At 68.4% G+C, this 51,729-nt stretch carries 34 protein-coding genes, 2 pseudogenes and 1 riboswitch; of the genes and pseudogenes, 19 read left to right on the forward strand and 17 right to left on the reverse strand.

Translation table 11 applies throughout. The annotated features are described in order from the left end of the window. Positions 1 to 462: 462 nt before the first annotated feature. The 3 genes and pseudogenes from trhA to ABB28_RS11190 form a co-directional block, all read right to left on the reverse strand. Positions 463 to 1,095, reverse strand: coding sequence for a PAQR family membrane homeostasis protein TrhA (gene trhA / locus ABB28_RS11180; RefSeq protein WP_057508706.1), 633 nt, complete (start codon positions 1,093 to 1,095; stop codon positions 463 to 465). Between the two features lie 92 nt (positions 1,096 to 1,187). Further along, positions 1,188 to 2,789, reverse strand: a complete 1,602-nt coding sequence (locus tag ABB28_RS11185) for a peptide chain release factor 3 (RefSeq protein WP_057508707.1) — start codon at positions 2,787 to 2,789, stop codon at positions 1,188 to 1,190. A gap of 112 nt (positions 2,790 to 2,901) precedes the next feature. Beyond that, positions 2,902 to 3,396 (reverse strand): annotated as a pseudogene (locus ABB28_RS11190) (M23 family metallopeptidase); the annotation flags it as partial. Between the two features lie 236 nt (positions 3,397 to 3,632). Then, positions 3,633 to 3,750, forward strand: a riboswitch (SAM riboswitch). A gap of 79 nt (positions 3,751 to 3,829) precedes the next feature. On the opposite strand from ABB28_RS11190, the gene metX reads away from it, so the two are divergent. From metX to ABB28_RS11220, 6 genes are all read left to right on the forward strand, one after another. Next, positions 3,830 to 4,861, forward strand: a complete 1,032-nt coding sequence (gene metX / locus ABB28_RS11195; protein ID WP_057508708.1) for a homoserine O-succinyltransferase MetX — start codon at positions 3,830 to 3,832, stop codon at positions 4,859 to 4,861. Then, entirely contained in the window at positions 4,858 to 6,096 is a 1,239-nt protein-coding gene (locus tag ABB28_RS11200; RefSeq protein WP_057508709.1) for an O-succinylhomoserine (thiol)-lyase, read from the forward strand. The genes metX and ABB28_RS11200 overlap by 4 nt, the downstream gene beginning before the upstream one ends. Next, positions 6,093 to 7,181: a homoserine dehydrogenase family protein gene (locus ABB28_RS11205; RefSeq protein ID WP_057508710.1), complete on the forward strand. Its 1,089-nt coding sequence runs from the start codon at positions 6,093 to 6,095 to the stop codon at positions 7,179 to 7,181. Before ABB28_RS11200 ends, ABB28_RS11205 begins: the two co-directional genes overlap by 4 nt. Positions 7,182 to 7,208: 27 nt before the next feature. Next, complete coding sequence (locus ABB28_RS11210; RefSeq protein ID WP_057508711.1) at positions 7,209 to 7,940, forward strand: response regulator transcription factor; 732 nt, start codon at positions 7,209 to 7,211, stop codon at positions 7,938 to 7,940. A 270-nt stretch (positions 7,941 to 8,210) separates the two neighbouring features. Continuing rightward, complete coding sequence (locus ABB28_RS11215; protein WP_057508712.1) at positions 8,211 to 12,503, forward strand: ESPR-type extended signal peptide-containing protein; 4,293 nt, start codon at positions 8,211 to 8,213, stop codon at positions 12,501 to 12,503. Positions 12,504 to 12,565: 62 nt separating this feature from the next. Next, entirely contained in the window at positions 12,566 to 14,410 is a 1,845-nt protein-coding gene (locus ABB28_RS11220) for a S8 family peptidase (protein WP_057508713.1), read from the forward strand. A 57-nt stretch (positions 14,411 to 14,467) separates the two neighbouring features. Here ABB28_RS11220 and ABB28_RS11225 read toward each other — a convergent pair whose 3' ends face one another. Continuing rightward, complete coding sequence (locus ABB28_RS11225) at positions 14,468 to 15,460, reverse strand: alpha/beta fold hydrolase (RefSeq protein ID WP_057508714.1); 993 nt, start codon at positions 15,458 to 15,460, stop codon at positions 14,468 to 14,470. Between the two features lie 158 nt (positions 15,461 to 15,618). Continuing rightward, positions 15,619 to 17,001, reverse strand: coding sequence for an L-serine ammonia-lyase (locus ABB28_RS11230; RefSeq protein ID WP_057508715.1), 1,383 nt, complete (start codon positions 16,999 to 17,001; stop codon positions 15,619 to 15,621). A 100-nt stretch (positions 17,002 to 17,101) separates the two neighbouring features. On the opposite strand from ABB28_RS11230, the gene ABB28_RS11235 reads away from it, so the two are divergent. After that, on the forward strand, positions 17,102 to 17,332 hold the full coding sequence (locus ABB28_RS11235; RefSeq protein ID WP_211260388.1) for a glutaredoxin family protein: 231 nt from the start codon (positions 17,102 to 17,104) through the stop codon (positions 17,330 to 17,332). 38 nt (positions 17,333 to 17,370) lie between these two features. Here the strand turns inward: ABB28_RS11235 and ABB28_RS11240 are convergent, their stop codons facing one another. From ABB28_RS11240 to ABB28_RS11250, 3 genes are read right to left on the reverse strand one after another with little or no spacing between them, the layout of a single operon-like run. Further along, positions 17,371 to 17,946, reverse strand: coding sequence for a YceI family protein (locus ABB28_RS11240; RefSeq protein WP_057508716.1), 576 nt, complete (start codon positions 17,944 to 17,946; stop codon positions 17,371 to 17,373). A 4-nt stretch (positions 17,947 to 17,950) separates the two neighbouring features. Next, positions 17,951 to 18,520, reverse strand: a complete 570-nt coding sequence (locus ABB28_RS11245) for a cytochrome b (RefSeq protein ID WP_057508717.1) — start codon at positions 18,518 to 18,520, stop codon at positions 17,951 to 17,953. Then, a complete protein-coding gene (locus ABB28_RS11250; protein ID WP_057508735.1) occupies positions 18,517 to 19,125 on the reverse strand; it encodes a YceI family protein in 609 nt (202 codons plus the stop codon). Before ABB28_RS11250 ends, ABB28_RS11245 begins: the two co-directional genes overlap by 4 nt. 256 nt (positions 19,126 to 19,381) lie before the next feature. On the opposite strand from ABB28_RS11250, the gene ABB28_RS11255 reads away from it, so the two are divergent. Together ABB28_RS11255 and ABB28_RS11260 are read left to right on the forward strand one after the other, a co-directional pair. Further along, on the forward strand, positions 19,382 to 22,930 hold the full coding sequence (locus ABB28_RS11255; protein WP_057508718.1) for a hybrid sensor histidine kinase/response regulator: 3,549 nt from the start codon (positions 19,382 to 19,384) through the stop codon (positions 22,928 to 22,930). A 156-nt stretch (positions 22,931 to 23,086) separates the two neighbouring features. After that, entirely contained in the window at positions 23,087 to 26,611 is a 3,525-nt protein-coding gene (locus ABB28_RS11260; protein WP_083492007.1) for a sensor histidine kinase, read from the forward strand. A 36-nt stretch (positions 26,612 to 26,647) separates the two neighbouring features. On the opposite strand, the gene mdtD is transcribed toward ABB28_RS11260, so the two are convergent. The 5 genes from mdtD to ABB28_RS11285 all read right to left on the reverse strand — a co-directional run bounded on the left by mdtD (position 26,648) and on the right by ABB28_RS11285 (position 31,507). Beyond that, positions 26,648 to 28,045, reverse strand: a complete 1,398-nt coding sequence (gene mdtD / locus ABB28_RS11265; RefSeq protein ID WP_152983460.1) for a multidrug transporter subunit MdtD — start codon at positions 28,043 to 28,045, stop codon at positions 26,648 to 26,650. A 95-nt stretch (positions 28,046 to 28,140) separates the two neighbouring features. Further along, positions 28,141 to 29,214: a uroporphyrinogen decarboxylase gene (gene hemE / locus ABB28_RS11270; RefSeq protein WP_057508719.1), complete on the reverse strand. Its 1,074-nt coding sequence runs from the start codon at positions 29,212 to 29,214 to the stop codon at positions 28,141 to 28,143. 54 nt (positions 29,215 to 29,268) lie between these two features. Further along, entirely contained in the window at positions 29,269 to 29,508 is a 240-nt protein-coding gene (locus ABB28_RS11275) for a WGR domain-containing protein (protein WP_057508720.1), read from the reverse strand. Positions 29,509 to 29,855: 347 nt separating this feature from the next. Beyond that, positions 29,856 to 30,968 (reverse strand): 3-dehydroquinate synthase, encoded by a 1,113-nt coding sequence (gene aroB / locus ABB28_RS11280; protein ID WP_057508721.1) that lies wholly within the window; start codon positions 30,966 to 30,968, stop codon positions 29,856 to 29,858. Then, positions 30,965 to 31,507, reverse strand: a complete 543-nt coding sequence (locus tag ABB28_RS11285; protein WP_057508722.1) for a shikimate kinase — start codon at positions 31,505 to 31,507, stop codon at positions 30,965 to 30,967. Before ABB28_RS11285 ends, aroB begins: the two co-directional genes overlap by 4 nt. A gap of 96 nt (positions 31,508 to 31,603) precedes the next feature. Here ABB28_RS11285 and ABB28_RS11290 point away from each other — a divergent pair, with 96 nt between their 5' ends. After that, entirely contained in the window at positions 31,604 to 31,807 is a 204-nt protein-coding gene (locus tag ABB28_RS11290) for a dodecin family protein (protein WP_057508723.1), read from the forward strand. Positions 31,808 to 31,841: 34 nt separating this feature from the next. Here ABB28_RS11290 and ABB28_RS11295 read toward each other — a convergent pair. Continuing rightward, a pseudogene (locus ABB28_RS11295) lies at positions 31,842 to 32,669 on the reverse strand (kinase). A 39-nt stretch (positions 32,670 to 32,708) separates the two neighbouring features. Here ABB28_RS11295 and pdxH point away from each other — a divergent pair. Together pdxH and ABB28_RS11305 are read left to right on the forward strand one after the other, a co-directional pair. Then, positions 32,709 to 33,308, forward strand: a complete 600-nt coding sequence (gene pdxH, locus ABB28_RS11300) for a pyridoxamine 5'-phosphate oxidase (protein WP_057508724.1) — start codon at positions 32,709 to 32,711, stop codon at positions 33,306 to 33,308. A 209-nt stretch (positions 33,309 to 33,517) separates the two neighbouring features. Further along, positions 33,518 to 33,985 (forward strand): DoxX family protein, encoded by a 468-nt coding sequence (locus tag ABB28_RS11305; protein WP_057508725.1) that lies wholly within the window; start codon positions 33,518 to 33,520, stop codon positions 33,983 to 33,985. A 46-nt stretch (positions 33,986 to 34,031) separates the two neighbouring features. Here ABB28_RS11305 and prpR read toward each other — a convergent pair whose 3' ends face one another. Beyond that, positions 34,032 to 35,618 (reverse strand): propionate catabolism operon regulatory protein PrpR, encoded by a 1,587-nt coding sequence (gene prpR / locus ABB28_RS11310; RefSeq protein WP_057508726.1) that lies wholly within the window; start codon positions 35,616 to 35,618, stop codon positions 34,032 to 34,034. A 152-nt stretch (positions 35,619 to 35,770) separates the two neighbouring features. Here prpR and prpB point away from each other — a divergent pair, with 152 nt between their 5' ends. The 6 genes from prpB (at position 35,771) to pbpC (ending at position 49,318) form a co-directional block, all read left to right on the forward strand. Next, the gene (gene prpB / locus ABB28_RS11315) at positions 35,771 to 36,661 is read left to right on the forward strand and encodes a methylisocitrate lyase (protein ID WP_057508727.1); all 891 of its coding nucleotides are present in this window, start codon (positions 35,771 to 35,773) and stop codon (positions 36,659 to 36,661) included. Positions 36,662 to 36,691: 30 nt separating this feature from the next. Continuing rightward, positions 36,692 to 37,849 carry a bifunctional 2-methylcitrate synthase/citrate synthase gene (gene prpC / locus ABB28_RS11320; RefSeq protein WP_057508728.1) on the forward strand — a complete coding sequence of 386 codons (1,158 nt, stop codon included), beginning with the start codon at positions 36,692 to 36,694 and terminating at the stop codon, positions 37,847 to 37,849. Between the two features lie 149 nt (positions 37,850 to 37,998). After that, entirely contained in the window at positions 37,999 to 40,614 is a 2,616-nt protein-coding gene (acnD, locus tag ABB28_RS11325; protein ID WP_057508738.1) for a Fe/S-dependent 2-methylisocitrate dehydratase AcnD, read from the forward strand. A gap of 34 nt (positions 40,615 to 40,648) precedes the next feature. After that, the gene (gene prpF / locus ABB28_RS11330; protein WP_057508729.1) at positions 40,649 to 41,833 is read left to right on the forward strand and encodes a 2-methylaconitate cis-trans isomerase PrpF; all 1,185 of its coding nucleotides are present in this window, start codon (positions 40,649 to 40,651) and stop codon (positions 41,831 to 41,833) included. A 131-nt stretch (positions 41,834 to 41,964) separates the two neighbouring features. Next, positions 41,965 to 46,899: an alpha-2-macroglobulin family protein gene (locus ABB28_RS11335; protein ID WP_057508730.1), complete on the forward strand. Its 4,935-nt coding sequence runs from the start codon at positions 41,965 to 41,967 to the stop codon at positions 46,897 to 46,899. Positions 46,900 to 46,945: 46 nt separating this feature from the next. Continuing rightward, positions 46,946 to 49,318, forward strand: a complete 2,373-nt coding sequence (gene pbpC, locus ABB28_RS11340; RefSeq protein ID WP_245625334.1) for a penicillin-binding protein 1C — start codon at positions 46,946 to 46,948, stop codon at positions 49,316 to 49,318. 6 nt (positions 49,319 to 49,324) lie between these two features. Here pbpC and ABB28_RS11345 read toward each other — a convergent pair whose 3' ends face one another. Together ABB28_RS11345 and ABB28_RS11350 are read right to left on the reverse strand one after the other, a co-directional pair. After that, complete coding sequence (locus tag ABB28_RS11345; RefSeq protein WP_057508731.1) at positions 49,325 to 49,894, reverse strand: ferritin-like domain-containing protein; 570 nt, start codon at positions 49,892 to 49,894, stop codon at positions 49,325 to 49,327. A gap of 47 nt (positions 49,895 to 49,941) precedes the next feature. Further along, positions 49,942 to 50,424, reverse strand: coding sequence for a peroxiredoxin (locus ABB28_RS11350; RefSeq protein ID WP_057508732.1), 483 nt, complete (start codon positions 50,422 to 50,424; stop codon positions 49,942 to 49,944). Between the two features lie 191 nt (positions 50,425 to 50,615). Between ABB28_RS11350 and ABB28_RS11355 the strand changes: the two genes are divergently transcribed. Next, the gene (locus ABB28_RS11355) at positions 50,616 to 51,518 is read left to right on the forward strand and encodes a DnaJ C-terminal domain-containing protein (RefSeq protein ID WP_057508733.1); all 903 of its coding nucleotides are present in this window, start codon (positions 50,616 to 50,618) and stop codon (positions 51,516 to 51,518) included. The last annotated feature ends 211 nt before the right edge of the window (positions 51,519 to 51,729 follow it).

The raw sequence follows: 51,729 nt of genomic DNA on the forward strand, positions 1-51,729 counted from the left end.
CGCTCAAGGCCCCGCACAGCCTCCCCGCCCGAGCCCCGGACAGGTTCCGGTGGCCGCCACCCGCGCAAGAAAATAAAAGAGCAAAGGCAGGGGTCAGAGTCCTTTCGCTGTGCGAAAGGACTCTGACCCCTCTCACGGCTACGTGTCCGGTGAAGGGAGCCCCTGAGTCAGGGGCGGCCGCGAAGCGGCGGGGTGTGGGTGCTGGTGAGACGGGGCCCGCGGTTTGCGCAGCAAAGCACGGGAGCGACAGCGCGAATGCGATGGCGTGGACCCGCCATGGATGGCGCGCATCGAGGCCCGCAGGAGCGGCTGTTGCCGTCCCCCGCCAACCCACCCCGTCCCACCAGCAAGCAGCCCTGCAGCATTTGACGTTGCCGTTGCCGTTGCCGTTGACGTTGCCGTTGCAGCTGACGTTGCCGTTGCTTTTGCTTTGGCTTCAAAGCCGCGCGCAAGCGCACGGAATCACAACACCTGCGCAGTCACGGCGACGAAGTGGCACACGCTGCCGCCGATCACGAACAGATGCCAGATCGCATGCGAATAACGGATCGATTCACGGTGATAGAAGTAGGTGCCCAGTGTGTAGGACAGCCCGCCGGCCAGCAGCCAGCCCAGCGTCCACAGGTCGATCGCCGCCAGCATCGGCTTGATCGCCACCACGATAAGCCAGCCCATCGCAATGTAGATGCCCGTCGACAGGGCCTTGAAACGGCCGGTGTAGAACAGCTTGAACACCACCCCGGCCAGGGCCAGGATCCAGATCGCGGTGAACATGCCCCAGCCCCACGGACCGCGCAGGCCGATCAGCATGAAGGGGGTGTAGGTGCCGGCGATCAGCACATAGATCGCGCAATGGTCGAAAACCTTCAGCCGCCCCTTGGCCACCGGGTGCTGGATCGCGTGGTACAGCGTGGAGGCGGTGTACAGCAGCAGCAGCGCTACGCCGAACACGATCGAACTGAACAGCTGCCAGCCATCGCCGTTGATGGCGGCCAGGGTGATCAACACAGCGCTGGCGGCCAGGGCGAATACCGCACCAAGGCCATGGGTCAACGCGCTGGCGATTTCCTCGCGGATCGATTCAACAGAGGTCATGGAAGAGAGTGGGTCGCAGGGAGGGGGACCTGCATCCCCCCTATCATCGCCGCGATGGCCGGCGCTTGCACGCCCGGCCATGACCCTCTGGTTCAGGACGTAGCCGTGTAGGCCGCTTCACGGGTTGCCGAGAACCGCACGTCCGGCGCGCGTTCCTGCGCCAACTGCAGGTTGACCCGCGTCGGTGCCAGGTAGACCAGCTGGCCGGCCGCATCCACCGCCAGGTTCAGCGCGTTCTTCTCGCGGAACTCTTCCAGCTTCTTTTCATTGCTGCAGGTGACCCAGCGCGCAGTGACCACGCTGACCGGTTCGAAGGTCGCTTCCACGCCGTATTCGTCCTTCAGGCGGTACGCGGCCACGTCGAACTGCAGCACGCCGACCGCACCGAGGATCAGGTCGTTGCTCATCAGCGGACGGAAGAACTGGGTCGCGCCCTCTTCGGACAACTGTGCCAGGCCCTTCTGCAGCTGCTTGAGCTTGAGTGGATCGCGCAGGCGCGCACGGCGGAACAGTTCCGGGGCGAAGTTGGGGATGCCGGTGAAGGTGATCGCCTCGCCTTCGGTGAACGTATCACCGATGGAAATGGTGCCATGGTTGTGGATGCCGATGACATCGCCCGGCCAGGCCTCCGCGGCGATTTCGCGGTCGCTGGCCATGAAGGTCAGTGCGTTGGCCAGTTTCATGTCCTTGCCGGTGCGCACGTGCAGGGTCTTCATGCCCGCCGCGAACCGGCCCGAACACACCCGCATGAACGCCACGCGGTCGCGGTGCTGCGGGTCCATGTTGGCCTGGATCTTGAACACGAAGCCGGTCAGCTTGTTTTCCTGCGGCTGCACGGCGCGGCCGGTGCTGGCACGCGCCTGCGGTGACGGGGCATGTTCGACGAAGAAGTCCAGCAGCGGCTGCACGCCGAAGTTGTTCACGCCCGAACCGAAGAACACCGGGGTCTGCTTGCCGGCGCGGTAGGCGTCCAGGTCGAACGGGTGGCTGGCGCCCTGCACCAGTTCCAGTTCGTCGCGCAGGTCGGCCAGCATCTGCGCGCCGATCTTCTCGGCCAGGCCGGGCGAGTCGATGGACGGGAAGATGGTCGAGTCCTGGCGGGTGAAGTTGCGGCCCTGCTCGTACAGGTGCACCTCGCCGGAGATCAGGTGGACCACACCCTTCAGGCGCTGGCCCATGCCGATCGGCCAGGTCACCGGCGCGCACTGGATGCCGAGCACGCTTTCCACTTCATCAAGCAGGTCGATCGGTTCCTTGCCCTCGCGGTCCAGCTTGTTGATGAAGGTCATGATCGGCGTGTCACGCAGCCGGCAGACCTCCATCAGCTTGATCGTGCGTTCTTCCACGCCCTTGGCCACGTCGATCACCATCAGCGCCGAGTCCACCGCGGTGAGCACGCGGTAGGTGTCCTCGCCGAAGTCGGCGTGGCCGGGGGTATCGAGCAGGTTGACGATCTTGCCTTCGTACGGGAACTGCATCACCGAGGAGGTAACCGAAATACCGCGTTCTTTCTCCAGCGCCATCCAGTCGGAGGTGGCGTGGCGTGCGGCCTTGCGGCCCTTCACTGAGCCGGCCATCTGGATCGCACCGCCGAACAGCAACAGCTTTTCGGTCAGCGTGGTCTTGCCCGCATCGGGGTGGGAAATGATGGCGAACGTACGGCGACGCGCGGCTTCGGTGGCGACTTCGGACATGGCAGGGGCGCCCGCCCGGGGCGCAGATCAATGAAGTAAGCCGATGATTATCGCCGAAAAAGGGGACGGAGGGGATTAAGACGTGAAAGGCCGCATTCGGGCCGAATGCGCCTTAATCCCCTCCGTCCCCTTTTTCGAAGTGGAGCTGGCCGCGCGGGGTGACGATGCGCACCGGGATCGACTCGAGCCGGGCACCGCGCTGTCGCTGCACGGCGAAATGCAGGTGCGGGGCGGTGCTGTAGCCGGTGTTGCCGGACAGGCCGATCAGCTGCCCGGCCTGCACCTGCTGGCCTTCACGCACCCGCACGCCCTCGTGTTGCAGGTGCGCGTAGACGGCCATGCTGCCGTCGTCATGCACGATGCGCACATAGTTGGCGCGCTCGCGGTCCCGCTGCGGGTCCAGACCATTGCCGCTGAAGCCCGCCTGCACCCGGATCACCCGGCCGGCGCGCGCGGCCAGAACCGGCGTGCCTTCGGGCAGGGTGAAGTCCACCGCATGGCGGTTTTCGGCGTCGCGGTGGCTGAAGCGGCCCTGCGGCGCCTGTCCCACGCTGAAGCGGCGGGCATCGAACGGCAACTGGTAGGCGAACGAATCGGCCGCGGGGGCGCCTGCCAGGCCCCAGCCGGCGCGCCAGTCGGCGGTGTCTGCCGCCATGGCGGGCCGCGCCCACACGGGCAGCAGGATCAGGCAGCACAGCAGCAGACGGCGCATCGAGGCTCGGCATGGCAGCAGGAGGGCGGACTGTAGCAGCCCGCGCCGCGACCGGCGGAAGTTGCGAGTGAATCCATCTCTTCATCCGCATGGAGGGATTGACATGGCGGAATTGCACTGGCATCGTGGCTCCACCATCGAGACCGGCAGAGGGACAGGCCCTTTGAAGCCGGGGCAGCCCGCAGGCGCGAAAGCGTCAGCGTAGGTGCCAAATCCTGCGGGGACCCCGTGTCTACCGGAAGATGGTTCGAGCCGTGCCCTGCCGGGGCAGGACTTGGACGCGAGCCCCGCGAAGGCTCGATGGCCGTTTTCCTTATTGGATGCCGCCATGAGCTTCGCCCCCAGCACCGCCCTCCGCCCCGACTCCTTTGTTCCCGTCAGCGTGCCGGTCGAAGACCGCGTGCATGCCGCACGCGGCGAGTTCGCCGCGGTGCTGGACATGCGCCACGCCGGCCCCCGCCCGATCCGCCTGCGTTACGAATGGGTAGGTCCCGCCGACGCGCCGGTGGTGGTGCTGGCCGGTGGCATTTCCGCCAACCGCCACGTGGCAGCCAATGCCCAGTTCGTCGAAAAGGGCTGGGCCGAAGGCCTGGTCGGCCCGGGGCGGACGCTCGACCCGCAGCTGCTGCGCGTGCTGGCGTTCGATTTCATCGGCGCCGATGGCGCGCTGGACGTGCCGATCGATACCGCCGACCAGGCCGATGCGCTGGCGATCCTGCTGGACCATCTCGGCATCGCGCAGCTGCAGGCCTTCGTCGGGTACTCCTATGGTGCGCTGGTCGCCCAGCAGTTCGGCGTGCGCCACCGCCCGCGCGTGCAGCGGCTGGTGGTGGTCAGCGGTGCGCATCGCGCGCATCCCTATGCAGCGGCATGGCGCGCGCTGCAGCGGCGTGCGGTTGCCCTGGGCCAGCTGCAGTGCAGTGACGAAAACGGCCTGGCCCTGGCACGCCAGTTCGCGATGCTCAGCTACCGCACGCCGGAAGAGTTCAGCGAGCGCTTCGACGCCGCACCGGAAGTGATCAACGGGCGCGTGCGCGTGGCCGCCGAAGATTACCTGGACGCCGCCGCTGCGCAGTACGTCGCGCGTACGCCGGTCACGGCCTGGCTGCGCCTGTCCGAATCCATCGACCTGCACCGCATCGAGCCGGCGCAGCTGCTGCTGCCGACCGTGGTGGTGGCCGTCGAAGGTGACCGCCTGGTGCCGCTGGCCGACCTGGTCAGCCTGGTCGAAGGGCTGGGCCCGCGCGGCAGCCTGCGCGTGCTGCGCTCGCCCTACGGCCACGACGCCTTCCTGAAAGAAACCGATCGCATCGACGCGATCCTCGCCAACGCCATCCGCATCCCGGGAGAAACCGCATGAGCCACGACAACCACGGCACGCCGTCCTGTAGCCGCACCACTGCTGCGGTGCGCGCCGGCATCGACCGCGATAGCGCCTACGGTGCGGTGACCCCACCGATCGTGCTGTCCTCCAACTTCAGCTTCGACGGCTTCGGCAACAAGCGGCAGTACGACTACACCCGCAGCGGCAACCCGACCCGCGACCTGCTCGGCGAGGCGCTGGCCGAGCTCGAAGGCGGCGCGGGCGGCGTGGTCACCGCGACCGGCATGGGCGCGATCAGCCTGGTGCTGCAGGCACTGCTGGGACCGGAAGACACCCTGGTGGTGCCGCACGATGCCTACGGTGGCAGCTGGCGGCTGTTCAACGCACTGGCCGGCAAGGGCCAGTTCAAGCTGGTCACCGCTGACCTGACCGACCCGCGTTCGCTGGCCCAGGCGCTGGCCGGTTCGCCGAAGCTGGTGCTGGTGGAAACCCCGTCCAACCCGCTGCTGCGCATCACCGACCTGCGCTTCGTGATCGATGCCGCGCACAAGGCCGGCGCGCTGGTGGTGGTCGACAACACCTTCCTCTCGCCGGCCCTGCAGCAGCCGCTGGCGTTCGGCGCCGACCTGGTCCTGCATTCCACCACCAAGTACATCAACGGCCATAGCGATGTGGTGGGGGGGGCGGTGGTGGCGCGCGACCCGGAACTTGCGCAGCAGCTGACCTGGTGGGCCAATGCGCTGGGCCTGACCGGTTCGCCGTTCGATGCGTTCCTGACCCTGCGCGGCCTGCGCACGCTGGATGCACGCCTGCGCGTGCACCAGGAAAACACCGCGGCGATCGTGCCGTTGCTGGCCGCCCATCGCGCGGTGAGCGCGGTGTACTACCCCGGCCTTGCCGACCACCCGGGGCATGCCATCGCCGCACGCCAGCAATCCGGCTTCGGCGCCATGCTGTCCTTCGAACTGGTGACCTGCGACGGCGACGATCCGCACGCGGCCGTGCGTGCCTTCGTAGATGGCCTGCAGTACTTCACCTTGGCCGAGTCGCTGGGCGGGGTGGAAAGCCTGGTGGCGCATCCGGCGACGATGACCCATGCGGCGATGACCGTGCAGGCACGCCAGGCCGCTGGCATCAGCGAAGGCCTGCTGCGCCTGTCCGTGGGTATCGAATCCGAACGCGACCTGCTGGCCGACCTGGCCGCTGCACTGGACCGGGCGGCGGCCGTGGTCGATGCACAGGCGCGGCAGAAACAGGTCGTGGACGCATGAACGCACAGGTGGTCGAACTGGGCCATGCCGCGCCGCGCCGCCTGGCGCTGCTGGGCACCGGCACCGTGGGCACCGCGTTCGTCGCGCGCTACCGGGCGCTGCAGTCACGCGGGCTCGCCTTGCCGCGCTTTGATTGGCTGGCCAACTCGCGCGCGGTGCTGGCCTGCGACGGTGCGCCGGAACAGCCCCTGCATGCGCTGCGCCGCGCGCCCCGGCTCGGCGACGCAGCCGCACCGTGGAAGCAGGCTGACAGCCTGCACGCCGGTGACGTGGTGGTCGATGCGACGGCCAGTGAAACGGTCGCGGCCGAACACGCGCACTGGTTGGCACGCGGCGTGCACGTGGTGACCGCCAACAAGCTGGGGCAGGGGGCGCATGCGCAGCGCGCCGTGCAGATCGCGGCGCACTGTGCCGACAGCGGCGCGCGGTATGGCGACAGTGCCACGGTCGGTGCGGGCCTGCCGTTGCTTAGCAGCCTGCGCGCGCTGGTGGAAGGCGGGGATCGCATTCTTCGCATCGAAGGGGTGCTGTCCGGATCGCTGGCCTGGTTGTTCCACCGTTACGACGGCAGCCAGCCGTTCTCGCTGGCGGTCCGCGAAGCGCTCGATGCCGGCTTCACCGAGCCCGACCCGCGGCTGGATCTTTCCGGAGAGGACGTCCGCCGCAAGCTGTTGATACTGGCGCGTGCAAGCGGGCTGGACCTCGCCGATGGACAGGTGCAGGTCGATTCGCTGGTGCCGGCGGCGCTGGCCACGCTGCCGCACGCGCAGGCGCTGGAACAGCTCGCGCAGCTGGATGCGCCACTCCACCAGCGTTGGCTGCGCGCGCGCGAAGCGGGCCAGGTGCTGCGCTTCATCGGCTGCGTCGAAGCGGGCGCCGCACGCGTGGGTGTGCAGTCGCTGGCGGCGGACCATCCGCTCGCGTCAGGTGCGGGAACGGATAACCGTGTCGCGATCCACAGTGATCGGTATCGCGATCAGCCTCTTCTGATCCAGGGCCCGGGGGCGGGTGCGGAGGTCACGGCGGCGGCATTGCTGGATGACGTGCTGCGCATTGCGCGGAAGGAGACAATCGAGCGCTGCTGAGCCCGCGGTTCTGCCTATGATCGATTTATGGCAGTGATCGAAGAGTTTGCAGTGAACGATTTAGTAGTCAGCCCTCTGCGTGTGGCCGTGCTTGAAGTCGATGCGGTGCTTCGCGAACGGATTCTTGTGCCGCGCCTGCGCGACCATGGCTTCGACGTGGTCGGGCTGGGCACGGCGGCCGCGCTGGAGCACCTGCTGGTGACCCACCGGCCCGACATCATCGTGCTGGATGTCGGGCTGCCGGACGCCGACGGCTTCGAGCTGGCGCAATCGCTGCGTTCGCGTTTCCCGGCGGTCGGGGTGGTGATGTTGACCGGGCGGCGGAGCCCGCAGGACCAGGTCCGCGGACTGGTGGGCGGCGCCGATGCCTACCTGGTCAAGCCTGCGGAGCCGGCGCTGCTGGCGGCCACCCTGCACAGCCTCGCCCGGCGACTGCGTCGGTTCGACGACAGGGCTGCACGTGCCGCTGAGCCGGGTTGGCGACTGGACGGCAACGGCTGGCGGCTGCTGGCGCCGTGTGGACAGCCGGTCCAGTTGACGCGCAGCGAACGCCCGCTGCTGCACTGCCTGATGCAGCACGCCGGCGAAGTCGTCGGGCGCGAGACGCTGGCCGCGACCCTGACCGCCGATCCGTTCTCCTTCGACATGCATCGGCTGGACTCGCTGATCCACCGCCTGCGGCGCAAGATCGCCGTGGCAAGCCGGCATCCGTTTCCGCTTTCGGCGGTCCACGGTGCCGGCTACGTGTTCGCGCCCTGACCGGGCGGCCTGCAGCGGGCGCGTACAGGCAGCGCAACGGCTCGTCGTTCGGTGAGAAGTGGCGAGGATTCGGTGACAACCCGTGCGTGACACCGATTACAGCTGAATCGTACGGTCATCCACGCCGCCGCTGGCCGTCTTCTACCGGACTGCATCCTACGTCCCGCGCGGCGCTTCTCTGAATACCCGGGCCCAGCGGCTGGGTCGGCGCATCGCACCGACGGGCCTGCGGGACGGGGGTGCGTTGCCCGTCGAATCGTGAGGTGCTGGATGAACAAGATTTTCTGTCGTGTATGGAGCCGCTCGCTGCAGCAGCTGGTGGTGGCGTCGGAGCTGGCCACCCGTGGTCGCTGCCAGGGCGGCCGACGCCGCCTGTCCGGATGCGTGGTAGCCGGTGCAATGCTGCTGCCCGCATGGACGGCGATGGCTTCGGGGAAGGTTCCCATCGTGGCCGCGGCAGCCGCACAGACCGGCTATGTGGCCATTGGCGGCAGCAACGACGGAAGCGACGACGCATCGGCAGGCGGTGACGAGGCGGTGGCTGTAGGTGTGCTGGCGCGTGCCCAGGGCGCCGATGCCACGGCGGTTGGCAGCCAGGCGCGGGCGACGGCCGTGGGCGCATCGGCGTTCGGCAGTGGCGCACGTGCGACGGCGGGATCGGCCACGGCGGTTGGGCAGAGCGCGCGCGCACTGGCCACCGGCGCCGCTGCGTTCGGTCAGAATGCGACGGTCAGCGCCGCCGGGGCGGGGTCGGTCGCGGTGGGTGCGTATGCACAGGCCGAGGCGGCGGATGCGGTCGCCCTGGGCGGCAATGCGCTGGCGGATCGCAACGGCACGGTGTCGGTGGGCCGGCAAGGGCAGGAGCGCCAGATCGTCAACGTCAGGGCAGGCACCGAAGCGACCGACGCGGTCAACGTCGCCCAGTTGAACGAGGTCAAGGACCAGATCGGCGATCTGGATTACATCGCCATCGAAGGCGATCCCGACCGCAATGACCGCGCCTCCGCCAGCGGCGATACCGCCATCGCCATCGGCTCGCGTGCTACTGCCGAGGGCAATGCGACAACCGCCGTGGGGGCCGAGGCCTGGGTGCGGGGCGTGGGCAGTTCGGCCTTCGGCCAGGGCGCCAGCGTGATCGGCGACGCCGGCACCGCGATCGGCCAGGGCAGCGTGGCTGCAGGTTTTGGCAACACTGCGGTGGGCGCCAGTGCGTCCGCCGAGGGGGACCAGGCAGCGACGGCGCTGGGCGCGCTGAGCACGGCGATGGGACAAGGCTCCACCGCGGTCGGCGCACAGGCGCAGGCCTATGGTCCGGGCAGCTTCGCCGCGGGCTACAACGCGGGCACCAACGGCGAGGCCGGCGTGGCCATCGGCGCCAATGCCGTTGCCGCCGGGGGTGACTTCACCGTGGCGGTGGGCGGGAACACGCAGGCCACAGGGAACGGGGCCACCTCACTCGGTGCCGGCGCACTGGCCCGCGGCGACAACGCCAGCGCCCTGGGAGGCTTGGCCACTGCGGTAGGCGCGTCGGCGCTGGCCGTAGGCCGCAATGCCTCGGCGCAGGGCAACGGAAGTGCGGCGCTGGGGGCCAACAGCCACGCCGATGCCGACCATGCCCTGGCAGCGGGGGACACTGCGCTTGCAGCCGGCGAAGCGTCGGTGGCGCTGGGCCACGGAGCCACCGCGCTAGGCGAACGCGCCATCGCACAGGGCAGCGGCGCGGTTGCCACGGCGCAATCGGCAATCGCGCTCGGCAATGGCAGCACGGTTGAAGGACCGGGCGCGATGGCGCTGGGCGCGGAGTACGTCTGCGATGGCATCTGCACTGAAACCAACACCACGGCCAGCGGTCGCAACAGCATGGCCCTCGGTGCATCGGCGCGCGCGTCCGGTAACGACTCGGTGGCTTCCGGACCGATGAGCGCTGCCTTCGGTGAGCAGGCAGTGGCAGTGGGACCGCATTCGCAGGCATACGGCAACAACAGCACCGCCATTGGTCAAGGTGCGCTGAGCAAAGGGGCCAACAACATCGCACTGGGCAACAATGCGCACGCGGCCGGCGGCGACAATCCGGCCGTGCTGAGCAACAACATCGCCATCGGCAGCGACAGCCTGGCCGATTACGTGTACTCCACCGCATTGGGCACCCAGGCGCGCGCCACCGGGCTGGGCTCGATGGCACTGGGCTGGACCGCCACGGCGACCGGGTGGAACGGCATCGCACTCGGCACATCGGCAGATGCGAGCGAAGCGTTTGCCGTCGCGGTCGGTAGCACCAGCCGGGCTGAGGCCTACCAGGCCACCGCAATCGGAGCGAGCGCGCATGCTTCCGGCAGTGCATCCACTGCCGTCGGCGGCAGCAGCACGGCCGAAGGCGTCGGCGGCGTAGCAGTCGGGAAGCTGGCTTACAGCCACGGTGACTACGCCACTGCCCTGGGCACGATGGCGATCGCCTACGCCGACCGCAGCGTGGCCATCGGCAATTCATGGGTGCAGGAGCAGGCGGATGACAGCGTCGCGCTTGGCCACGGCTCGCTGGCGACGCGCGCCAATTCGGTGTCCGTCGGCGCGTCGCAGGAATGGTTTGATGCACTGAGTGATCGACACGGTGTGATGCAACGCCAGATCACCGATGTGGCTGCAGGCACCGAAGCGACCGACGCGGTCAACCTGGGCCAGTTGAAGGCGGTGGAAGCCAAAGCGGGCAACGGACGTTACGTCGCGGTCGACGGTGCCGGCGATGGCAGTGACGATCCGGTCGCCACGGGCACGGGCGCCTCGGCTTTCGGGCCACAGGCGATGGCCGACGGCGAGGGCAGCGTTGCCGTGGGTGCACAGTCATTGGCGCTTGGCGAAGGATCCATCAGTGTGGGAGCAACCAGCACCGCGGTCGGTACCCATGCCGTTGCGCTCGGGCAAGGGGCCAGTTCCAGTAGTGACTTCACCACTGCAGTGGGCGGAACCTATGTCGGACCGGTGGATGGCCAGCCGGTCCAGCGTGTCACCACCGCCGCCGCTGCAGGCGCAAGCGCGTTTGGCGCTGGCGCCCAGGCAACAGGGGTGAACGCACTTGCCCTGGGTACAGCTTCGACGGCGGAAGACCAGGGCACGGCCGTGGGCTTTGGCGCTTCGGCCCGCAGTGGCTATGGCACGGCAGTGGGTACCTACAGCCAGGCCGAATCGGAAGGCACCGCCATCGGCTATGGCGCCAAGGCGTTGCTGCATGGTGCCACCGCGTTGGGATGGAATGCGGAGGCCACGGGTCTGTATGCGCTTGCGTTGGGCCTCGGAAGCCGTGCGACGCAATGGAGCGCGCTCGCCCTTGGACCGTTCGCTGAGGCAACGGGAAGTGCCAGCATCGCCCTCGGTGAGTTTGCCACGAGCAGTGGTGCGGACAGTCTCGCGATCGGTTCATCGGCCCAGGCATCGGGATCGAACTCAATGGCGCTGGGCTCCTCGGCCGTGGCCACTGCAAACGATTCGGTTGCCCTGGGTGCCGGGAGCGTAGCAGACCGCCTCGGCACGCTCTCCGTCGGCAGTGCGGGACACGAACGCCAGATCACCAACGTCGCTGACGCGACAGAAGGAACCGATGCGGTCAACAAGCGTCAGATGGACACGGCACTCGCGGATATCGGTAGTGACATCGGCGACCTGGCTGCGACCGCGGTGCGGTACGACGGCAAGGACAAGGCACGCATCAGCCTGGAAGGCGAACAGGGCACTACGCTGAGTAACCTCAAGGCGGGCGTGGGCCGCAGCGATGCCGTCAATGTTGACCAGTTGCAGGGAGTGGTACGTGCGCTGGGAGGCGGCGCCGAGCTCGGTGGCGACGGGATGCTGATCGGGCCGGTGTACACGGTCCAGGGTGCTCGATTCGGCAACGTCGGCGGCGCGGTAAGCGCGCTGGATGGTGCGCTGAGCGGGTTGGATGCACGCGTGGGCGTGCTTGAATCCCATCCGGGATCGGGCAGTGGCGGTGGTGGCGGTAGCGGTGGCGGTGGGAAGGTTCCCGTGGTGGACCCGCCGGCGGACGATGGGCTGGTGGCTGCAGGCAGCGGCGCCGGCTCGGTCGCGATCGGCGAGGGCTCCGTTGCGCACGAGCCGAACACGGTGTCGGTCGGCAGCGCGGACAACGCCCGTCGCATCACCAACGTCGGTACTGGCAGCGCGGCAACCGATGCAGCCAACGTCGGACAGATGCAGGCAGGCGACGCGCAGACGCTGGCGTCGGCACGCGCGTACACCGATTCGCGCTTCCAGCAGATCGACGATCGCTTCGTCGACCTGAGCCAGGACCTGGACCGCCGCCTGGGCCAGCAGGACCGGCGCATTGATCGCCAGGGTGCGATGAGCAGCGCCATGATGAACATGGCGATCAACGCATCGGGCAGCCGCAGTTCACGGGGTCGCGTGGCCGTGGGCGCGGGCTGGCAGAACGGTGAGCAGGCGCTGTCGGTCGGCTATGGCAAGCAGATCGGTGAGCGCGCCAGCTTCAGCCTGGGCGGCGCGTTCAGCGGTAACGACCGCTCGGCGGGCGTCGGTTTCGGCATCGATCTGTGAACCCCGGGGCCGCTCCGGACGGAGCGGCCTCCTTCCTGATGGTCTCTTCTGGAGAAACTCGCATGCGTCAACGCTTCACTCCCCAGGCCGGTGTCCTGGCCCTCGCCATTTCGCTCGGCACCGTGCCGATGCTGGCCCACGCCGCCGACGTTGCCGTGGCGCGTACCGTGGTCCCGCTGCAGCAGCTGCCCGCTGAACCCGCCGTTGCACCGGTGCAACGCTTCATCATCAAGTACAAGCCCGGCAGCGCGCCCGCGCGCGATCGCAGCCGCGTGCAGTCCAGCCTGGGCACTGCCGCTGCCCAGAGTGTCGGCGTGCACCCTTCGCGCGCACCGTTGGGCCTGAAGGCACTGCGTCGCGGCGCCACCGGTGCGGAAATCGTGGCGGCGTCGCGTCCGCTGGACAACGTCGAAGCGCAGTCCGTGCTGCGCCAGCTGCGACAGGATCCTGACGTGCTGTACGCCCAGCTGGATGGGTTCAAGCACGCATTCGACCTGATGCCAAACGATCCGCAGCTGCCGATCTACCAGTGGGACCTGCTCAATACGGTGGGCGGCATCCACGGTCCACAGGCCTGGGACCACAGCACCGGCAAAGGCGTGGTGGTGGCGGTGCTGGATTCGGGTTCCACGCCGCATGTGGACCTGAAGGACAACCTGATCCCCGGTTACGATTTCGTGTCCTGGTACGGCCAATCGCCTGATCAGCCCGATATCGCCGGCGATGGCGACGGGCGCGATCCCGATGCCACCGATACCGGTGACTGGACCGACGCTTCCATGCCCTGGTGCGGTGGCAGCGCCGACAGCAGCTGGCACGGCACCCATGTGGCCGGCACCGTAGCGGCGATGACCAACAACGGGCTTGGCGTGGCGGGAACCGCGTGGGGGGCGAAGGTGCAGCCGGTGCGCGTGCTGGGCCATTGCGGTGGCCTGACCTCCGATATCGCCGATGCGATCGTCTGGGCCGCGGGCGGCAGCATCGACGGGGTGCCGGTCAATCCGACCCCGGCCGATGTGATCAACATGAGCCTGGGCGGACGTGGCGCCTGCTCGCAGGACCCGGCCACGCAGGAGGCGATCGATTTCGCCGTGTCGCGTGGCACCACGGTGGTGGTCGCGGCGGGCAACAACAACGCCGATGCCTCGCAGTTCAGTCCTGCAAGCTGCGACAACGTCATCACCGTGGGCGCCACCGGCGTGGGCGGCACGATCGCCAGCTACACCAACTACGGACCACGCGTGGACCTGGCCGCTCCGGGTGGCGATCCGGACAGTGGCGCCGGGATATCACGAGGCTATGTCTGGTCCACCGGCAATGATGGCGCGACGGTGGCAGGCCGGGACATCATCGTCGGCATGGTAGGCACCTCGATGGCATCGCCGCATGTGGCGGGCATCGTGGCGCTGATGCAGTCGGCGGCGGTGGCTGCGGGCAAGGATGCGTTGACGCCTGCGAAGGTGCGCGAGCTGTTGGTGGAGTCGGTGCGTCCGTTCCCGGTGCAGCCGCCGGCCAACCGCTCCATTGGTGCGGGGCTTGCCGATGCCGGCCGTGCGGTGCAGCTGGCACTGGGCAATACGCTGCCGGAGCCGCCGGTACCTGAACTGCAGAGTGGCGTGTTGCTGCAGGGGCTGGGCGGTGGCCAGGCGCAGTCGTTGCTGTACCGGGTCGAGGTGCCTGCCGGCACGCGCAGCCTCAACCTGCGCAGCCTCGGCGGCCGCGGTGATGTCAGTCTGTATGCCGCGCCCGGCGCCCCCCCTTCGGTGGAAGATGCGGCGTACCGCTCCCGCCGTGCCGGCACTGCCGAAGCGATCGTGGTGGCCAGTCCGCAGCCGGGCACCTGGTACCTGCGGGTGGTAGGCGAGGCGACCTTCAATGGCGTCAGCGTGCTGGCCCTGGCGCGCTGACCCTGCGTCGCATCCGCGAAAGCATCAGGGGCCGCCCTCGGCGGCCCCTGATGCCGCTCAGGGGCGTGCAGCAAGAAAGCGCAGCAGTGCGCTGTTGAACGCTGCCGGGTCCTGCACCTGCGGCGAATGTCCCAGCGTGGCGAACTCCACCAGCTGCGCTGCCGGGATGGCCGCGGCCGCGGCCTTGCCCAACGCAGGGTAGTCGCCCAGCGTTGCCTTCACCGCAGGCGGTGCCAGGTCGCGGCCGATGGCGGTGCGGTCGGTCTGGCCAATGAACAACGTGGTCGGCACCGTGATGTTCTTCAGTTCGTAGACCACCGGCTGGTTGAACACCATGTCCGAGGTCAGCGCCTGGCTCCACGCCACTGCCTCCTTGCCCGGCCCGGCATACATGCCGGCCTGCATCCGCGCCCACTGCTCGAACTGCGGCTTCCAGTCGCCGTTGTAGTACACATCCAGCTGGTACTTCCTGATCGAATCGAAACTGGTTTTCAGTTCGTTCGCATACCAGGCATCGACGCTTCGCCACGGCACGCCGAGTGCCTTCCAGTCTTCCAGGCCGATCGGATTGACCAGTGACAACGACTGCGTGGCATCCGGGTAGATCAGCGCATAGCGCGCTGCCAGCATGCCGCCCATCGAATGACCGACGATGTGCGCGCGCTGCACGCCCAGCGCCTGCAGCAGCGCATGCGTGTTGGCTGCGAGCTGTCCGAACGAATACTGGTAGCCCGCTGGCTTGCTGGACTTGCAGAAGCCCACCTGGTCCGGCGCGATCACCCGATAGCCAGCATCGAGCAGCGGCTGGAAGCTTTCTTTCCAGGTTGCCGCGCAGAAGTTCTTGCCGTGCAGCAGGACCACGGTGCCGATCGGCGTACGCGAGGGGGACAGGTCCAGATAGGCCATTTCCAGCGCCTGGCGCTGCGACTGCAGCGCGAAGGTCTTTACCGGATGGGGGTAATCGAAGCCTTCCAGGCGTGCGCCGTAGCTGTCGGCGGCGAGTGCGGTGAAGGGAAGGCAGGCAAGCAGGGAGACGGCCAACAGGCGCATGGGGGGCTCCGGGGGGAAAGCCTGAGGTTACCCCGAAAAGCGTGACGACCAACGGTCGTCACCCACCTCAAGCGGCGGTCGTCACCCACCTCAAGCGGCGGCCGTCATCCGCCTGCAGCGGCGCCGTCATCCACCGTCAGCGACGGTGTTCAGCGCGCTCAGCACTCGATGACGTTGACCGCCAGCCCGCCGCGGCTGGTTTCCTTGTACTTGTCCTGCATGTCGCGGCCGGTGTCGCGCATGGTCTTGATGACCTTGTCCAGCGATACCTTGTGCTTGCCATCGCCGCGCATCGCCATGCGCGAAGCATTGATCGCCTTCACCGCGCCCATCGCGTTGCGTTCGATGCAGGGAATCTGCACCAGGCCGCCGATCGGATCGCAGGTCAGGCCAAGGTTGTGCTCCATGCCGATCTCGGCGGCATTCTCGATCTGGCTGGGGCTGCCGCCGAGCGCGGCGACCAGGCCACCGGCGGCCATCGAGCAGGCCACGCCCACCTCGCCCTGGCAGCCGACTTCGGCACCGGAAATCGAGGCGTTTTCCTTGTACAGGATGCCGATCGCTGCCGAGGTCAGCAGGAAGTCGAAGATCCGCTGTTCGTTCGCGCCCGGGCAGAAACGGTCGAAGTAGTGCAGTACCGCCGGCAGCACACCGGCCGCGCCGTTGGTCGGGGCGGTCACCACGCGGCCGCCGGCAGCGTTCTCTTCGTTCACCGCCAGCGCGTACAGGTTGACCCAGTCCAGCGTGGTCAGCGGGTCGCGCATTGCGGCTTCCGGCTTGGACGACAGCTCGCGGTGCAGCGCCGGCGCGCGGCGGCCCACCTTCAACCCGCCGGGCAGCACGCCTTCCTGGCGGATGCCGCGGGCCACGCAGGCCTGCATCGCTTCCCAGATCTCACGCAGCTGGGCGCGGATATCGTCTTCGCTGCGCCAGGATTTTTCGTTCTCGAACATCAACTGGGCAATGCTCAGGCCGCTGCGCGCGGTCTGCGCCAGCAGCTCATCGCCACTCTTGAACGGATACGGCAGCGGGGTCTCGTCGGGCACGATGCGGTCGTCCGCCGCGTCATCCTGGTTGACCACGAAGCCGCCGCCGACCGAGTAATAGTCGCGCGTGGCGATCAGCTCATCGTTGGCGCCGTAGGCGGTGAAGCGCATGCCGTTGGTGTGGTAGGGCAGCTTCTGGCGCTTGTTCAGGCCCAGGTCGCGTTTTTCGTCGAAGCTGATCTCGTGCTGGCCCATCAGGTTGATGCGCTTGCTGGCACGGATGCGTTCCAGCGTCGCCGGGATGATGTCCGGGTCGATCAGGTTCGGTCGCTGGCCTTCCAGCCCCAGCAGGACCGCCTTGTCGGTGCCGTGCCCGCGACCGGTCAGCGCCAGCGACCCGTAGACGTCGGCACGGATGCGCACCACGTCCTGCAGCCGGCCGGGGTCCAGAAGCCAGCGGTGCACGAAGCGCTCGGCGGCCTTCATCGGGCCGACGGTGTGCGAGGAACTCGGGCCAATGCCGATCTTGAAGACGTCGAACGTGCTGACTGCCATGGATGCCGTGCTGCGGGTACCGGGAAAGCCGCTATTCTAGCGGTTGCCGCAGCCCATCCTTGGCTGCGCCGCAGCAAAGCCGGTCACTGGAGCCCTGTCTGTGTTCATCCTGTACCAGCGCGACGACTGCCAGCTGTGCGACGAGGCGCTGGCGGTGCTCGCCCAGGCGCGTTTTCCTGCCTTCGATTCGCTGTTCATCGATGACCAGCCGGGGCTCGAACGGCGCTACGGTGCCCGCGTCCCCGTGTTGCGCGATGCCGGATCGGACCGCGAACTGGACTGGCCGTTCGACGCCGCAGCGGTGCAGGCCTGGCTGGCAGAAGACAGGTAGTGCCGGCCGCTGGCCGGCAACCACCCCAGGCCTGTCGATCACTTCGCCTTGAAGGTCACCACGGTGCTGATCGCGGTTTCATCCGGGATCGTCTTGGTATCGGCCCAGTCGCCACCGCCGACGCCGAAGTCCAGCCGCTTCACCGTTGCCTTGCCCTTCAGCACCGGCTGTGTGCCCGGGGTCCAGGTGAAGGTGAGGGTGACCGGCTTGCTGACGCCACGCAGTTCGAGCGTGCCGTCGGCGGCGAACTGATCATTGCCAAGCGCGCGGAACCCCTTGGCGGTGTAACGCGCGGTGGCGAACTTGCCGACATCGAAGAAATCCGCGCCCTGCAGGGTGGAGTCGCGGTCACTGTTGCCGCTGCGGGCACCGGCCAACGGAATCGCTACGTCCAGCGAACCCGCCGCCGGATTGGCCGGGTCGAAGCTGAGCTGGGTGGAGAAGCCAGGGAAGGTGCCGGCGAAGACTTCGCCGTCGTACTTGGTGGCGAAGGCCAGGTTGGATCCCGGCGCGCCGGCCGCCTGGACGTAGTCGGCGGCCATCGCCGGCGAGGCCGCCAGCAGGCCGGCCAGGGCCGCAGCGACGGCGGACGGGGTGCTCAGTTTGATGCTCATCGAATCAATCCTTCTGGGAAGAGGCGAGCCAGCCGCGCGGCAGCATGCGCACCAGCGTGGCATCGCGTTGGAAAAAGTGGTGGTAGAGCGCGGCGCCAGCATGCGCCAGCACCACCGCGATCAACAGCCAGAAACCGTACTCATGGATGGCATGCGACATGGCGACCGTCTGCGGATCCGGTGCCACCAGCTTGGGCACGTCGACCAGCCCGAACCAGCGGAACGGGCGCAGGCCACTGGCCGAGTCGTAGATCCAGCCGGACAGCGGAATGGCGAACATCAGCACGTACAGCAGCCCGTGCGTCGCACTGGCAATGCGTTCCTGCCAACTCGGCGTGCCCGGCACCGCCGGGGGCGCACCGGCATACAGGCGCCAGCCCAGCCGCAGGGCCACCAGCGCCAGCACGCTGATGCCCAGGGATTTGTGCGCGGTGTACACCCAGAAATACTTCGGCGTCTTCGGCAGTTCGCCCATGGTCAATCCCACCACCCCCAGGGTCAGGATCAGGATGGCGATCAGCCAGTGCAGGGACTGGCTCACGCCTCCCCAGCGTTGTGCATTGGGACGGGTCATGGCGTGCTCCTGGAAGGCGGTTCGGGCGCAACGGGGGCCGCCGGCGCGGCGGCAGGCGGTTCGTCACCAGCGCCGCTGCGGTCGCGGACCGCCTCCGCTTCGATACGCAGCTGCACGCTGTCGCCGATCATGCTGGACCACGCGGTAAGGCCGAAGTCGTGGCGGCTCAAGGTGGTCGTCGCGGAAAAACCGGCGGTGCGGCGGAACGGTGGCAGCGGATGCCGCTTGAGGGCGTTGAGCGTCACCTCCAGCACTACCTCGCGGGTGACCCCGCGCAGGGTCAGCCCACCGATGACGCGTGCGTGCGTGTCATCGACCGGTTCCACCCGGGTAGACACGAAGCGTGCTTCGGGGAAGCGTTCGCCGTCGAGCAGGTTGCGCGCCAGCGTGGCCTGGTTCCACTTCGCATCGCCCAGGTCCAGGCGGGTGATCGGCACGCGTACGTCCAGCCGCGAGGCGGCCCAGTCCGACGGATCGAAGTACAGCTCGCCCTCGCTGCCGGATACGGTGCCCAGCGCATGGGAGAAGCCGGCGTGTTCAATGGCGAACAGCACCCGTGTATGCACCGGGTCGAGGCGGTACAGCGGCGTGGCGGCCAGCCCCATGCAGGGCAGGGCGGACAGCAGCAAGGCGAGGGTGAGACGTTGCAGCACGCGGTGGGCTCCTGCAGGGGGACGTGACGATCATACGCACGGCACCGGCTTCGCGAGCAGCCACATGGCTGCAACAGTTCATGGTGCCGATGACGCCTTGGCTGTCAGGTCGTGTCGGCAACGACAGCGGCAGCCTCCGCCTCGACGGACGCCTCGTCAAGGCTGTGTGACAATCGCCGGCATCCAAGGGGAAGCGATGGTCAGGCACATGCATCATGGACGGGCATTGGGATGGCTGCTGGCAATGGCCAGCACCGTGCTGGCCGGGCTGCTGCCCGGCCCGGCAATGGCCGCCACGCAGGACGCCGCAGAAACGCCCCGGCTGCGGCGCCTGGGCACCGCCGAAGGCCTGCCTTCGCGCATGGTGACCGCGCTGGCGCAGGATCGCCAGGGCTACCTGTGGGCCGCGACCGACGGTGGGCTGGCGCGTTACGACGGCGTGTCGCTGCGCAGCTGGCGGCATGACCCGCAGGTGGAAGGCAGCCTGCCCGGCAACGAGATTGAAACGTTGCTGGTGGATGCGCAGGACCGGCTGTGGCTGGGCATCAACGGCGTGGGCCTGGTGCGCATGGGACCGGCCCGTGATGCCTTCGAGTCGATCAACGATCTCAACGAAACCTGCCAGGGACAGTTCTGGACGCTGGCCGATCACGATAAATCGTTGTGGATCGGCACCAGCGCGTACGGACTGTGCCGGCGCGACGAAACCGGCAACGTGCAGGTGTTCCGCCATGACCCGGCCAATCCGCGCAGCATCCCGAGCGATACGATCTATTCCAGCCTGGTGGACGAACGTGGGCGCCTGTGGATCGGTACGGAACAGGGCGTCGCGCGCTGGGACGGAACCGGCTTCGAACGGATCGGCGTGGCCACGCTGGGTGAGACGGCGGTGCTGCGGCTGAGCCGCGATGCCGGCGGCAGTGTCTGGGTGGGGACCCAGGCAGAGGGCATGTTCGGCATCGATGCCGATGACCGGGTACATCGTCCGCAGTGGTCACAAGGGGAGACACTGCGCTCTTCGATGGTCCTGCATGATCGCCAGGGTGGCTACTGGGTCGGCGGGTCGGAGGGGCTGCTGCGTGGCGATGAAAAGCAGCTGCGGCGGCTCGAAGGCGACCGCGGCAGTGGCTTCCTGACCGCGCACAGCGGCGTGCTGGACCTGCTGCAGGATCACGAAGGCGGCATCTGGATCGCGCTGCTCACCCAGGGCCTGGCCTATCTGCCGCCGGACTGGAAGCGCTTTTCGACGTGGTACCAGCTGGATGGCAAGCCACTGGACAGCCAATACCTGCTCAGCGCCGCCAGTGATGGCACCGGCTTCTACATCGGTGCGGCGCATGGCGTGTACCGACTGGATGGAAAAGGCACGCTGTCGCTGCTGGTCAGCGATGAAACCATCGGCAGCGGCGCCATCTGGTCGCTGCTGCCACGTGCCGACGGCAGCGTGTGGCTGGGGCGTGCCGGGCGCATCACGGTGTACGACCCCCGCCGGGGTACCCATCATGACTGGTTGATCCACGGCGGCGCGGACCTGCGCCAACGCATCGACCTGATGCGCGCCGCGCCGGATGGAACGGTGTGGTTGTCGGTGATGAACCATGGCCTGCAGCAGCGTGCCGGTGATGGACGCGTGCTGCGGGAACTGCTGGCCGCCGACCTGCCCGGGCGCAGTGAAGCGCCGGTTGAACAGATCCGCTTCGACGCTCGTGGCCAGCCGTGGATCGTCGGCGACATGGGCGTGCTGCGCTTCCAGGACGACACCTTCATCGCCGTGCCGGGGGTGTCACGTGGTCCGATCTTCGACATCGCCTGGATGACCCCGACCAGCCTGTGGCTGGCACGCCAGGGTGCCTTCGAACGCTATGACTGGGATGGCCTGGGCCTGACCCTGCGCGAGCAGGTCGCGGCAAATGAAGGCGTGCCTCCGGTTTCAATCGGCGGCCTGGTGCCTGGCGCGGACGGGCAACTGTGGGCCACCAGTCCGCGCGGTCTGATGCGCTGGGATCCGCAGAGCCGGCAACTGCGGCTGTACAGCGAACGCGATGGACTGCCGGATGCCGAGTTCACCGGTCGTCCTCCCGCCCAGGACGCGGCAGGGCGCGTGCTGGCGGTGTCGCAGACCGGCCTGGTGGGGTTCGACCCCGGCGTGCGGGACGCCGCACTGCCGCCATCGCAGCTGGTGCTCGGCGCGCTGCGGGTGCGCCGCGACGACGGTGAAGGCTGGCAGGAGTTGCCGCTCGGGGCCCCGGTGGTGCTGGGGCCGGATGATCGCGACCTGCAGATCAACGCACGCCTGCTGTCCTTTGCCAATCCGTTGAGCAACGCCTACCGCTTCCGCGTGGAGGGATACGACCTGAACTGGGTGCCGGCGGTGGACGGCGAACGCACTTTGTCGCGGCTGCCGGCAGGCCACTACGGCATTGAAGTCCAGGCACGCCGCGCCGGTGGTGAGTGGACCGCCGCCCCGGACCTGCACGTGCAGGTGCTGCCGCCATGGTGGCGCAGCGGCGTTGCGCTGTTGCTGTATGCGGTGAGCGGCGTGGCGCTGCTGGCGGCACTGGGCGGGTACGTGCGGCTGCGGCTGCGGCGTCGCCAGCAATGGCAGCTGAGCCTGCACAAGCAGCACCTGGCCGAGCAGGCATCGCAGGCCAAGAGTCATTTCCTGGCCACGCTGGGCCATGAGGTGCGCACCCCGATGACCGGCGTGCTGGGCATGAGCGAACTGTTGCTGGATTCGGCGCTGGATGAGCAGCAGCGCGGCTACGCCGGCGCCATCCACCAGGCCGGCACCCACCTGCTGCGACTGGTCAACGATGCGCTGGACCTGGCACGCATCGAGGCCGGCCGGCTGGAACTGGACATCCGGCCGTTCGACCTCGGCGCGCTGCTGGACGAAGTACAGGGATTGATGGAGCCCCTGGCGCGGCAGCGCGGGCTCGACTTCCAGCGCCGGGTCGGCATGCCCGGCTACGTGTCGGCCAGCGGCGATGAAATGCGCGTGCGGCAGATCCTGATGAACCTGTTGGGCAACGCCATCAAGTTCACCGAACGCGGCGCGGTGCGTCTGGAAGCCCACCCCTGCGAGGGCGGGGTCGGGCTCGCCTTCGAGGTCATCGATACCGGCCCGGGCATCAGTGCCGAGCAGCAGGCGCGGCTGTTCGAGCGCTTCGAACAGGCCGAGGGACCCCGCACCGCCTCGCGCTTCGGTGGCTCCGGGCTGGGGCTGGCGATCTGCCAGGAACTCGCCGTGGCCATGGGCGGGCACATCGGCGTGCAGAGCCGTCCGGGCCACGGGGCGTGTTTCCGGGTGGAACTGCCGCTGCCGTGGCAGCAGGAGGCGGGGCCGCCTGCGCCCGGCGCCGATTCGCTTTCGCTGGAGCTGCCCGGCCTGGCGATCCTGCTGGTGGAAGATGATCCGACCGTGGCCCGGGTCATTGTCGGCCTGCTGTCGGCGCGCGGCCACCGCGTGGTCCATGTGCTGCACGGGCTGGCGGCGTTGGCCGAAGTGACTACCTCCTCCTTCGACGTCGGATTGCTGGACCTGGACCTGCCTGCGCTGGACGGCCTGGCCCTGGCGCGGCAACTGCGCGCGCTGGCGCATGACTTCCCGCTGGTGGCGGTGACCGCACGTTCCGACGCCTATGCGGAAGCGGAAGTGCTGGCGGCAGGATTCGACGGATTCCTGCGCAAGCCGGTGACCGGCGACATGCTGGTCGGTGCCATCGCGCGCGCGCGCCAGCGCCGTCCATGGCCGTGAAACCTGCCGTGGCAGCGCATTGCCCGCGGCGCACCCCGCACGAAGGGCAGGGCTTCGGTTTACCATGCCGGGACGGCGATGTGCTGTCGCATCCACCGCTGCGTTGAACGCGCGGTCTGGCAGGTGAGGGACGGCAATGCGGAGATGGCAAGGGTGATGGGGCGTGGGAACGTAATCGCGTTGTTGCTGTCGGCCTGGCTGCTGTGCGTGCCAGCGCACGTGCTGGCGCAGCCGGTGCCGCCCACGCCACGCCAGCTGACCGTGTTCGATGGGCTGCCTTCCAACACCGTCAACCGGATGGCCGAAGATCGCCTGGGCTACCTCTGGATCGCCACCAACGACGGGCTGGCGCGCTTCGACGGGCGCAGCTATCGCATCTGGCGCGCTGAGGATGGCCTGCGTGACAACCGCATCTGGACGGTGCTGGTCGACGCGCGCAACCAGTTGTGGATCGGCACGGAAAACGCCGGGCTGGTGCGGCTGTCCGCCGACCGCCGGCAGATGCGTTTCTATGACCGCGCCAGCCAGCCGCTGCTGGCCAGCAACACGGTATGGAGTGTCGCCTCCACCCCCGATGGTGCGATCTGGTTCGGCACCTATGAGGGCGGCCTGTACCGTCTGGATGCGCAGGACCGGTTGCAGCGCTTCCTGCCCGAGCCGGGCAACCAGCGCAGCCTGCCGTCCAACAGCGTACCGTTCCTTGCCACGCTGCCCGATGGCACGCTGTGGGTCGGCACCAAGCGCGGACTGGCGCGCTGGACCGGCAGCGATTTCGAGCGCATGCCGGATGCGCTGCCCGCCGATGCGGTGATCAACGGAATGACCGCCGACGCCGATGGCAGCCTGTGGATCAACACGCTCGGCAGTGTCATCGTGCGGCGTGCCGACGGGCGCTTCGAACCGGCGCCCTGGCCGGTACCGTCCGGGGACCAGGTGCTCGGCGTGATGCTGCATGACGAACAGGGCGGCTACTGGCTGGACACCCGTTCCGGACTGGGCCGGGGTGTGGAAGGGCATTACCAGCAGGTGCCGCTGTACAGCGCGCTCGCGCGGGGGCGGGTACGCCCGAACTGGAGCGGCGCGTTCCAGGATCGCGAAGGCGGCATCTGGCTGGCCAGCACCAATGCCGGGCTGTGGCACCTGCTGCCGCGCTGGTGGCAGTTCTCGGTGCTCGCCCGGCTGGAAGACGAGCCTTCATCACTGCGCAATGCCTTCGTGCTGGGTACCGCGGCATCGCGCGATGGGGGCGTGTGGACGGTGGGCGGCCACGGCGCGCTGGACAAGCTGGACCCGGCCACCGGGAAAGTGCAGCAGCACCTGACCTGGGTCAACGGCAACCATTGGTTGTTGTCAGTCGCCGAGGATGCCCGCGGGCGGGTCTGGATCGGATCGATGGATGCGCTGCTGCGCTACGACCCGGCCAGTCGCCAACTGCTGCGTTGGGGCACCGGGGTCGGCCGGGATGCGGTGATGGAGGGCAACGTCCAGGACATCGCCGTGTGCGGCGACCAGGTCTGGACGATGTCGCCGCCCGGCGTGCAGGCGCGTGACCTGGACGGGCACCTGCTGCATGACGTACCGCTTGGGCAGGGTGGACTGCAGTCGGGCCAGCTCGCGACCAGCCTGGAATGCGGTCCGCGCGGCCTGCCCTGGCTGACCAGCAGCGCCGGCGTGCAGGAATGGGATGCGCAGGGGGCGCGCTTCGTGCAGGTCGATGGCGGTCCTTCCGGGGCGGTGCATGCGATGGTGCTGGCAGCCGACGACCAGGTCTGGCTGTCGCAGGATGGTCGCCTGGTGCAGCATCGGTGGAACGGCAATGCGCTGCAGCGGCACCGCGCGATCGGCGCGGTGCAGGGCTATCCGGCGCTGGCCGCCAACGGGCTGGCGGTGGGTGCCGACGGCATCGTCTGGGCCAGCAGCCCGCGCGGCATGCTGCGGGTGGACCCGCGCGCACCAAGCGTGCGGCTCTATGGGGTGCATGACGGCCTGCCCAGCCAGGAGTTCCGTGAAAACACGCTGGTCACCGCGGCCGGTGGACAGCTGCTGGCAGGCACGCCGGCCGGGCTGGTGGTGTTCGATCCGCTGAAGGTGGGGCCGCCCACGCGGCAGGCGCCGCTGGTGATCGAGCGGGTCGAGGTCAGTCGCGGTGACAAGGTGGTCGAGCTGACCCACGATGTAGCCGTGACCATCGAAGACGGTGACCGTGACCTGCACATCGTGGCGCGGCTGCTGTCCTTCAGTGATGCGGCCTCGAATGTCTATCGCTTCCGGCTGGCGGGCTACGACCCGGACTGGGTGGATGGCGGGGCAGGCGGGGAGCGGGTGTTCTCGGCGCTGCCGCCGGGCCGTTACGCACTGGAAGTGCAGGCACGCTCTGCCGACCACGTCTGGTCGCGGGTGCAGACGCTTGAATTCCAGGTGCTGCCACCGTGGTGGCGCAGCGTTACCGGCGTGCTGGTGCTGGCCGCGGCGTCGCTGCTGCTGCTGAGCGGTTTTGCCTGGTTGTACCGGCGGCGGCTGCACCGGCGGCATGACTACCAGATGGCCGTGCACAAGCAGGAAGTGGCCGAGCAGGCATCGGCCGCCAAGACCCGCTTCCTGGCCAATCTGGGGCACGAGGTGCGCACGCCGATGACCGGCGTGCTGGGCATGACCGAACTGCTGCTGTCATCGCCGCTGGACACGCGCCAGCGCAGCCAGGCCGAATCGATCCGAAGCGCGGGCGAGCACTTGCTGCTGCTGGTCAACGATGCGCTGGACCTGGCGCGGATCGAATCGGGCCGGTTGGAACTTCAGTCGCAGAGCATCGACCTGCACGCGCTGCTTGCCGAAGTGCAGGCGCTGACCGCGCCGCTGGCGCGGCAGAAAGCGGTGCAGTTCACGTTGTACAACGAGCTGGATCCGGGCCTGGCCGCCGAAGGGGATCCGCTGCGGGTGCGGCAGATCCTGCTGAACCTGCTCGGCAATGCGGTGAAGTTCACACAGCGCGGCTCCATCACCCTGCTGGCGCGTGCCGAAAACCCGTCCAGCGGACTCTGCTTCGAGGTCGCCGACACCGGGCCCGGCATCAGCCACGAACTGCAGAAACGCCTGTTCCGGCGCTTCGAACAGGCCGAGGGGGCGCGTACCGCGGCCCAGTACGGCGGCAGTGGGCTGGGGCTGGCGATCAGCCGCGAGCTGGCGTTGGCGATGGGCGGCGACATCAGCGTGGAAAGCCAGTTGGGCCGCGGCACGCGGTTCCGCGTCGACCTGCCGCTGCCGCTGCACGCGCTGGATGTCAGCGGTGCGCCCGCCACGCAGCTGCGCCCGGCGCCGGCGCTCCCGCTGCGCATCCTGCTGGTGGAAGACGATCCGACCGTCGCCGAGGTGGTCGGCGGGCTGCTGCGCGCGCGCGGGCACGAGGTGGTGCATGCCGAGCACGCGCTGGCCGCCCTGCGCGAGATGGCCGGTGAACGCTTCGACATCGGGCTGCTCGACCTGGACCTGCCCGGCCTGAGTGGCTTCGACCTGGCCCTGCACCTGCGCAACCAGGGCCATGTGCTGCCCTTGCTGGCGGTGACCGCGCGCACCGATGCCGACCTAGCCGAGCGTGTCGGCGCTGCGGACATGCAGGGCTTCCTGCGCAAGCCGGTGACCGGCGACCTGCTGGCCGAGGCGATCGCCCGGGCGATGTCCCGGTAGCGCCGGGCACGGTGTCGATCGCGGTCGGCAGCTGCGCTATTCGGCGACTTCCTCGATCTGCTTCGGGTCCGGGCCGGTGTCGGGCAGCTGCCAGAAGATCAGCGTGGAGGTCAGCGTGATCGCGCCCACGCACAGGAACGTGGCATGCAGGGCCGCGGTGGCGCCGTGTGATTCCAGCGGCGCGAAGGCCGCCAGCAGGCTGCCGGCGGCGGCGGCGCCGAAGCCTGCCGCCAGCATCATCACCATCGACAGCAGGCTGTTGCCGGAGCTGGCGAAGCCGACGTCCAGGTCGCGCAGGGTCACGGTGTTCATCACGGTGAACTGCAGCGAATTGACCGCCCCGAACAGCGCCAGCTGCAGCAGTCGCCAGCCCAGCGGCTGGTCCGGCGACATCAGCGCGAAGCTGGCCATGGCCAGGCCCACCAGCACGGTATTGGTCATCAGCACGCGCCGGTAGCCGAAGCGTTCCACCAGCTTCACCGCCAGTCGCTTGGAAACCATGCCGGCGGCGGCCACCGGGATCATCATCAGGCCAGCGTTCATCGGGCTCATGCCCATGCCGACCTGCAGCAGCAGAGGAATGAGCAGCGGCATGGCGCTGCTGCCGATGCGCGAGAACAGGTTGCCGAGGATGCCGATGCGGTAGCTGGGCACGCGGAACAGGGCGAGCGAAAACAGCGGCGCGGTGGAGTTGGCCGCGTGCAGCCAGTAGCCCACCAGCGCGGCCAGCCCGGCCACCGTCATCAGCATCACCAGCGCATGCGGGGTGCCCATTCCGGAGATGCCATCCAGCGCCAGCGACAGCACCACCATGCCGAAGGCCAGCATCACATAGCCGCGCAGGTCGAAGCGGCTGCGATGCGCGGCGTAGTGGTCGGGCATCACCCTCATCGCCACCAGGTAGCCGATCACCCCGATCGGCAGGTTGATCAGGAATACCCAGTGCCAGGACGCCACCTCCACCAGCCAGCCGCCCAGCGTGGGACCGATCAACGGGCCGATCAGCGCCGGGATGGCGATGAAGCTCATCGCCCGCAGGAAGTCTTCGCGCGGCACCGAGCGCATCACCGCCAATCGCCCGACCGGCAGCAGCATGGCCCCGCCGATGCCCTGCAGCACGCGCGCGGCCACCAGCTGGTGCAGGCTCTGCGCCAGTGCGCAGGCCAGTGACCCGAGGGTGAACAGGATGATCGCGACCAGGAAGGTGCGCCGGGTGCCGAAACGGTCGGCGATCCAGCCCGATGCCGGAATGAACGTGGCCACCGCCAGGGCGTAGCTGAAGACCACCGACTGCATCTGCAGCGGGCTTTCGCCCAGGCTGCGCGCCATCGCCGGCAGCGCGGTGTTGACGATGGTGGAATCCAGCATCTGCATGAAGATCGCCAGCGACACCAGCCACAGCAGGGGACGGATGGAGGCGTAGCTTGACGTCATCGGGCTTGGATCCGCACGACCGGGAGGCGACATCATCACCCAATGGCGGTCATGGCGCGATCAACGCACGCCATGCCGCCATGTAGGGAAAAGCGTCAGCGCGCGCTGAGCCGGTGCACGGCGTCCACCAGCACCTGCACGCTGGCCGGGTCCATGTCCGGCGACATGCCATGGCCGAGGTTGAACACGTGGCCTTCGCGCGAACCGCCGTTGCCGGCCGCGTAGGTGTCCAGCACCCGCCCGGCCGCCGCGGTGATCGCTTCGGGGCTGGCATACAGGGTGGTCGGATCCAGGTTGCCCTGCAGTGCGACCCGTCCGCCGGTACGCCGCACGGCCTCGTCCAGGTCCAGCGTCCAGTCCAGGCCGAGCGCGTCGGCGCCGGTGTGCGACAGGGCTTCCAGATGCAGGCCGGTGCCCTTGCCGAACAGGATCAACGGCGTGCGCTCGCTGCCCTGGCCGCGTTCGAGTTCGGCGGAAATCCGCTGCAGGTAGCGCAGCGAGAACTCGCGGTACATCGCCGGCGACAGGACGCCGCCCCAGGTGTCGAACACCTGCAGCGCCTGCGCGCCGGCCGCGCGCTGCGCGCCGAGGTAGGCGATCACCGCATCGGTCACCACCTCCAGCAGCCGGTGCAGTTCCTGCGGGTGGTTCAGCGCCATCGCCTTGATGCGCGCGAAATCCTTGCTGCCGCCGCCTTCCACCATGTAGCAGGCGAGCGTCCACGGGCTGCCGGAAAAACCGATCAGCGGCACCTGGCCATCCAGTTCGCGGCGGATCACCCGCACCGCGTCCATCACATAGCGCAGTTCCTGTTCCATGTCCGGCACCGCCAGCCGGGCGATGGCCGCGGTATCGCGGACCGGATGGCGGAACTTGGGACCTTCGCCCTCGACGAAGTACAGCTCCAGGCCCATCGCATCGGGAATGGTCAGGATGTCGGAGAACAGGATCGCCGCGTCCAGCGGGAAGCGGCGCAGCGGCTGCAGGGTGACCTCGCAGGCGATCTCCGGATTCTTCGCCATGGCCAGGAAGCTGCCGGCCTTGGCGCGCGTGGCGCGGTATTCCGGCAGGTAACGGCCGGCCTGGCGCATCAGCCAGACGGGCGTGTGGTCCACCGGTTCGCGGCGCAGGGCGCGCAGCAGGCGATCATTGCGGAGGGGACTGGTCACGTAAGGGTGTTCCTTGTGCGGGTGGGACGTGGGCGCGGTGCGGGGGAGGTGCGATCAGGTGCTGCCTTCGACGAGCGCGAAGCCGCGATGCAGTTCTGCATCGCGTGCCTTGTCGAATGCCGCGCGGGCCTCATCCTGCTCCAGGTACAGCTCGCGGCGAAGCTGCGACCGGCCGCCGATGCGACCTGTTTCGCGCAGCAGTTCCCAACCACCGAACAGGTCCGGCAGCAGGGTCAGGCGCAGGAAGCGGGGCGCTTCGGTGCCGGTTGCAGGGTGTTGCAGGAAGGCATGCATGGCGCAAGTGTAGCGCCGCGCTATGTGAGCCGGAGACAAGGCGGGTACTACGGCGCGTCCGAAAGCCGCGAGAACGGGCAGGCGGCGGGGCACCGTGGGGTCGGTCGAACGGGTGAGGCCCCTCGCGGGTAGCTGGAAGCCGTTGCTGGGTCTGGGCCGGGCGGGTTACGGTGGCCGTCACCTGCGTAGCAGACAAAGAAAAAGCGGTAGCGCCGACCCATGGTCGGCGAGCGCAGCGGGCCGTTGGCGGAAACATTCCGCCGACCATGGGTCGGCGCTACCGCGCCACCCGGCCCCACCAACAACCCGCCCTGCCGCTTTCGACGTTGAGGTTGACGTGGCCCCGCTCAGCCGGCAGCCAGCACCGCCAGCACGGCCTCGTCGTGCACATCGGCCACCACTTCGGCTTTGCCGATGCCGCGCCAGAGCACCAGCCGCAGCCGCCCGGCCACGTTCTTCTTGTCCAGCCGCATGCGTTCCAGCAGCGCCTGCGGGGCCAGCCCGGCGGGAATGGCGACCGGCAGCTGCAGTGACTGCAGCAAGGCCACCAGGCGATCGGCGTCGGCGGCGGGCGCGCGGTCCAGCGCGGTGGAAAGCCGCGCCGCCAGCACCATGCCGACCGCGACCGCCTCGCCATGGTTGAGCGCATCACGGCCCGGTGCGGCGTAACCCTGCTCGGTCTCGATCGCATGGCCGAAGGTGTGGCCGAGATTGAGCAGGGCGCGCTCGCCCTTTTCCAGCGGGTCACGCGCGACGATGGCGGCCTTGTGTGCACAGCTGCGCGCGATGGCTTCGGCCAGCAGCGCGCTGTCGCCGGCAGACAGGCCCTGCGCATGCCGCTGCAGCCAGTCGAAGAACTCCGGGTCGCCGAGTGCCCCGTACTTGACCACTTCAGCCAGGCCGGCGCGCAGTTCGCGCACCGGCAGCGTGGAAAGTACCTGGGTGTCGGCGATCACCGCGCGCGGCGGATGGAAGGCGCCGACCAGGTTCTTGCCCGCCGCGATGTCCACCGCGGTCTTGCCGCCCACCGACGAATCCACCATGGCCAGCAGCGTGGTCGGCAACTGCACGCAGTCCACCCCGCGCATCCAGCAGGCGGCGGCAAAGCCGGACAGGTCACCCACCACCCCGCCGCCCAGCGCGAGCACGCAGGCATCGCGGGTGGCGCCCAGCGCGGCCAGCGCTTCGATGGCCCGGCCGAACTCGGCCAACGTCTTGGACGCTTCGCCGGCCGGCAGCACGTGTTCGCCGATGAGCAGGTCCGGTCGCGCCTGCAGCAGTGCGGCACGCACGCCAGCCAGGTACAGCGGGGCGACCTCGCTGTCGCTGACCAGCAGCACGTGGCGACCGCGCACATGGCGGGCCAGGGCGTGGCCGTCGGCGAGCTGGCCCGGGCCGATGGTGATCGAATACGGATGCTCGCCGCCGACGGCGACGTGCAGGGGGGGGGTGTCGGTCATGCGATGAGGTCCTGTCGCTGCCAGTGCGCGGCCAGCTTCACCACCAGCTGGGAAGTGGCCTCGGCGGCGGTATAGAGGTCGGTATCCAGGGTGAGGTCGGCCAGCTGCCGGTACAGCGGATCGCGGTGGTAGGCCAGGTCCTGCAGCACCTGTTCGCGGTCCGGCCGCTGCAGCAGCGGGCGGCCCTTGTCGCGCGCCAGGCGTTCCAGCTGGGCCGCCACGCTGACGCGCAGGTAGACCACATAGCCATGCGCGGCGATGGCCTGGCGGTTGCCGGCATCCAGCACCGCGCCGCCACCGGTGGACACCAGCTGGCCGTGGCCGCTGAGCACCTGCTGCAGGGCCTGCCGTTCATGCTGGCGGAAGCCGGCTTCGCCGGCCAGTTCGAACAGGGTGGGGATGCTGGCGCCGGCGTTGTCGACGATCACCTGGTCCAGGTCGATGAAGTCCAGCGTGAACCGTTCGGCGAGGCGACGGCCGATGCAGGTTTTACCGGCCCCCATGGGGCCGATCAGGATCAGGTTCGGTGCGGGATTCATGCCCTGCGATGCTAACACCTCCGTGACATTCCTTTACGCCCCGACGCCCCAGCCTTGGCCGGCGCGGAGCTTCCCGCGCGCCACGGAGCAGCCACCATGTCGGTCGCCAAGGTCATCGAAATCAACGCCTCCTCCAAGACCAGTGTCGAGGATGCGGTACGCAGCGGGCTGAAGAAGGTTTCCGAAAGCGTGAAGAACATCCAGGGCGCCTGGATCAACGAGACCAAGGTGGTGACCAGCGGCAGCGGCGAGATCACCGAGTGGCGGGTCAACCTGAAGGTCACCTTCCTGGTTGAATAGGGCCGTGCCGCGTCGCGCGTCGTGCGGATCCGGCTCAGCGGACCTCGACGATGCGGCGTTCGGCGTCCAGCGCGATCACCCGGTCGGCCAATGCCGGCAGGGTGCGCAGGGCCTGCCGGCTGACCCGTTCGTAGTACTGCACGAAGCGCTCCAGCTGCGCCCGGGTCATGCCACTGCGTCCGGGCTGGGCGGCCTGCAGGTGTTGTTCCTGCTGCCAGCGCCAGCGCGGCACCACCGCGAAATCCGGCGGCTGCAGGAACCACAGCCGGTCACAGCGCTGCCACAGCGGGGCGTAGTGGTCGGCCAGCGCCTAGTTGCACCAGCGCCGCCAGCGGCCATCGCTATCGGCATCACGCTCCAGGGCATTGAGTGGTTCGTCGAGCGCGTCCGGCTGCTGCGCCGGTGTGCCCAGGAACCAGCCTTCGAACACCAGCAGGTCCAGTGGTGCATCCAGGTCCTGCCACTGCGCCGGCGGCAGCCGTTCATCGGCCAGTTTGTCGAAACGTGGCAGCGAGGTAGGTGCGCGGGCGATCACCGCATCGAGCACCGCATGCGCCAGTGGCAGATCATGCGTGCCAGGCGGGCCGCGGGTGACCAGCAGCGGATGCACGTCGCGCGCCAGCCGCTGGCGTTGGGCGCGGGTCAGGTAGACATCGTCCACCGACAGCGTCGCGGCACGCAGGCCACGCGCCTGTGCACGCGCCACCACCTGCGCGGCCAGCGTCGATTTGCCGCTGCCCTGCAGGCCGCTGATCGCCAATACTGGCACCTCGGCGCCGCTGGCCAGCGCGTCATCCAGCGCCTGTTCGGCCAGCGTGTCCGGGAATCCTTTCGTCGTGGTCGTGTACGCCATTGCCTTCATGCCGCCACAATAGCCCAATCCCTGCAGGAATGAAGCGTCATGAGCGAGCTCTACACCGAAGCGTTGTCCACCTTCTCGGCGCTGTTCGACGAGGCCCGGCAGGGCAGCGAGATCGAGCCCAACGCGATGACCGTGGCCACGGCCGACGCGGACGGACGGCCGTCCGCGCGCACCGTGCTGCTGAAGGCCTTCGATGCGCGCGGCTTCGTCTTCTACACGCACCTGGACAGCCACAAGGGGCGTGAGCTGCAGGCAAATCCACGGGCGGCGCTGTTGTTCCTGTGGCGCAGCCTGCGCGAGGCCGGCATCCAGGTGCGCATTGAAGGTGCGGTGGAGCAGGTCGACGATGCCGAGGCGGATGCGTACTTTGCTTCGCGGCCGCGGTTGAGCCAGATCGGCGCGTGGGCATCGAGCCAGTCCCGGACGCTGTCATCGCGCGAGGAATTCGATACGCGGGTCGCCGCGGCAGAGGCGCGTTTCGACGGCCAGGACGTGCCGCGTCCGGACGGTTGGAGCGGGCTGCGGGTGGTGCCCGACCGCGTGGAATTCTGGTACGGGGCAAAGTTCCGCCTGCACGAGCGCTGGTGCTACGAGAAGGCCGCCGATGGCAGCTGGAGCAAGCGCCAGCTGTATCCCTGAGCACGCGGCGCCGCGCGTTCATGACGTGATCTGCATGCTGTATCGGGTGGAGCAAGCGCCAGCTGTATCCCTGAGCACGCGGTGCCGCGCGTTCATGACGTGATCTGCATGCTGTATCGGGTTCCCCCCGCCCCATGCCAGTGACCGCTTCATGTGCCGGCAGGGCAGGCCGTTGCAGCGTCGGCTCTTTTCGGGAAGGGAGAGTCGGGATGGAGCTTCTGCGCAGGGTCTGGTCGGTTGCGCCGTTACGCGGCGGCGTGGAGTCGTGGCTGCTGCTCGCCGCGCGCGTGGTGGCCGGCGGGATGTTCAGCGTTTCAGGCTGGAACAAGCTGTTCACGGTGCCGGGTCGGGAGCGCATGGTGGCCACGCTGCACGATGCCGGCATCCCGTTTCCCGGGCTCAGCGCGCCGGTATTGGGCGCGATCGAATGGGTGGCCGGGGCGCTGCTGGTGGCCGGCCTGCTCAGTCGTCCGTCGGCGCTGTTGCTGGCGGCGATCTGCGTGGTGGCCGCACTGACCGATGGGGTCGCACGCATTCCCGGCGGACTGGGCGTGCTGGACTGGCTGAGCTGGTTCTTCTACCTGACCGAGGTGCCACTGGCGGTCCTGCTGTCGTGGCTGGCGTTGGCCGGGAGTGGACGTTTCGCGCTCGACGCGCGCTGGGCGGCGCGGCGGTAGCCAGGGTGTGGTGGGTGACGATCGCTGGTCACCAGAGCATCCGCCGTCACAGCCCCGCTGCGCGCAGCCAGCGCCACAACGTGGTGCGCGAAATGCCCAGCGCCTGCGCCATCCCCTCGCGATCATTGCGGTGGGTCGCCAGCAGCTGCTGCAGCTGCACGCTGGACGGGCGCCCGGTGGCGAGCGGCGCGGCAGGCGAAGCGGGCGTGCCCTGCGCCAGTTCCGGTGCCAGTGACAGCAGGCGGTGTGCATCGATCAGGCCGTCGCCCGGCTGCCAGTGGATGCGCAGGCGGTCGACCAGGTTGCGCAGTTCGCGCACGTTGCCGGGCCAGTCCGCCGCACCCAGCAGGGCCATGGCGTCCTCGTCCAGCGGTGCCTCGATGCCGCGCAGCTGCTGGAAGAAGTGGTGCACCAGCAGGGCGACGTCGCCGCGCCGTGCGCGCAGCGGCGGCAGCACGATGCGCAAGGTCGCCAGCCGATAGAAAAGATCGCGACGGAACTGGCCGCCCTGTACGCGCTGCTCGAGCGACTGCAGGGTAGCGGCGACCACGCGCAGGTTGACCGGCGTGGGTTCGGTGGCGCCCACGCGCAGCACTTCGCGCTCTTCCAGCACGCGCAGCAGGCGGGTCTGCAACGGCAACGGCAGCTCGCCGATTTCGTCCAGGAACAGCGTGCCCCCGTCGGAGGCTTCCACCAGCCCGATGCGACCACCGCGGCGGGCGCCGGTGAACGCGCCATCGCTGTAACCGAACAGTTCCGATTCCAGCAGCGATTCACTGATCGCGCCGCAGTTCAACGCGACGAAGCGGCCACGTCGCCCGCTTTCAGCGTGAAGCTGGCGGGCCACCAGTTCCTTGCCGGTGCCGGTCTCGCCGCTGACCAGCACGGTGCTGTCATGCGGGGCGTACAGCGCGATGTGCTGGCGGACCTCGGCCATCGCGCCGCTGTCGCCGAGCAGCGCCGTGCCCTGGCCTGCGCGGTTGCCGCGGCGTTGCCGCAGCGGCAGGCGGCGGCTTCCCGAACGTGCCAGTGTGTGGGTCAGCTCCAGCGCATGTTCAAAGGCCTGGCGGACCGAATCGGCCGAATACAGCAGCACGCCCTGCAGCCCGGCGGCTTCAGCGTGGTCGATGGCCATGCCGGTGCCGACGATGACTTCGATGCCGTTGGCGCGCAGGTCGGCGATGCAGTCGCGCGCGTCTTCGCGGGTGACGAAACGGCGGTGCTCGATCTGCAGGCCGAAGCTGTCCTGGAAGCTGCCGAAGGTCGGCACATCGCTGGCGTGGGTGACCAGGCCGATGCGCGGGGCGATGCGGCGCGCCCGCGCCAGCGCTTCCATCAGGTCGAAGCCGTTGGCCTGGATCGGCACCAGCGGCACGTCCAGCCGGCTGCGCAGCCAGGCGGCATTGGAGCCGCCGGCGATCACCACGTCGCAGTGTTCCTGGCGCAGCCGCTGGTTGATCACCGCAACGGCGTCCTCGAACCCGAGGTTGATCTGTTCGATGCGCGCGCGGCGGTCGAATTCGGGAATGACATCGCCCAGCAGCCCGGTCAGCCGGGACACGCTCACCGTCCAGATCACCGGCTGGGTGGGATCGGCATCGCCGGCGCTGTCGGGAGGGCGGGGCAGGTACATGGGCGTCGCGGTTGGCAGGGTGTTTCATGATACATCTGTTTCGATGTTTCATATGTTTCAAATTTGCGGTCAGACAAGGCATGAAAATCAATGGCTTGCGGGTTGGCACGCTCTTTGCGCTGCCCTACGCTGACCCCTGACAGGATTGCTGCATGACTGCTTCCCTCGTTTCCGCCGGTGCCCGCTTCCGCCAGGCCTTGGCTGCCGAATCACCGCTGCAGGTGATCGGTGCGATCAACGCCAACCATGCGCTGCTGGCCAAGCGCGCCGGCTACCGCGCCATCTACCTGTCCGGCGGTGGCGTCGCGGCCGGTTCGCTGGGCCTGCCGGACCTGGGCATCAACACGCTGGAAGATGTGCTGATCGACGTGCGCCGCATCACCGATGTGTGCGACCTGCCGCTGATGGTGGACATCGATACCGGCTTCGGGCCGAGCGCGTTCAACATCGCGCGCACGGTGAAGTCGCTGATCAAGGCCGGTGCGGGTGCCTGCCATATCGAAGACCAGGTGGGCGCCAAGCGCTGCGGCCACCGGCCGGGCAAGGAGATCGTGTCGCAGGGCGAAATGGTGGACCGGGTCAAGGCCGCCGCCGATGCCAAGACCGATCCGGCGTTCTTCCTGATCGCGCGTACCGACGCCATCCAGGTCGACGGCGTGGACGCGGCCATCGAGCGCGCCATCGCCTGCGTGGAAGCCGGTGCCGACGGCATCTTCGCCGAAGCCGCCTATGACCTGGACACTTACCGCCGCTTCGTCGATGCGGTGAAGGTGCCGGTGCTGGCCAACATCACCGAATTCGGCGCCACCCCGCTGTTCAGCCGTGACGAGCTGGCCTCGGCCGGCGTGGCCATCCAGCTGTTCCCGCTGTCGGCCTTCCGCGCGGCCAACAAGGCCGCCGAAAGCGTGTACGAAGCGGTGCGCCGCGACGGCCACCAGCGCAACGTGGTGGATGCCATGCAGACCCGCAACGAACTCTACGACCGGATCGGCTACCACGCCTTCGAGCAGCAGCTCGATGCGCTGTTCGCCGCCAGGAAGTAACCTGCTGCCACGATTTCCGGGAGGAAAACCATGAACGATACGACCGCCACCCCGACCTTCAAGCCGAAGAAGTCCGTCGCCCTGTCCGGCACCGCCGCCGGCAACACCGCCCTGTGCACCGTGGGCCGCAGTGGCAATGACCTGCATTACCGTGGCTACGACATCCTGGACCTGGCGACCACCAGCGAGTTCGAGGAAATCGCCCACCTGCTGGTGCACGGCAAGCTGCCCACCCGCGCCGAGCTGGTGTCCTACAAGGCCAAGCTGAAGTCGCTGCGCGGCATCCCGGCCGCGGTCAAGGCCGCGCTGGAAGAACTGCCGCCGTCGGCGCACCCGATGGACGTGATGCGCACCGGCGTGTCCGTGCTGGGCTGCGTGTCACCGGAAAAGGACGACCACAACCATCCCGGCGCGCGTGACATCGCCGACAAGCTGATGGCCTGCCTGGGCTCGATGCTGCTGTACTGGTACCACTGGAGCCACAACGGCCGGGCCATCGACGTGGAGACCGACGATGACTCCATCGGCGGCCACTTCCTGCACCTGCTGCACGGCGAAAAGCCGCAGGATTCGTGGGTCAAGGCGATGCACACCTCGCTGATCCTGTACGCCGAACACGAGTTCAACGCCTCGACCTTCGCCTGCCGGGTGATTGCCGGCACCGGCAGCGACATGTACAGCGCCATCGCCGGTGGCATCGGCGCGCTGCGCGGACCCAAGCACGGCGGCGCCAACGAAGTGGCGTTCGAAGTGCAGAAGCGCTATGACAGCCCGGATGAAGCCGAGGCGGACATCAAGGCGCGCGTGGAGCGCAAGGAAGTGGTGATCGGCTTCGGCCATCCGGTGTACACCGTGTCCGATCCGCGCAACAAGGTGATCAAGGACGTCGCCCGCGAGCTGTCCGAAGAACAGTCGAGCATGAAGATGTACGACATCGCCGAGCGCCTGGAAACGGTGATGTGGGACATCAAGAAGATGTTCCCGAACCTCGACTGGTTCAGCGCGGTGAGCTACCACATGATGGGCGTGCCGACGGCGATGTTCACCCCGCTGTTCGTCATCGCACGCACCTCCGGCTGGAGCGCGCACATCATCGAACAGCGCATCGATGGCAAGATCATCCGCCCCAGTGCCAACTACACCGGTCCGGAAGACCAGGCGTTCGTGCCGATCGACAAGCGCGCCTGACGCGTGACCCGGCACCCTCGCGCAGGGTGCCGTGCGGAGCGGGGCGGCGGTGCCGTCCCGGTTCCGTTGTGGCGTTGCAACGCCGTCCCTGCCGGTGACGCGACGCCCGGCCCGCCACTGTCCAAGAGCCAGCCATGACCAGCCCCATGATGAATGAGTCGTACCGCAAGAACCTCCCCGGCACCGCGCTGGACTATTTCGATACCCGGGCCGCGGTAGATGCGATCCAGCCCGGCGCCTATGCCACGCTGCCGTATACCTCGCGCGTGCTGGCGGAAAACCTGGTGCGCCGCTGCGACCCGGCCACCCTGCAAGCCTCGCTGCGGCAGCTGATCGAGCGCCGCCAGGACCTCGATTTCCCGTGGTTCCCGGCCCGCGTGGTGTGCCACGACATCCTCGGCCAGACCGCCCTGGTCGACCTGGCCGGCCTGCGTGACGCCATCGCCGATGCCGGCGGTGACCCGGCGCAGATCAACCCGGTGGTGCCGACCCAGCTGATCGTCGACCACTCGCTGGCGGTGGAGTATCCCGGTTTCGACAAGGCCGCCTTCGAGCGCAACCGCGCCGTGGAAGACCGTCGCAACGAAGACCGTTTCCACTTCATCAACTGGACCCGCAAGGCGTTCAAGAACGTGGACGTGATTCCGCCGGGCAACGGGATCATGCACCAGATCAACCTGGAGAAGATGTCGCCGGTGGTGCAGGTGCGTGATGGCGTGGCCTTCCCGGATACCTGCGTGGGCACCGACAGCCACACCCCGCACGTGGATGCACTGGGCGTGATCGCCATCGGCGTCGGCGGCCTGGAAGCGGAGAGCGTGATGCTCGGCCGTGCCTCGTGGATGCGCCTGCCGGACATCATCGGCGTGGAACTGACCGGCCGCCCGCAACCGGGCATCACCTGCACCGACATCGTGCTGGCGCTGACCGAGTTCCTGCGCGCGGCCAAGGTGGTCGGTGCGTGGATCGAGTTCTTCGGCGCCGGTGCCAGCGCGCTGAGCATTGGTGATCGCGCGACGATTTCCAACATGACGCCGGAGTTCGGCGCCACCGCGGCGATGTTCTCCATCGACCAGCAGACCCTGGACTATCTGCGCCTGACCGGCCGCGAGGAACCGCAGGTGCAGCTGGTGGAAACCTATGCCAAGGCCGCCGGCCTGTGGGCCGATGACCTGGCGCAGGTGCAGTACGAGCGCGTGCTGCAGTTCGACCTGTCCAGCGTGGTGCGCAACATGGCCGGCCCGTCCAATCCGCACAAGCGCGTGGCCACCAGTGAACTGGCCGCGCGCGGCATCGCCGACGAGGCCAAGCTGGCCTCCGGCAAGCTCGAGCAGGCCGGTGGGCTGATGCCCGATGGCGCGGTGATCATCGCCGCCATCACCAGCTGCACCAACACCAGCAACCCGCGCAACGTGATTGGTGCGGCGCTGCTGGCGCGCAATGCCAACCGCGCCGGGCTGACCCGCAAGCCGTGGGTGAAGAGTTCGCTGGCGCCGGGTTCCAAGGCGGTGCAGCTGTACCTGGAAGAGGCCGGACTGCTGGGCGAACTGGAGCAGCTGGGCTTCGGCATCGTCGGCTTCGCCTGCACCACCTGCAACGGCATGAGCGGCGCGCTGGACCCGGTGATCCAGCAGGAGATCATCGACCGTGACCTGTATGCCACCGCGGTGCTGTCGGGCAACCGCAACTTCGATGGCCGCATCCATCCCTACGCCAAGCAGGCGTTCCTGGCATCGCCGGCGCTGGTGGTGGCCTATGCGATCGCCGGCACGGTGCGGTTCGATATCGAAAAGGATGCGCTGGGCGTCGACGCGCAGGGCAATTCGATCACCCTGAAGGACCTGTGGCCGAGCGACGAAGAGATCGATGCGGTGGTCAAGGCCAGCGTGAAGCCGGAACAGTTCCGCAAGGTCTACGACCCGATGTTCACATTCACGGTGGAGCACGGCGCGCCGATCAGCCCGCTGTACGCATGGCGTCCGCAGAGCACCTACATCCGCCGCCCGCCCTACTGGGAGGGTGCGCTGGCCGGTGCCCGCACCCTCAGCGGCATGCGTCCGCTGGCCGTGCTGGGCGACAACATCACCACCGACCATCTGTCGCCGTCCAATGCGATCCTGGCCAGCAGCGCTGCCGGTGAGTACCTGGCGCAGATGGGCCTGCCGGAAGAGGACTTCAATTCCTATGCCACGCACCGCGGCGACCACCTCACTGCGCAGCGCGCCACGTTCGCCAACCCGAAGCTGATCAATGAGATGGCGGTGGTGGACGGGGTGGTGAAGCAGGGTTCGCTGGCCCGCGTGGAACCGGAAGGCCAGGTGCTGCGCATGTGGGAAGCGATCGAGACCTACATGCTGCGCCGGCAGCCGCTGATCATCATCGCCGGTGCCGACTACGGCCAGGGCAGTTCGCGCGACTGGGCGGCCAAGGGCGTGCGCCTGGCCGGTGTGGAAGCGATCGCCGCCGAAGGCTTCGAACGCATCCACCGCACCAACCTGATCGGCATGGGCGTGCTGCCGCTGGAGTTCAAGCCGGGCGTGACCCGCCTGACGCTGGGCATCGACGGTACCGAAACCTTCGACGTGACCGGTGCGCGGCTGCCGCGTGCGGAGCTGACCCTGGTCATCCATCGCCGCGACGGCAGCCAGTTGATGGTGCCGGTCACCTGCCGGCTGGATACCGCCGAAGAGGTGTCCATCTACGAGGCCGGCGGCGTGCTGCAGCGCTTTGCGCAGGACTTCCTGGAAGCGTCGCAGGTTGCATGACGATCTCGCCGACCTTCCTCCTTGGACTGATCCCATGACCTTTCTTCCGCAGCTCCGCATTCCCGCCACCTACCTGCGTGGTGGCACCAGCAAGGGCGTGTTCTTCCGCCTGCAGGATCTTCCGCCCGCCGCGCAGGTTCCCGGGCCGGCGCGCGATGCGCTGCTGATGCGGGTGATCGGATCGCCCGATCCGTATGCCAAGCACACCGATGGCATGGGCGGGGCAACGTCGAGTACCAGCAAGTGCGTGATCATTTCCGCGGCGTCGGTCCCCGATCACGATGTCGATTACCTGTATGGCCAGGTGTCGATCGATACCGCCTTCGTCGACTGGAGCGGCAACTGCGGCAACCTGAGCACGGCGGTCGGCCCCTTCGCCATCAGCAATGGCTTGATCGACCCGGCGCGGGTGCCGCGCGATGGGCTGTGCAGCGTGCGCATCTGGCAGGCCAACATCGGCAAGACCATCATTGCCCACGTGCCGATGCGCGATGGCCAGGTGCAGGAAATGGGCGATTTCGAGCTGGACGGGGTGACCTTCCCGGCGGCGGAAATCCAGCTGGAATTCCTCGACCCGTCCGATGACCAGGACGGCGGGGCGATGTTCCCGACCGGCAACGTGGTTGATGACCTGGAGGTCCCCGGCGTGGGCACCTTCAAGGTGACGATGATCACTGCCGGGATTCCGACCATCTTCCTCAACGCCGCCGACCTGGGCTACACCGGCACCGAACTGCAGCCGGCCATCAACGAAGACCGCGCGGCGCTGGAGCGCTTCGAGGCGATCCGCGCGCACGGCGCGGTGCGCATGGGACTGATCGAGCGCATCGAGCAGGCGGCCACGCGCCAGCACACCCCCAAGGTGGCGTTCTTGGCGCCGGCGCAGGACTTTGTTTCTTCCAGTGGCAAGGCGATTGCCGCCGCGTCGATCGACCTGCATGCGCGGGCGCTGTCGATGGGCAAGCTGCATCACGCGATGATGGGCACCGCCGCAGTCGCCATCGGCACGGCCGCGGCGATTCCGGGCACCCTGGTCAATCTGGCAGCGGGCGGCGGGGCGCGCACGTCGGTCGTGTTCGGTCATCCTTCGGGCACGCTGCGGGTCGGCGCCGAGGCGGCGCAGGCGGACGGGCAATGGACGGTGACCAAGGCGATCATGAGCCGCAGCGCCCGGGTGCTGATGGAAGGCGCCGTCCGCGTCCCGGCCGATACCTTTTGAACCGGTACTGACGGCCGCTTGAACCGGTAGTGACGGCCGCTGGCCGTCAGCCTGGCGCCGGATGACGGCCAGCGGCCGTCACTACCGGTGCGCGCGGGGCATAATGCACGCCTTGTTCAAGGAGTGACGACATGACCGGTCCGCAGCGGCTTCGGAAGTGGGGATGGGCGGCAGCCCTGATGGCAGGAAGCCTGCTGGCCGGCATCACCGGCTGCAACCGCAACGACAGCGGGCAGTTGCCCGCCGCCAGCGGCGAGGCGATCACCGCCAAGGCCGAGCAGGTGACCGAGTTCACCCTGCTGCGCGCCTACCCGGACCAGAAGAACGATGGCCTGTCGCTGGCGCTGGAGTTCTCGCGCCCGCTGGTCGGCACCCAGGACTTCGACGCGCTGGTGCGCTTCGAGGAAAAGGTCGGCACCGATGACAGCAGCTGGACCCTGTCCGACGACGGCAAGACCCTGCGCTACCCGTTCGTGGAAGCCGCCAAGGAATACTCGCTGGTGGTGTCGGCCGACCTGTTGGCCGCCGACGGCAGCAGGCTGGGCAAGGAACTGCGGCAGAAGGTGTTCAGCGGCGAACTGACCCCGGTGGCCGGCTTCGCCTCGCAGGGCAGCGTGCTGCCGGCGCGCGACAGCCGCGGCCTGCCGGTGGTGTCGGTCAACGTGCCGGAAGTCGACGTGGAGTTCCTGCGCGTGCGCGAGAAGGAACTGCCGACGTTCTTCAGCCAGTACCAGCGCGGCGGCCGCCGCGGCAGCTGGGAACTGGACAGCGACTACAGCGAACGCACGCCGATCAGCCGCCTGGCCGAACCGGTCTACGTCAACCGCTTCATCCTGGGCGGCAAGCAGAACGAGCGCGTGCTGACCTACCTGCCGACCCAGGACATCAAGGAACTGCAGGAGCCCGGACTGTACTTCGCCGTGCTCAAGCGCACCGGTGCCTTCGATGGTGAGTTCGATACCGCGTTCTTCAGTGTCAGCGACATCGGCCTGCATACCCGCGCGTACAAGGACAAGCTGTTCGTCCACACCGCCTCGCTGAAGGACGGCGCGCCGCTGAAGAAGGTGGACGTGCGCGTGCTGGACGGCAAGGGCGAAGTGGTCCTGCGCGGCAGCACCGACGGCAACGGCAACGCGCTGCTGGATTACACCCTGGATGCCAGCCACGTGCTGGTCGCCGGCAGCGGCAAGGACACCAGCTTCCTGCCGTTCAACCAGCCCGCGCTGGACCTGAGCGAGTTCGCGGTGGCCGGGCGCGACAACGCCTGGTTCGATGTGTTCGCCTGGTCCGGGCGCGACCTGTACCGTCCCGGCGAGACCGTGCGCCTGTCCGCGCTGCTGCGCGACAACGATGGCAAGCCGGTCGCACCGGGCAAGGATGCCAAGGCACGCCAGCCGGTGTTCCTGCGGCTGAAGCAGCCCGATGGCAAGATCTTCCGCGAGACCCAGCTGCAGCCCGGCGAACAGGGCTACTTCAATTTCGAACAGCTGATCCCTGCCGATGCGCCGACCGGCCGCTGGCAGGTCGAGTTCCGTACCGATCCGGCCAGCAAGGAAGCGATCCAGGGCATGACCCTGCGCATCGAAGAATTCCTGCCGGAGCGGATGAAGCTGGACCTGGACAGCGCACAGAAGAGCCTCAAGCCTGGTGATGCGCTGCGGCTGCAGGCCAACGGTGCCTATCTGTATGGCGCACCGGCCGACGGCAATCGCTTCACCGCGCGCCTGGCGGTGGCGGTGGAACAGACGCCGGTGGAAGGCCTGCCGGGTTACTTCTTCGGCGACCCGACGGTGAGCCTGCCGCGCGAAGCCAAGGACGTGGTGGACACCACGCTGCCCGCCGATGGCATGCTGAAGCAGGATGTGGACCTGCCGGAAGAAGCCGCCAAGGCCAAGACCCCGGTGGCGGTGGTGTTGTCGGGCAGCCTGTATGAAACCGGTGGACGCACCGTCAACCGCACCCTCAAGCGGGTGATGTGGCCGGCCGCGGCGCTGGTCGGCGTGCGCCCGCTGTTCAACCCGGACGACGGCGCCGATGCCAATGGCACTGCGCGCTTCGAACTGATGCGCGTGGATGCGGCCGGCAAGCCGCAGCCCGCCAAGGGTCTGAAAGTGACCCTGGTGCGCGAGCTCCGTGATTACCACTGGGCGTTCAACGACAATCGCTGGGACTACGATTTCACCCGCCGCTTCGAGAACAAGGACACCCGTACCGTCGATGCCGGCACCAGCGCGGTGGCCTTCGACGTGCCGGTGGAGTGGGGCGAATACCGGGTGGACGTGTTCGATCCGGCCACCGGACTGACCAGCCGCTATCCGTTCCGCGCAGGCTGGAGCTGGGGCGACGACAACCGTGGCCTGGATGCACGCCCGGACAAGGTCAAGCTGGGCCTGGACAAGACCGGCTACAAGGCCGGCGACACGCTGGAAGTGACGGTGACGCCGCCGCATGCAGGGCGTGGCCTGCTGATGGTGGAAACCGATCGCATGATCTACGTGCAGGACATCGACGCCAAGCCGGGGAGCACCTTCAGGATTCCGGTCACCGCCGACTGGGAGCGCCACGATGTGTACATCACCGCGCTGGTATTCCGTGGCGGCAGCGCACCGAGCAAGGTGACCCCGGCACGCGCGGTGGGCGTGGTGCACGTGCCGATGGACCGCAAGGCGCGCACGGTCGCGGTGGGACTGGTGGCGCCGAAGCAGATGCGTCCGGAGCAGGACCTGCCGGTCACCGTGAGCGTGCCGCAGCTGGCCGGCAAGGTCGCGCACGTGACCGTGTCCGCGGTGGACGTGGGCATCCTCAACATCACCCGCTTCCCGGTGCCCGATGCGGCGGCGCATTTCTTCGCGCAGCGCCGGCTGGGCATCGATGCCTATGACATCTACAGCCGCGTCATCGAAAGCTTCGACGGAAGCAGCGGCAAGCTGAAATTCGGCGGCGACATGGCGCTGGCGGCGTTGCCGCAGGCCAAGCGGCCGACGGCGCGGGTGCAGACCGTGGACCTGTTCACCGGGCCGGTGAAGCTGGATGCCAAGGGCAATGCCCGGGTCCGCCTGAAGGTGCCGGATTTCAACGGCACGCTGCGGGTGTCGGCGCTGGTGTATGCCGATGAAAGCTATGGCAAGCGCGATGTGGAGACCGTGGTGCGCGCCCCGCTGCTGGCCGAAGCCAGCATGCCGCGCGTGCTGGCCCCGGGCGACCGCAGCACGGTCACCCTGGACGTGCAGAACTTCACCGGCAAGCCCGGCCAGTTCAACGTGCGGGTGGAAACCGAAGGCCCGCTGAGCCTGGCCGAGGGCACGCGCAGCGTCCAGCTGGCGGCCGATGCCAAGAGCACGCTCAGCTTCCCGCTGAGTGCGCGCGAAGGGCACAGCGTGGCCAAGGTGCGGGTGCGGGTGGACGGCAACGGCTTCAAGGCCGATCGCCGCTACGACCTGCCGGTACGTGCGGCCTGGCCGCAGGTGCTGCGTTCGCAGGTGCGCACGCTGGATCCGCTGGCTGCGGTCAGCCTGGATGGCAGCCTGATGGACGGCCTGATGCCGGAATCGGTGACCGCGCGCCTGCTGGTCAGCCCGCTGCCGCCGATCCCCTTCGCCAGTGCCCTGCAGGGGGCGCTGAACTATCCGTACGGCTGTGCCGAACAGACCACCAGCAAGGGCTACGCCGCGCTGATCCTGGACCAGGCCACGTCGACGATGCTCGGTGCCGACGGACTGGACGCCAAGGTGCGCCGCGAGCGCATGGAAGGCGCCTTCGGTCGCCTGGCCTCGATGCAGGTGGCCAACGGCAACTTCTCCATGTGGGGCGACGACGGCTACGTCAATCCGTGGCTGACGCCGTACATCACCGAGTTCCTGCTGGATGCCCGCGATGCCGGTTTCGCCGTACCCGAAAACGTGCTGCAGAAGGCATTGAACCGGCTCAGCGAGGACCTGCTGTCCGGCGGCAATCAGTTCTACGGCCAGGATCGCCGTGACAACCTGAAGTTCGCCAACCAGGCCTACTCCGGCTACGTGCTGGCGCGGGTCAACCGCGCGCCGTTGGGCACCCTGCGCACGTTGTATGACAACGAACGGGCCAAGGCCATCGGTGGCCTGCCGCTGGTGCACCTGGGCGTGGCGTTGTCGCTGCAGGGTGACCGCAAGCGCGGTGAGGCGGCCATCGCGGCCGGCTTCGCCAAGCCGAGCAGCGAACGGCCGTCGTACTTCGGTGACTACGGCAGCGCGATCCGCGATGACGCGCTGATGATCGCGCTGACCCACGAGCACAACCTGGCCAAGCCGGCCTGGGATGCGCGTTCGGTGGACCTCGGGCGTGAGCTGGATAGCCGCCGCAACCGTGGCTGGATGTGGCTGAGCACCCAGGAACAGGTGGCCATCGCCCGCCTGGGCAAGGCGCTGGCCGCGAACCAGAAGAAACTGGTGGCCGGTGAGCTGGTGATCGGTGCGCAGACCGAAAGCATCGGGGAGCGTCGCCTGTTCGGCCGCGGTTTCGATGCCGCGCAGCTGCTCAGTGGCGTGCGCTTTGCGCCCACCGGCGAGCCGCCGATGTTCGCCAGCATCGACGTGGCGGGTATTCCGCGCACCGCGCCGGCGCCGGACAACAGCGTGATCGGCGTGGAGCGCAGCTGGTTCGGCACCGACGGCAAGCCGTGGACGCCGCGTCCGTTGAAGGAAGGCGAGGCACTGATCGTGCGCGTCACCGTCACCCCGGACAGCAGCATGCCCGATGCCCTGCTGACCGACCTGCTGCCGGCCGGGCTGGAGATCGAGAATTTCAACCTCGGTGATGCCAAGCAGTGGGCCGACGTGGTGGTGGACGGCATCGGCATCAGCGCACGCGGTGATGCGGCCGACGTCAAGCACGAGGAGTTCCGCGATGACCGCTACGTGGCGGCACTGAACCTGTCGCGTGGCAGCAAGGCGACGCTGTTCTACCTGGTGCGCGCGGTCACTCCGGGCACCTACACGGTGCCGCCGTCGCTGGTTGAAGACATGTACCGACCGCAGCTGCGCGGTGTCGGCCGCAGCAACCCGAGCACGATCACGGTGGTGCAACCGTGAGCCGGCGGGCGGGCCGCCACGCTGCGGCCTGCCCACGGGGCCGCCGGTGATCAAACGCGGCCTGCGCCGGTTGCGGCGCAGCCTGCGGCCGCTGTGGCCGTGGCTGCGCTGGGGCAGCGTGGCGCTGCTGTTGGCGGTGCTGCTGCTGGATCTGGCGTTCCCGCCGCCCTTGCCGAAGCAGCGCGATACGAGCACGCTGGTCGTCGCGCGCGACGGCAGCCCGCTGCGCGCGTTCGCCGATGCCGAAGGCGTGTGGCGCTACCCGGCGTCGGTCGACCAGGTCTCCCCGTTGTACCTGCAGGCCCTGCTGGGCTACGAGGACCGCTGGTTCTGGCGCCATCCCGGCATCAACCCGGTCGCGCTGCTGCGCGCCAGCACGCAGATGCTGGGGCAGGGGCGCATCGTGTCGGGCGGCTCGACGCTGACCATGCAGGTGGCGCGCATCCTTGACCCGCATACGCGCACGCCCTGGGGAAAATCCAAGCAGATGCTGCGCGCGCTGCAGCTGGAAGCGCACCTTTCCAAGCGCGAGATCCTGACCCTGTACCTGGAGCGCGCGCCCTACGGCGGCACCATCGAGGGCGTTGAAGCGGCCAGCTGGGCCTACCTGGGCAAACCGGCGGCGCAGCTGTCGCATGCCGAGGCAGCGCTGCTGGCGGTGCTGCCGCAGGCGCCCAGCCGGCTGCGTCCGGACCGCCATCCGCAGGCAGCGCAGCAGGCGCGTGACAAGGTGCTGGCACGGATGGCTTCGCTGGGGCGCTGGTCCGCCGAAGTGGTGGAAGATGCACGCGTGGAAACGGTGGTCACCCGTTCGCTGCGTCCACCGCTGCATGCGGCCTTGCTGGCGCAGCGCCTGCATGCCGCGCAACCCGGGCAGCCACGCATCGAAAGCAGCATCGACATCGACCTGCAGCGCACGCTGGAGGGCCGGCTTTCCAGCTACTTCTCCACGCTGCCCGAGCGGACCTCGGCGGCGCTGCTGGTGGTCGACAACCAGACCCTGCAGGCGCGCGCCTACGTCGGCACGCTGAACTTCGGCGACCGCCAGCGGCTGGGCCACGTGGACATGGTGCAGGCATGGCGCTCGCCGGGTTCCACGCTCAAGCCGTTCCTGTACGCGATGGCGCTGGATGACGGCCTGATCCACTCGGAGAGCCTGCTGGTGGATGCGCCGCAGAGCTTCGGCGGCTACCGCCCGGGCAATTTCGACGAGGCTTTCAATGGCCCGGTGAGCGCAGCCACCGCACTGCGCCTGTCGCTCAACGTGCCTTCGGTGGACCTGCTGGACCGGGTCGGGCCGGCGCGCTTCGCCGCGCGCCTGTCGCATGCCGGGATCCAGCTGCGCTTTCCACGTGGAAGCTCACCCAACCTGTCGCTGATCCTGGGCGGCACCGGGGCGCGGCTGGAGGACCTGGTCGGTGCCTTCGCTGCGTTGAACCGCGATGGCATCGCCGGTCGGGTGCGCTATACCGATGCGGATCCCGTGCTGGATCGCCGGCTGGTGTCTCCGGGCGCGGCGTGGATCGTGCGCGAGATGCTGGAAGCCAATCCGCGCCCGGGGCAGGGCACCGATACCTTCGACCTCGGCGGCCGGCCGCGGGTCGCGTGGAAGACCGGTACCAGCTACGGCTACCGCGACGCGTGGGCGATCGGTAGTACGCGCCAGTACACCGTGGGGGTCTGGGTAGGGCGGCCGGACGGCACGCCATTGCCGGGACAGTACGGGGCGGTCACGGCACTGCCGCTGATGTTCGAGGTGGTCGACAGCCTGCCGCGCCAGGGCCGTGCCAGCGCGGCGCCGCCGCGTCCGGCCAGTGTCACCCAGGCGGATGTGTGCTGGCCGACCGGGGAACTCGCCAGCGAGCTGCCGGCGGGATTGTGCCAGCGCCGGCTGAGTGCATGGTTGCTTGATGGCAGCGTGCCCCCCACCTTCGCCGAGCGCGATGCGCGGCGCTGGCAGCCGGGGCGGCAGCGCTACCAGGCTGATCTGCAAAGCGGCCTGCGACTGTCCGCCGACTGCAGCGCGCCGCACCCGGTGGAAGACCGCGAAGTCGCGCGCTGGCCGGCGCTGCTGTCGCCGTGGCTGCCGCAGGCGGCACGGGCCGCCTCGCAGCTGCCCGCGCTGGCACCGGATTGTCGCGACGACGGGCGCCAGGCCAGCATCGCCCTGCACATCGACGGGCTCAACGACGGGGCGTCGTTGGCGCGCGCGCCGGGGGCCGTTGAAGGCGTGCGCCTGCAGCTGCGTGCGCTCGGCAGCGAGCACGACATCGACTGGCTGCTGGACGGCCGCTGGATCGCCCGCACCCGCGGCGCCCAGCCGTTCAGCCAGCGCTTCGAACAGCCAGGACGGCACACGTTGACCGCACTGGCCAGCGATGGGGCCTGGACCCAGGTGCGGTTCAACGTGGTGCGCTGAGTCGGCTTACTTGCCGATCCAGCCATCCAGCAGGTCGGCGAACTCGTCGGCGTGCTCTTCCTCCTGGGCCAGGATCTCTTCCAGGATGCGCTTGGTGGTGGTGTCCTTGTCGCCGACGAAATTGATCATCTCGCGGTAGCTGTCGATGGCGATGCGTTCGGCGATGAGGTTCTCGCGCACCATGTCACGCAGGTCACTGCCTTCCTTGTACTCGGCGTGCGAGCGTGCGGTCAGGGTGTCCGGGTTGAAGTCCGGCTCGCCGCCGAGCTGCACGATGCGTTCGGCCAGCTTGCCGGCATGCGCCTGTTCCTGCTGCGCGTGTTCCAGGAACTCGGCCTTGACCGCGTCGGCGAGCATGCCCTTGGCCATGTAGTAGTGGCGGTAGTAGCGCAGCACGCACACGTATTCGGTGGCCAGTGCATCGTTGAGCAGCTGGATGACCGCCTTGCGGTCGGCGTTGTAGGTGTCGGTGATCGCGCCATCTTCGATATTGCGCCGGGCGTTGTCGCGCAGGGTCTGGCGATCGCTGATGCCGGCGGGATGGGCGGGGTGGGGGTGCTTGGCTGGCTTTGACATGGCTGGCCTTTTCTCCTTCGTTATCGTTGGTTGCGGTACTACATTGATCAGTGCGGCAGGTGCGCCAGCACATGCTCGGCCGATGACACCTCGAACTTGCCGGGGGCGTCGATCCAGGCCTCGCGCACCGTGCCGTTGTCCACGTACAGGGCGAAACGACGCGAGCGCATGCCCATGCCGGACGCGCTGGCGTCGATTTCCAGGCCGAGCGCGCGGGCCAGTTCGCCGTTGCCGTCGGACAGCATCAGCAGTCCGTCGGGCACCTGCTGGCTTTCGCCCCAGGCCTTCATCACGAACGGGTCGTTGACCGCCACGCAGTACACCTCGATGCCGCGCTGGCGGAATGCGGCGAAGTGTTCGATGAACCCGGGCAGGTGGCTGGCCGAGCAGGTGGGGGTGAACGCACCGGGCACGGCGAACAGTACGGCCTTGCGGCCGTCGAACAAGGCCTTGGTGTCGACCGTCTCCACGCCGTCGCGGATGCGTTTCAGGGTGACTTCCGGGATCGGGTCGCCGGCTTGGATGCTCATGGGGGGGCTCCTGGTAAGCGGGCAGCGTAGGCACGCAGATGGGATGGCCGCGTCAACGGATTGAAAATCCCGCGTGCACGCCCGATCTGGCAGGCGACGGGGGACGGCAACGTCCGGGCCTGCACACGGCAGCCGCTAGAATAGGCGCGGGTTGGCGCCCCCGGTGCCGACGGATCACTCGAGGTAGCACGATGGAATTCAAGGATTACTACGCCACGCTGGGCGTGGAGCCCAGCGCGGGCGACGCCGAAATCAAGACCGCTTACCGGCGGCTGGCGCGCAAGTACCACCCGGATGTCAGCAAGGAAGCCGGCGCGGAAGAAAAATTCAAGGGCATCAACGAGGCGTACGAGGCGCTGCGCGACCCGCAGAAGCGCGCGGCGTATGACCAGTTGAAGGCGCAGGGGTACCGGCCGGGCGAGGAGTTCAATGTCCCGCCCAACTACGGCGGCGGCGGTGGCTTCGATTTCGAGGAGGTGTTCGGCGGTGGCGGCGCAGGCGGTGCCAACGGCGGCTTCAGCGATTTCTTCGAGAGCCTGTTCGCGCGCCAGCGTGGCGCGGCCGGGCGCGGCCCCGGTCCTGGCTTCAGCAGCGGTGGCCACGCCCCGCAGCGCGATACCCGGGCCAAGCTTTCGGTTCCGCTGGAAGCAGCCTACAACGGCGATACGCTGCGGATCACGGTCAACGGCCGCCAGCTGGACGTGCGCGTGCCGAAGGGCATCAAGCCGGGCCAGGTGATCCGGCTGGGCGGGCAGGGCACGGATGGTGGCAACCTGCTGCTGGAAGTGGAATATGCCGCGCACCCGCAGTTCGAGGTGGACGGTCGCAACATCCTTTACACCCTGCAGGTGACGCCGTGGCAGGCGGCGCTGGGCACCAGCATCAGCGTGCCGACGTTGGGCGGTGCGGTGGAACTGAAGGTGGCTGCTGGTTCCGATGCCGGGCGCCGGCTGCGCCTGCGCGGCCGTGGCCTGCCGGGCAACCCGGACGGCGACCAGATCGTGGAACTGGAGATCGTGGCGCCGGCGGCCAACGATGAGGCCCAGGCCGAGGCCTACCGCAACCTGGCCAAGGCGTTCGGCGAGTCGATCTGAGGGGTTTGTTGTGCTGCGCACGGCTTGAAGCGCAGGCAACGTCAAAAGCTCACGTCAACGGCAAAAGCTGCAGGGCTGTTGTGTTGGCGGGGCGGGGTGGCTGTGCAGGACACGCCGTGAATCCGTCCATGGAGGCTCGCTTTTCGCATCCATGCGAAAAGACGGTCCTGCACAGCCACCCCGCCCCACCTTCGACAGGTCCATGGTGGCC

It is taken from the genome of Stenotrophomonas chelatiphaga (assembly GCF_001431535.1).
In the GTDB taxonomy this organism is placed as follows: Bacteria; Pseudomonadota; Gammaproteobacteria; order Xanthomonadales; family Xanthomonadaceae; genus Stenotrophomonas; species Stenotrophomonas chelatiphaga.

Bases quoted from the DNA above. Each gene is read 5' to 3' on its own strand.
- ABB28_RS11220 (WP_057508713.1), top strand. From the start codon at position 12,566: ATGCGTCAACGCTTCACTCCCCAGGCCGGTGTCCTGGCCCTCGCCATT.
- ABB28_RS11345 (WP_057508731.1), bottom strand. From the start codon at position 49,894: ATGTCAAAGCCAGCCAAGCACCCCCACCCCGCCCATCCCGCCGGCATC.
- ABB28_RS11290 (WP_057508723.1), top strand. From the start codon at position 31,604: ATGTCGGTCGCCAAGGTCATCGAAATCAACGCCTCCTCCAAGACCAGT.
- trhA (WP_057508706.1), bottom strand. From the start codon at position 1,095: ATGACCTCTGTTGAATCGATCCGCGAGGAAATCGCCAGCGCGTTGACC.
- ABB28_RS11240 (WP_057508716.1), bottom strand. From the start codon at position 17,946: ATGAGCATCAAACTGAGCACCCCGTCCGCCGTCGCTGCGGCCCTGGCC.
- prpF (WP_057508729.1), top strand. From the start codon at position 40,649: ATGACCTTTCTTCCGCAGCTCCGCATTCCCGCCACCTACCTGCGTGGT.
- ABB28_RS11355 (WP_057508733.1), top strand. From the start codon at position 50,616: ATGGAATTCAAGGATTACTACGCCACGCTGGGCGTGGAGCCCAGCGCG.
- prpR (WP_057508726.1), bottom strand. From the start codon at position 35,618: ATGTACCTGCCCCGCCCTCCCGACAGCGCCGGCGATGCCGATCCCACC.
- ABB28_RS11200 (WP_057508709.1), top strand. From the start codon at position 4,858: ATGAGCCACGACAACCACGGCACGCCGTCCTGTAGCCGCACCACTGCT.
- ABB28_RS11210 (WP_057508711.1), top strand. From the start codon at position 7,209: ATGGCAGTGATCGAAGAGTTTGCAGTGAACGATTTAGTAGTCAGCCCT.
- metX (WP_057508708.1), top strand. From the start codon at position 3,830: ATGAGCTTCGCCCCCAGCACCGCCCTCCGCCCCGACTCCTTTGTTCCC.
- ABB28_RS11285 (WP_057508722.1), bottom strand. From the start codon at position 31,507: ATGAATCCCGCACCGAACCTGATCCTGATCGGCCCCATGGGGGCCGGT.
- ABB28_RS11225 (WP_057508714.1), bottom strand. From the start codon at position 15,460: ATGCGCCTGTTGGCCGTCTCCCTGCTTGCCTGCCTTCCCTTCACCGCA.
- ABB28_RS11245 (WP_057508717.1), bottom strand. From the start codon at position 18,520: ATGACCCGTCCCAATGCACAACGCTGGGGAGGCGTGAGCCAGTCCCTG.
- prpC (WP_057508728.1), top strand. From the start codon at position 36,692: ATGAACGATACGACCGCCACCCCGACCTTCAAGCCGAAGAAGTCCGTC.
- acnD (WP_057508738.1), top strand. From the start codon at position 37,999: ATGAATGAGTCGTACCGCAAGAACCTCCCCGGCACCGCGCTGGACTAT.
- pdxH (WP_057508724.1), top strand. From the start codon at position 32,709: ATGAGCGAGCTCTACACCGAAGCGTTGTCCACCTTCTCGGCGCTGTTC.
- ABB28_RS11335 (WP_057508730.1), top strand. From the start codon at position 41,965: ATGACCGGTCCGCAGCGGCTTCGGAAGTGGGGATGGGCGGCAGCCCTG.
- ABB28_RS11275 (WP_057508720.1), bottom strand. From the start codon at position 29,508: ATGCATGCCTTCCTGCAACACCCTGCAACCGGCACCGAAGCGCCCCGC.
- ABB28_RS11255 (WP_057508718.1), top strand. From the start codon at position 19,382: ATGCATCATGGACGGGCATTGGGATGGCTGCTGGCAATGGCCAGCACC.
- ABB28_RS11250 (WP_057508735.1), bottom strand. From the start codon at position 19,125: ATGGGGCTGGCCGCCACGCCGCTGTACCGCCTCGACCCGGTGCATACA.
- ABB28_RS11205 (WP_057508710.1), top strand. From the start codon at position 6,093: ATGAACGCACAGGTGGTCGAACTGGGCCATGCCGCGCCGCGCCGCCTG.
- aroB (WP_057508721.1), bottom strand. From the start codon at position 30,968: ATGACCGACACCCCCCCCCTGCACGTCGCCGTCGGCGGCGAGCATCCG.
- ABB28_RS11185 (WP_057508707.1), bottom strand. From the start codon at position 2,789: ATGTCCGAAGTCGCCACCGAAGCCGCGCGTCGCCGTACGTTCGCCATC.
- prpB (WP_057508727.1), top strand. From the start codon at position 35,771: ATGACTGCTTCCCTCGTTTCCGCCGGTGCCCGCTTCCGCCAGGCCTTG.
- ABB28_RS11260 (WP_083492007.1), top strand. From the start codon at position 23,087: ATGGGGCGTGGGAACGTAATCGCGTTGTTGCTGTCGGCCTGGCTGCTG.
- ABB28_RS11230 (WP_057508715.1), bottom strand. From the start codon at position 17,001: ATGGCAGTCAGCACGTTCGACGTCTTCAAGATCGGCATTGGCCCGAGT.
- ABB28_RS11305 (WP_057508725.1), top strand. From the start codon at position 33,518: ATGGAGCTTCTGCGCAGGGTCTGGTCGGTTGCGCCGTTACGCGGCGGC.
- ABB28_RS11215 (WP_057508712.1), top strand. From the start codon at position 8,211: ATGAACAAGATTTTCTGTCGTGTATGGAGCCGCTCGCTGCAGCAGCTG.
- mdtD (WP_152983460.1), bottom strand. From the start codon at position 28,045: ATGACGTCAAGCTACGCCTCCATCCGTCCCCTGCTGTGGCTGGTGTCG.
- ABB28_RS11350 (WP_057508732.1), bottom strand. From the start codon at position 50,424: ATGAGCATCCAAGCCGGCGACCCGATCCCGGAAGTCACCCTGAAACGC.